At 61.4% G+C, this 57,671-nt stretch carries 52 protein-coding genes (1 of these 52 running past the window's edge); 34 read left to right on the top strand and 18 right to left on the bottom strand.

The window, feature by feature from the left end; all coding sequences use genetic code 11:
* Together E9677_RS24830 and E9677_RS24825 are read left to right on the top strand one after the other, a co-directional pair.
* Positions 1-609: the end of an efflux RND transporter permease subunit gene (locus E9677_RS24830; RefSeq protein ID WP_136560755.1), read on the top strand. Its footprint begins 2,511 nt before the window's first position; only the last 609 of its 3,120 coding nucleotides appear in the window; its start codon lies beyond the left edge, outside the window; the stop codon is at positions 607-609.
* Positions 610-738: 129 nt separating this feature from the next.
* Positions 739-2,163 (top strand): efflux transporter outer membrane subunit, encoded by a 1,425-nt coding sequence (locus E9677_RS24825; protein ID WP_136560754.1) that lies wholly within the window; start codon positions 739-741, stop codon positions 2,161-2,163.
* Between the two features lie 66 nt (positions 2,164-2,229).
* On the opposite strand, the gene E9677_RS24820 is transcribed toward E9677_RS24825, so the two are convergent.
* A complete protein-coding gene (locus E9677_RS24820; protein WP_235883099.1) occupies positions 2,230-3,009 on the bottom strand; it encodes a cupin domain-containing protein in 780 nt (259 codons plus the stop codon).
* A 185-nt stretch (positions 3,010-3,194) separates the two neighbouring features.
* On the opposite strand from E9677_RS24820, the gene E9677_RS24815 reads away from it, so the two are divergent.
* Both E9677_RS24815 and E9677_RS24810 read left to right on the top strand, forming a co-directional pair.
* On the top strand, positions 3,195-4,475 hold the full coding sequence (locus E9677_RS24815; protein ID WP_136560752.1) for a 4-aminobutyrate--2-oxoglutarate transaminase: 1,281 nt from the start codon (positions 3,195-3,197) through the stop codon (positions 4,473-4,475).
* A 3-nt stretch (positions 4,476-4,478) separates the two neighbouring features.
* Positions 4,479-5,963, top strand: a complete 1,485-nt coding sequence (locus tag E9677_RS24810; RefSeq protein ID WP_136560751.1) for an NAD-dependent succinate-semialdehyde dehydrogenase — start codon at positions 4,479-4,481, stop codon at positions 5,961-5,963.
* A gap of 34 nt (positions 5,964-5,997) precedes the next feature.
* Here E9677_RS24810 and E9677_RS24805 read toward each other — a convergent pair whose 3' ends face one another.
* Complete coding sequence (locus E9677_RS24805; protein WP_136560750.1) at positions 5,998-6,924, bottom strand: hydrogen peroxide-inducible genes activator; 927 nt, start codon at positions 6,922-6,924, stop codon at positions 5,998-6,000.
* 99 nt (positions 6,925-7,023) lie between these two features.
* Between E9677_RS24805 and E9677_RS24800 the strand changes: the two genes are divergently transcribed.
* Positions 7,024-7,254, top strand: coding sequence for a YdcH family protein (locus E9677_RS24800; RefSeq protein ID WP_136560749.1), 231 nt, complete (start codon positions 7,024-7,026; stop codon positions 7,252-7,254).
* A 160-nt stretch (positions 7,255-7,414) separates the two neighbouring features.
* Here the strand turns inward: E9677_RS24800 and efp are convergent, their stop codons facing one another.
* Entirely contained in the window at positions 7,415-7,984 is a 570-nt protein-coding gene (gene efp / locus E9677_RS24795) for an elongation factor P (protein ID WP_136560748.1), read from the bottom strand.
* A 137-nt stretch (positions 7,985-8,121) separates the two neighbouring features.
* Between efp and epmA the strand changes: the two genes are divergently transcribed.
* The 7 genes from epmA to E9677_RS24760 all read left to right on the top strand — a co-directional run bounded on the left by epmA (position 8,122) and on the right by E9677_RS24760 (position 16,186).
* Positions 8,122-9,189 (top strand): EF-P lysine aminoacylase EpmA, encoded by a 1,068-nt coding sequence (gene epmA, locus E9677_RS24790; RefSeq protein WP_136560747.1) that lies wholly within the window; start codon positions 8,122-8,124, stop codon positions 9,187-9,189.
* Positions 9,179-10,225 (top strand): lysine-2,3-aminomutase-like protein, encoded by a 1,047-nt coding sequence (locus E9677_RS24785; RefSeq protein WP_408014782.1) that lies wholly within the window; start codon positions 9,179-9,181, stop codon positions 10,223-10,225. Before epmA ends, E9677_RS24785 begins: the two co-directional genes overlap by 11 nt.
* 162 nt (positions 10,226-10,387) lie before the next feature.
* Complete coding sequence (locus tag E9677_RS24780) at positions 10,388-10,639, top strand: acyl carrier protein (RefSeq protein WP_136560745.1); 252 nt, start codon at positions 10,388-10,390, stop codon at positions 10,637-10,639.
* Positions 10,639-11,820 (top strand): acyl-CoA dehydrogenase family protein, encoded by a 1,182-nt coding sequence (locus E9677_RS24775; RefSeq protein WP_136560744.1) that lies wholly within the window; start codon positions 10,639-10,641, stop codon positions 11,818-11,820. The genes E9677_RS24780 and E9677_RS24775 overlap by 1 nt, the downstream gene beginning before the upstream one ends.
* Before the next feature lie 4 nt (positions 11,821-11,824).
* Positions 11,825-12,733 carry an amino acid--[acyl-carrier-protein] ligase gene (locus E9677_RS24770; protein WP_136560743.1) on the top strand — a complete coding sequence of 303 codons (909 nt, stop codon included), beginning with the start codon at positions 11,825-11,827 and terminating at the stop codon, positions 12,731-12,733.
* A 7-nt stretch (positions 12,734-12,740) separates the two neighbouring features.
* Positions 12,741-13,706, top strand: a complete 966-nt coding sequence (locus E9677_RS24765) for a DUF1839 family protein (RefSeq protein WP_136560742.1) — start codon at positions 12,741-12,743, stop codon at positions 13,704-13,706.
* A gap of 11 nt (positions 13,707-13,717) precedes the next feature.
* Positions 13,718-16,186 (top strand): glycosyl hydrolase 2 galactose-binding domain-containing protein, encoded by a 2,469-nt coding sequence (locus E9677_RS24760; RefSeq protein ID WP_136560741.1) that lies wholly within the window; start codon positions 13,718-13,720, stop codon positions 16,184-16,186.
* A 27-nt stretch (positions 16,187-16,213) separates the two neighbouring features.
* On the opposite strand, the gene E9677_RS24755 is transcribed toward E9677_RS24760, so the two are convergent.
* From E9677_RS24755 to E9677_RS24745, 3 genes are all read right to left on the bottom strand, one after another.
* Positions 16,214-17,338: a glycosyltransferase family 4 protein gene (locus E9677_RS24755; protein WP_136560740.1), complete on the bottom strand. Its 1,125-nt coding sequence runs from the start codon at positions 17,336-17,338 to the stop codon at positions 16,214-16,216.
* Positions 17,338-18,522, bottom strand: coding sequence for a glycosyltransferase family 4 protein (locus E9677_RS24750; protein ID WP_136560739.1), 1,185 nt, complete (start codon positions 18,520-18,522; stop codon positions 17,338-17,340). Before E9677_RS24750 ends, E9677_RS24755 begins: the two co-directional genes overlap by 1 nt.
* 155 nt (positions 18,523-18,677) lie before the next feature.
* Positions 18,678-19,754 (bottom strand): glycoside hydrolase family 5 protein, encoded by a 1,077-nt coding sequence (locus tag E9677_RS24745; protein WP_235883098.1) that lies wholly within the window; start codon positions 19,752-19,754, stop codon positions 18,678-18,680.
* Positions 19,755-20,083: 329 nt separating this feature from the next.
* On the opposite strand from E9677_RS24745, the gene purU reads away from it, so the two are divergent.
* The 3 genes from purU to E9677_RS24730 all read left to right on the top strand — a co-directional run bounded on the left by purU (position 20,084) and on the right by E9677_RS24730 (position 24,580).
* Positions 20,084-20,968 carry a formyltetrahydrofolate deformylase gene (purU, locus tag E9677_RS24740; RefSeq protein ID WP_136560737.1) on the top strand — a complete coding sequence of 295 codons (885 nt, stop codon included), beginning with the start codon at positions 20,084-20,086 and terminating at the stop codon, positions 20,966-20,968.
* 115 nt (positions 20,969-21,083) lie between these two features.
* The gene (locus E9677_RS24735; protein ID WP_136560736.1) at positions 21,084-24,011 is read left to right on the top strand and encodes an aminotransferase; all 2,928 of its coding nucleotides are present in this window, start codon (positions 21,084-21,086) and stop codon (positions 24,009-24,011) included.
* A 161-nt stretch (positions 24,012-24,172) separates the two neighbouring features.
* Positions 24,173-24,580, top strand: a complete 408-nt coding sequence (locus E9677_RS24730) for a DUF3307 domain-containing protein (RefSeq protein ID WP_136560735.1) — start codon at positions 24,173-24,175, stop codon at positions 24,578-24,580.
* Positions 24,581-24,588: 8 nt separating this feature from the next.
* On the opposite strand, the gene E9677_RS24725 is transcribed toward E9677_RS24730, so the two are convergent.
* Positions 24,589-25,482, bottom strand: a complete 894-nt coding sequence (locus E9677_RS24725) for a LysR family transcriptional regulator (protein WP_136560734.1) — start codon at positions 25,480-25,482, stop codon at positions 24,589-24,591.
* Positions 25,483-25,642: 160 nt separating this feature from the next.
* Here E9677_RS24725 and E9677_RS24720 point away from each other — a divergent pair, with 160 nt between their 5' ends.
* The 3 genes from E9677_RS24720 to E9677_RS24710 all read left to right on the top strand — a co-directional run bounded on the left by E9677_RS24720 (position 25,643) and on the right by E9677_RS24710 (position 30,171).
* Positions 25,643-26,926, top strand: a complete 1,284-nt coding sequence (locus E9677_RS24720; RefSeq protein WP_136560733.1) for an NAD(P)/FAD-dependent oxidoreductase — start codon at positions 25,643-25,645, stop codon at positions 26,924-26,926.
* Positions 26,927-26,964: 38 nt separating this feature from the next.
* Positions 26,965-28,506 carry an L-piperidine-6-carboxylate dehydrogenase gene (gene amaB / locus E9677_RS24715; protein WP_136560732.1) on the top strand — a complete coding sequence of 514 codons (1,542 nt, stop codon included), beginning with the start codon at positions 26,965-26,967 and terminating at the stop codon, positions 28,504-28,506.
* Positions 28,507-28,629: 123 nt separating this feature from the next.
* The gene (locus E9677_RS24710; RefSeq protein WP_136560731.1) at positions 28,630-30,171 is read left to right on the top strand and encodes a bifunctional aminoglycoside phosphotransferase/ATP-binding protein; all 1,542 of its coding nucleotides are present in this window, start codon (positions 28,630-28,632) and stop codon (positions 30,169-30,171) included.
* Here E9677_RS24710 and E9677_RS24705 read toward each other — a convergent pair.
* The 4 genes from E9677_RS24705 to E9677_RS24690 form a co-directional block, all read right to left on the bottom strand.
* Entirely contained in the window at positions 30,158-31,087 is a 930-nt protein-coding gene (locus E9677_RS24705; protein ID WP_136560730.1) for an energy transducer TonB, read from the bottom strand. The genes E9677_RS24710 and E9677_RS24705 overlap by 14 nt on opposite strands.
* Positions 31,084-31,569: a TonB system transport protein ExbD gene (gene exbD, locus E9677_RS24700; protein ID WP_136560729.1), complete on the bottom strand. Its 486-nt coding sequence runs from the start codon at positions 31,567-31,569 to the stop codon at positions 31,084-31,086. Before exbD ends, E9677_RS24705 begins: the two co-directional genes overlap by 4 nt.
* A 4-nt stretch (positions 31,570-31,573) precedes the next feature.
* Complete coding sequence (gene exbB, locus E9677_RS24695; RefSeq protein WP_136560728.1) at positions 31,574-32,710, bottom strand: tonB-system energizer ExbB; 1,137 nt, start codon at positions 32,708-32,710, stop codon at positions 31,574-31,576.
* Between the two features lie 149 nt (positions 32,711-32,859).
* On the bottom strand, positions 32,860-33,789 hold the full coding sequence (locus E9677_RS24690) for a 1-phosphofructokinase family hexose kinase (protein ID WP_136560727.1): 930 nt from the start codon (positions 33,787-33,789) through the stop codon (positions 32,860-32,862).
* Between the two features lie 228 nt (positions 33,790-34,017).
* Between E9677_RS24690 and E9677_RS24685 the strand changes: the two genes are divergently transcribed.
* Positions 34,018-34,638 (top strand): riboflavin synthase subunit alpha, encoded by a 621-nt coding sequence (locus tag E9677_RS24685; RefSeq protein WP_136560726.1) that lies wholly within the window; start codon positions 34,018-34,020, stop codon positions 34,636-34,638.
* Between the two features lie 13 nt (positions 34,639-34,651).
* Here E9677_RS24685 and E9677_RS24680 read toward each other — a convergent pair whose 3' ends face one another.
* Positions 34,652-35,041, bottom strand: coding sequence for a response regulator (locus E9677_RS24680; RefSeq protein WP_136560725.1), 390 nt, complete (start codon positions 35,039-35,041; stop codon positions 34,652-34,654).
* A 213-nt stretch (positions 35,042-35,254) separates the two neighbouring features.
* Here E9677_RS24680 and E9677_RS24675 point away from each other — a divergent pair, with 213 nt between their 5' ends.
* On the top strand, positions 35,255-35,632 hold the full coding sequence (locus E9677_RS24675; protein ID WP_136560724.1) for a hypothetical protein: 378 nt from the start codon (positions 35,255-35,257) through the stop codon (positions 35,630-35,632).
* 23 nt (positions 35,633-35,655) lie between these two features.
* Positions 35,656-36,165 (top strand): MgtC/SapB family protein, encoded by a 510-nt coding sequence (locus E9677_RS24670; protein ID WP_408014781.1) that lies wholly within the window; start codon positions 35,656-35,658, stop codon positions 36,163-36,165.
* 21 nt (positions 36,166-36,186) lie between these two features.
* On the opposite strand, the gene E9677_RS24665 is transcribed toward E9677_RS24670, so the two are convergent.
* On the bottom strand, positions 36,187-36,975 hold the full coding sequence (locus E9677_RS24665) for an SDR family oxidoreductase (protein ID WP_136560723.1): 789 nt from the start codon (positions 36,973-36,975) through the stop codon (positions 36,187-36,189).
* Complete coding sequence (locus tag E9677_RS24660; RefSeq protein ID WP_136560722.1) at positions 36,972-37,163, bottom strand: DUF3008 family protein; 192 nt, start codon at positions 37,161-37,163, stop codon at positions 36,972-36,974. Before E9677_RS24660 ends, E9677_RS24665 begins: the two co-directional genes overlap by 4 nt.
* Before the next feature lie 143 nt (positions 37,164-37,306).
* Here E9677_RS24660 and glgX point away from each other — a divergent pair, with 143 nt between their 5' ends.
* Positions 37,307-39,385, top strand: coding sequence for a glycogen debranching protein GlgX (gene glgX / locus E9677_RS24655; RefSeq protein WP_205910196.1), 2,079 nt, complete (start codon positions 37,307-37,309; stop codon positions 39,383-39,385).
* A 9-nt stretch (positions 39,386-39,394) separates the two neighbouring features.
* Here the strand turns inward: glgX and E9677_RS24650 are convergent, their stop codons facing one another.
* Both E9677_RS24650 and E9677_RS24645 read right to left on the bottom strand, forming a co-directional pair.
* Positions 39,395-40,402, bottom strand: coding sequence for a PAS domain-containing protein (locus E9677_RS24650; RefSeq protein ID WP_136560721.1), 1,008 nt, complete (start codon positions 40,400-40,402; stop codon positions 39,395-39,397).
* A gap of 243 nt (positions 40,403-40,645) precedes the next feature.
* The gene (locus E9677_RS24645) at positions 40,646-41,833 is read right to left on the bottom strand and encodes an acyl-CoA dehydrogenase (protein ID WP_136560720.1); all 1,188 of its coding nucleotides are present in this window, start codon (positions 41,831-41,833) and stop codon (positions 40,646-40,648) included.
* Positions 41,834-41,930: 97 nt separating this feature from the next.
* Here E9677_RS24645 and E9677_RS24640 point away from each other — a divergent pair, with 97 nt between their 5' ends.
* The 5 genes from E9677_RS24640 (at position 41,931) to E9677_RS24620 (ending at position 51,448) form a co-directional block, all read left to right on the top strand.
* On the top strand, positions 41,931-42,851 hold the full coding sequence (locus E9677_RS24640; RefSeq protein WP_136560719.1) for a LysR family transcriptional regulator: 921 nt from the start codon (positions 41,931-41,933) through the stop codon (positions 42,849-42,851).
* Between the two features lie 105 nt (positions 42,852-42,956).
* Positions 42,957-48,401, top strand: a complete 5,445-nt coding sequence (locus E9677_RS24635; RefSeq protein WP_136560718.1) for an alpha-2-macroglobulin family protein — start codon at positions 42,957-42,959, stop codon at positions 48,399-48,401.
* Entirely contained in the window at positions 48,401-50,488 is a 2,088-nt protein-coding gene (gene pbpC, locus E9677_RS24630; protein WP_136560717.1) for a penicillin-binding protein 1C, read from the top strand. Before E9677_RS24635 ends, pbpC begins: the two co-directional genes overlap by 1 nt.
* 83 nt (positions 50,489-50,571) lie before the next feature.
* Positions 50,572-50,973 (top strand): hypothetical protein, encoded by a 402-nt coding sequence (locus E9677_RS24625; RefSeq protein ID WP_136560716.1) that lies wholly within the window; start codon positions 50,572-50,574, stop codon positions 50,971-50,973.
* Positions 50,974-51,031: 58 nt separating this feature from the next.
* Positions 51,032-51,448, top strand: coding sequence for an OsmC family protein (locus E9677_RS24620; RefSeq protein ID WP_136560715.1), 417 nt, complete (start codon positions 51,032-51,034; stop codon positions 51,446-51,448).
* On the opposite strand, the gene E9677_RS24615 is transcribed toward E9677_RS24620, so the two are convergent.
* Positions 51,445-51,882: a DUF1810 domain-containing protein gene (locus tag E9677_RS24615; protein ID WP_136560714.1), complete on the bottom strand. Its 438-nt coding sequence runs from the start codon at positions 51,880-51,882 to the stop codon at positions 51,445-51,447. The genes E9677_RS24620 and E9677_RS24615 overlap by 4 nt on opposite strands.
* Before the next feature lie 337 nt (positions 51,883-52,219).
* Between E9677_RS24615 and E9677_RS24605 the strand changes: the two genes are divergently transcribed.
* On the top strand, positions 52,220-53,323 hold the full coding sequence (locus E9677_RS24605) for a DUF475 domain-containing protein (protein ID WP_136560713.1): 1,104 nt from the start codon (positions 52,220-52,222) through the stop codon (positions 53,321-53,323).
* A 70-nt stretch (positions 53,324-53,393) separates the two neighbouring features.
* Here the strand turns inward: E9677_RS24605 and E9677_RS24600 are convergent, their stop codons facing one another.
* Positions 53,394-53,573: a hypothetical protein gene (locus E9677_RS24600; protein ID WP_136560712.1), complete on the bottom strand. Its 180-nt coding sequence runs from the start codon at positions 53,571-53,573 to the stop codon at positions 53,394-53,396.
* 135 nt (positions 53,574-53,708) lie between these two features.
* Here E9677_RS24600 and E9677_RS25340 point away from each other — a divergent pair, with 135 nt between their 5' ends.
* The 6 genes from E9677_RS25340 to E9677_RS24575 all read left to right on the top strand — a co-directional run bounded on the left by E9677_RS25340 (position 53,709) and on the right by E9677_RS24575 (position 57,181).
* The gene (locus E9677_RS25340) at positions 53,709-53,876 is read left to right on the top strand and encodes a hypothetical protein (RefSeq protein WP_168801345.1); all 168 of its coding nucleotides are present in this window, start codon (positions 53,709-53,711) and stop codon (positions 53,874-53,876) included.
* A gap of 238 nt (positions 53,877-54,114) precedes the next feature.
* Entirely contained in the window at positions 54,115-54,753 is a 639-nt protein-coding gene (locus tag E9677_RS24595) for an exopolysaccharide biosynthesis protein (RefSeq protein WP_136560711.1), read from the top strand.
* 54 nt (positions 54,754-54,807) lie between these two features.
* Positions 54,808-55,353, top strand: coding sequence for a sigma-70 family RNA polymerase sigma factor (locus tag E9677_RS24590; RefSeq protein WP_136560710.1), 546 nt, complete (start codon positions 54,808-54,810; stop codon positions 55,351-55,353).
* Positions 55,340-56,113, top strand: coding sequence for an anti-sigma factor family protein (locus tag E9677_RS24585; protein WP_136560709.1), 774 nt, complete (start codon positions 55,340-55,342; stop codon positions 56,111-56,113). The genes E9677_RS24590 and E9677_RS24585 overlap by 14 nt, the downstream gene beginning before the upstream one ends.
* Before the next feature lie 20 nt (positions 56,114-56,133).
* A complete protein-coding gene (locus tag E9677_RS24580) occupies positions 56,134-56,853 on the top strand; it encodes a Bax inhibitor-1/YccA family protein (protein ID WP_136560708.1) in 720 nt (239 codons plus the stop codon).
* Positions 56,854-57,022: 169 nt separating this feature from the next.
* Entirely contained in the window at positions 57,023-57,181 is a 159-nt protein-coding gene (locus E9677_RS24575; RefSeq protein WP_069043052.1) for a YqaE/Pmp3 family membrane protein, read from the top strand.
* Positions 57,182-57,671 lie beyond the last annotated feature (490 nt).

Raw genomic sequence — 57,671 nt, 5'->3', positions numbered from 1 at the left:
ACCATGGAAGAGCTGACCGCAAATCTCGATGGTGGCTACACGGTCGCCTGGCAGGGCATCTCCTACCAGGAACGCCTGTCCGGCTCTCAGGCTCCCCTCCTCTACGCCCTGTCGGTCCTCATCGTCTTTCTGTGCCTCGCGGCACTCTATGAGAGCTGGTCGATCCCCTTCTCCGTCATCATGGCGGTTCCTGTCGGGGTCCTGGGCGCTGTTGCTGCAGCCACTGTCTTCGGTCAGTCCAACGACGTCTATTTCAAGGTCGGATTGCTGACGACGATCGGCCTCGCGGCGAAGAACGCGATTCTGATCGTCGAGTTCGCCAAGGATCGCCAGGCGGCCGGATTGAGTGTCATTGATGCAACACTCGAAGCCGCAAAATTGCGCCTTCGTCCGATCATCATGACGTCTTTGGCCTTTATCCTCGGGGTCGTTCCGCTGGCAATAGCCACCGGTGCGGGTTCTGCAGCGCAAAATTCCATTGGTATTGGCGTACTTGGCGGAATGTTCACCGCCACCGCGCTCGGAATTTTCTTCGTTCCATCGTTCTTCGTTGTAATCAGGCAGATCTTCGGTGGTGCTAGACCGAAAGATCAGCTGTCGCAGCAATGATTGACAAACTATCTTAACCAACTATTGCGTAGGGTGCTGCGGTAGCCTGCGTGTGTATGTCGGTCGTTGGCTCGGGGTATTTCAACACCTCGTCGTAGCAAGACCGGGGGACTTATACAGGAACACGTGATGCTCAAGATTCGTGCTGCCGCACCACTCGCTTTGCTTCTCCTATCCGGCTGCGTCGTCGGTCCAGAACATGAGGCGCCTCAGACCGCCCTCCCCGTCAAGTTTTCCGAAGGCAGCGTCCGAGCGTCTACGGACGTAACGCTGGTTCCGTGGTGGACCGCATTCAACGACCGCCGTCTGAACGGTCTCGTTGAAACCGGCCTCGCCCAGAACCTCGATGTCCTGCAGGCGATAGAACGCATCACATCTGCCGAAGCGAATTTCGAGTCGGCCGATTCCGCCGCCTTTCCGCAGCTCAATGTCGGCGCTGATCATCAGGTCTCCAAGACCAATGGCAGCGGTGCGCTGGCGAGCCGCGACAGCGATACCACCAATACATCGACAGGCACGGCAAGCGTGTCATGGCTCATTGATCTCTTCGGCCAATATCGCCGTTCGAAGGAAAGCGCCAAGGCATCGCTCGATTCTGCCTATGCCAGCGCCGATGTAGCCCGCCTGACCTTCCTGTCCAGCGTCGTGACGGCCTATGTCGATGCGCGCTACTATCAGGAACGCATCGCGATTGCCCGCAAGAACCTCGGCTCGCGCCGTGAAACGCTTGAACTCACCCGCCTGCAGCTCGAAGCCGGCGCAGCCTCCAGACTGGACGTCGTCCAGTCCGAAGGTCTGGTCAATTCGACGCTTGCAGAAATCCCAGGCCTCGAGATCTCGTTCCGCCAGTCGGTTCACCGCATCTCGCTCCTGCTCGGTCTGCCGGCGACGACCCTCCTCGCCGACCTGCAGAAGGGTGCAGCCCAGCCTTACGCACGCCGCGGCGTCAACGCCGGCGTTCCTGCCGATCTGATCCGTAACCGCCCCGATATTCGCGCGGCAGAACGCAATCTTGCGGCTGCCACGGCAGAGATCGGCGTTGCAGAAGCCGCCCTCTACCCGTCGATCTCGCTCAGCGGCTCGATCTCGCCGACCCTCGTTGCGACGTCGCTTGCCAGCGGCAAGGCAACCTCCTGGGGCTTTGGTCCGAGCCTGGATCTGCCGATCTTCGATGCCGGCGCTCGCCGCGCCAACATCAAGGCTCGCGAAGCTGCAGCCCGCGAATCGTATCTCGCCTGGAAGCAGACCGTCCTGAGCGCAGTCTCCGAAGTCGAAAACGCGCTCGTTTCCGTCAGCCGGACCCGTCAGACCGTTTCGGCCCTGACCGCCACGGTCCGTTCCTACGAAGAAGCCCTGTCGCTTGCCACGGCAAGCTATCGTGACGGTGCCTCCTCGCTGCTCGACGTCCTCGATGCCCAGCGCAACGTCGCGAGCGCCCAGGCGAACCTTGCTCAGGCTGTCCAGCAGCTGGCGAACGGCTACGTCTCGCTCAACGTCGCCATCGGCGGCGGCTATGCCTGGGACGGCGTAAAGACCGTGGTCGCCAGCAACTGAGCTCGCAACACAGACACACAAAACCCGGCACCTGAAACGGTTGCCGGGTTTTTCTTTGTCAACATCTCAGAAGGTGGCAGGCGTGTTGATCCAGATGAGCACGGTTTCACCGCTCGAAATGTTGCGCCACGAATGTGGCCTGCGACTTTCGAAATAAAAGCTGTCACCGGCATTCAGTTCGAAGAACTTGTCGCCGTCGAGGATGATCTCGAGGCTACCCGAGAGCATGTGAATGAACTCCTCACCCTCGTGCTGGTAGGCGCCTTCGCTCGATGCACCGGGCGCGAGCTGGAAACGGTTGCACTCCATCAGGTTGCGCCCCTCCGCCAGAACCTGCACCGCGACGCCGGACGACGTAGTCGGCCAAGAGGCCCATCTACCGTCGCGGATCAGGGATTCTCCCCCCTGTCCCTCTTCCTGTCCGCTGAGCGAGGCGAGTGTCGTGCCCAGGTGGCGCGCCACCTCATGCAGGGCGGTGAAGGATAAACCTTGGGACGTCCGCTCGAAGGTCGAAAGCTGCGAGACCGAGACACCTGTCGCCTGCGCGACATTCTCCAATGTCTTTCCCGCCTCTCGTCGTAGCCGCCGCATACGCGTGCCCGGGCGAATGTCCGAGGCATCGTCCTCGTTCTCCGATCCGTCTTCGTCGGCATCCGCGGGAAGCCCGCGCAGCGTCTCGCGTATAGCGGCCGGGTTCAGCCCCTTCTCGCTCCGGAGCCAGGCGATCTGCTTCAGCCTGTCGACCAGGCTGCGATCATAGACCCGCTGCCCCGTTGGCGTCCTGATCGGCTGTATCAGATCCTGGCTTTCCCATAGACGCAAGGTCGAGGGCGAAACCCCTGCCATTCGAGCAGCCTCTGCTATCTTGAACCGGATCTCGTCCACGCTGCCCCCAAGGAAATGTCGCAGTCACGGGTGATAATGCCGACAAGGCATATTGCAAGTCTACAGAAAAAATGTAGGAAATATATAACTGCGCGATCAACGACCGAAACGATGCCACTGGCAACCCTTTGCACAGGACGAAAACGATGAAGAACGCCGAAATCTCAGCTCGCAAGAATGACGCCATTTCCCGCGGCGTCGGCATGACCACGCAGATCTACGCCGACAAGGCCGAGAATTCGGAGATCTGGGATGTCGAGGGCAATCGCTACATCGATTTTGCCGGCGGCATTGCCGTTCTCAACACCGGTCATCGCCATCCGAAGGTCGTTGAAGCCGTAAAGGCACAGCTCGACCGCTTCACCCACACCTGCCACCAGGTCGTACCTTACGAGAATTACGTCGCGCTCGCCGAACGCCTGAACAAGATCGTGCCCGGCAACTTCGAGAAGAAAACGATCTTCGCGACGACCGGCGCCGAAGCAGTCGAGAACGCCATCAAGATCGCCCGCTGCGCCACCGGCCGCTCCGCCGTCATCGCCTTCACCGGCGGCTTCCACGGCCGTACCTTCCTCGGCATGGCGCTGACCGGCAAAGTCGTGCCCTACAAGGTCGGCTTCGGCCCGATGATGGGCGACGTCTTCCACGTTCCCTTCCCGCTCGAAATGCACGGCATCGACGTCGAAACCTCGCTCGACGTACTCGACAAGCTGTTCAAGGCCGATGTTGACCCGAAGCGCGTTGCAGCGATCATTCTTGAGCCCGTTCAGGGCGAGGGTGGCTTTTACGACGTGCCGCGTCCGCTGATGAAGGCGCTCCGCGAGATCTGCGATGAACATGGCATCCTGCTCGTCGCCGACGAAGTCCAGACCGGCTTCGCCCGCACCGGCAAGCTCTTCGCCATGGAGCACTATGACGCGGTGCCGGACCTGACGACGATGGCAAAGAGCCTCGCCGGCGGCTTCCCGCTCTCCGCCGTCACCGGCCGCGCCGAATTGATGGACGCCCCCGGCCCCGGCGGCCTTGGCGGCACCTATGCCGGCAACCCGCTGGCGATCGCTGCCGCCCATGCCGTCCTTGACGTGATCGAGGAAGAACAGCTCTGCGACCGCGCCAACCAGCTCGGCAACCGCCTCAAGCAGCGCCTCGAAAGCCTACGGTCGGACATTCCCCAGATCATGGACATCCGCGGCCTCGGCTTCATGAATGCCGTCGAATTCAAGGTGCCGGGAACCGACAAGCCGAATGCGGATTTCACCAATGCGGTGCGTCTGAAAGCGCTGGACAAGGGCCTGATCCTTCTGACCTGCGGCGTCTACAGCAACGTCATTCGCTTCCTCGCCCCAATCACCATTCAGGACGAGGTCTTCAACGAGGCGCTTGATCTGATCGAAGCCTCGATCCGTGAAGTTGCAGCAGGAGCCTGAGGCATGACTATTTCGAACACTCTGACCGACAAGCTCAAGGACCCTACACTGGCGACGGACAAGTCGCTTGTCGGCAATGACTGGCTGGCCGCAAGCCAGTCTGGCAAGACCTTCGAGGTCTCCAATCCGGCAACGGGCGACGTGATTGCCGTGCTTCCTGACCTGAACAAGGCGGAAGTCACCAAGGCGATCGACGCAGCGCACGCGGCGCAGAAGGCCTGGGCGAAGAAGACCGGCAAGGAGCGCGCCGCGATCTTGCGCAAGTGGAACGACCTCATGGTCGCAAACGCCGACGATCTCGCAACCATTCTCACGATGGAAATGGGCAAGCCCTGGGCCGAAGCCCGCGGCGAAATCCTTTATGGTGCATCCTACGTCGAGTGGTTCGCCGAGGAAGCCAAGCGCGTTTATGGCGACACGATCCCCGGCCATCAGGCTGACAAGCGGATCATGGTCATCAAGCAGCCGGTTGGCGTCGTCGGTGCCATCACGCCTTGGAACTTCCCCAATGCCATGCTCGCCCGGAAGGTAGCACCGGCTCTCGCCGTCGGCTGCGCCATGGTGTCGAAGCCCGCAGCCCAGACACCGCTCTCGGCACTGGCACTCGCCATCCTTGCCGAGCGCGCTGGCCTGCCTGCCGGTCTGTTCTCGGTACTGACCTCGACTGATGCAGCCATGGTCGGCCAGGAATTCTGCGCCAATGACAAGGTCCGCAAGCTGACCTTCACCGGCTCGACCAATGTCGGCCGCATCCTGATGCGCCAGGGTGCCGACCAGATCATGAAGCTCGGCCTCGAACTCGGCGGCAACGCGCCCTTCATCGTCTTCGACGATGCGGATCTGGATGCCGCGGTCGAAGGTGCGATGATCTCCAAGTATCGCAATGCCGGCCAGACCTGCGTCTGCGCCAACCGTCTCTATGTCCAGTCCGGCATCTACGACGCCTTCGCCAAGAAGCTCGCGGAAAAGGTCGGGCAGTTGAAGGTCGGCAACGGTTTTGCCGAAGGTGTGACGACCGGCCCGCTGATCGATGCCAAGGCGGTCGACAAGGTCAAGGAACACGTCGCCGATGCCGTCTCCAAGGGTGCCAAGGTCGCCCTCGGCGGCAAGCCGTCCTCGGCTGGCGAACTCTTCTTCGAGCCGACGATCCTCACCGGTGTGACCACCGATATGAAGGTCGCCACCGAAGAGACCTTTGGTCCGGTTGCACCGCTCTTCAAGTTCGAGACCGAAGACGAAGTGGTCGAGCTCGCAAATGCCACCGAATTCGGCCTTGCCTCCTACTTCTACTCGAAGGACATCGCCAAGATCTTCCGGGTCGCGGAAGCCCTCGAATACGGCATGGTTGGCGTCAATACCGGCCTCATCTCGACGGAAGTCGCACCCTTCGGTGGCATCAAGCAGTCCGGCCTCGGCCGCGAAGGCTCGAAATACGGCATCGATGACTATACCGAGATCAAGTACATCTGCCTCGGAGGCATCGCCTGATCGCATTCGAGATCCCCGGCCTCGCCGGGGATCTTCATTTGATCTGGTCCGACGAGAAGATCCGATCCGCCACGGCGCGTCCGAGACCTGCCAGTGCCTCGAAATGGTTTCCGCGCGCCGAGGACTGCCGCCAGAAGAATCCGATGTCCCGGACACCCTGCCAACCTTCGATCGTCAGCAGCTTGATGCCATCCTCCTTGCCGAATTCTGACCGGACGTAGAGTTCGGGAAAGAGGGACAGCCCCATCTCGATCGAAACCATCTGACGGATCGCATCGAGGCTCGACCCTTCATATTCCTCTGCAAGAGTCGCTCCCGACACATCGGCCAGGCGCCGCACCTCGTCCATGAGGCGGTGCCCCGCTCCCAGAGTGAGAAGCCGCTCGCCCTTTAGGCCTTCTGTTGGAATGCTGTCGAATGCCGCCAGTCGATGCGCCTTGGGCACGCCGAGGAATATTCGTTCCCGGCAGATTTGTTGCGACACGAAGCCGTCGTCGACCGAAGGCAACGGCCCCAGTCCACAATCCGTCTCTCCCTGGAGCACGGCCTTCTCCAGCTGTCGCGGCCGGTCTTCGCGTATGTAGAGCTTGAGTTCCGGATACTGCCGATGAAGCGGAGGCAGGAGATAGGGCAGGAAATAGGGCCCGAACGAGGGCGCGACCCCAAGGCGGATCGCACCTCCCAGATTGCCCTTTGAACCTGTTGCAAGTGCCCGGACCTCGTCGAGCCCATTGAGGATGACCTTCGCCGCCTTGATGATTTCAGCACCTACCGGCGTAGGGACCACGTGTCCAGGCATCCGGTCCATGAGCGTCACCCCGAGCTGCTTCTCGAGAAGAGCGACCTGCACGGAGAGTGTCGGTTGAGAGACGTTACAACGCTTCGCTGCCTCGCCGAAGTGCCCGGTCTCACCGAGTGTGACGAGATACTCCAACTGACGATGACTGGGGCGAAATGGCATCCCTACCTCATAGAGAATAACTATGAGATTTATACAATCTATGAATTGGAATAATCAATCGGCACGCTTCATATTCGTAGGGCACGAGAGGAGATCGCCATGAAGCAACTGTTGAAAGCCCTTAGAGCCCGTCACTCGATCGTCGCCGCAAAGATCGATGAGGAACAGCGTCGTCCGCAACCGGACGGCATAAGGGTCCGCGCCTTGAAGAAGATAAGGCTGCATTTGAAGGAGCAGATCACGTTGCTCGAACGGGGCGATGCCATGAAGGCAAGTGCCGCCCGCCCCAAGGCATCGAATTTCGGCAGTCCTCTTCTCGCCGGACGCTGAGCACGTGCGCGCTCCGTGATGGCGCGAACGTGACCGGCGAGAGCGGCCGGCGGGGCCTCCCTGCGCCCCGCCGGCATTGAGGGCTAAACAGCTACCCGAAAACAAAAAAGCCTGGCGTGGTTGACGCCAGGCTTCCGATTCTGGGTCCGAAGAGCGCTGCTCAGTTCTTGGCGCGCTCGACGTAGGAATTGTCTTCGGTCGCGATGACGACACGAATACCGGCGTCGACATGCGGCGGCACCATGGTGCGGATACCGTTGGAAAGCATGGCTGGCTTGTAGGACGACGATGCCGTCTGGCCCTTGACGACCGGTTCGGTCTCAGTGATCTCCAGCGTGACATGACGCGGCAACTGAAGAGCCAGCGCAATGCCTTCATGCATCGACAGAATGCAGACCATGCCTTCCTGCAGATAGGCCTTCTGGTCGCCCATGGTCTCGACGTCGACCACGACCTGATCGTAGTTTTCCGGATTCATGAAGTGGAAGCCTTCACCGTCCTCGTAGAGGAACTGGTGGTTCACGTCTTCCACGAAGGCGCGCTCGACCTGTTCCGTCGTGCGCCAACGTTCCGAAACCTTCACGCCATCAACGATGCGGCGCATGTTGACCTGCGTAACGGGCGTGCCCTTGCCGGGGTGGAAGTTTTCGGCAGTGAGCACTACATAGAGCTTGCCGTCGACATCGATAACATTGCCCTTGCGGACGGAAGAGGCGATAACCTTGACCATGGGAATTCCTTGTATCTGCGTGAGACCCGTCGTAAAGGACGGCCGTCCCTGCTGACGTCTTCGAATTTCTCGGGCGGGACTAACCCAAATCCGGCAGAATAGCCAGCCCGTGTTGAGAGAAGGATCGAGAATCCGGAATGTCTGACCGCAGCCGTTCAGCCCCTGCGTGGTGGACATCGTCGGTCCATGCCGATCGACGGCCATTCCTGATCGGACGCAACCGGATCCAGGCGGCTTTCCGCGCCCGCTTCGCGGGCGAAGACTTTGTCGAAGTGGATACGGCAACGCTGCAGGTCTCGCCCGGCAACGAAGCCCATCTGCATGCCTTCCACACCGAAGCGATCGGCCACGATGGCTCAGCCGTCCCGCTCTACCTGCATACATCTCCCGAATTTGCCTGCAAGAAACTGCTCGCCGCCGGTGAAACCCGTATCGCCTGTTTCGCCCATGTCTATCGCAACCGCGAGCGCGGGCCCCTCCACCATCCGGAATTCACCATGCTGGAATGGTACCGCGTCGGAGAGGACTATGAGCAACTCATGCAGGATTGCGCCGACCTGATCGCGCTCGCCGCCCGCACGGCAGGCACGCAGCAATTTGCCTATGGCGGCAAGACCGTCGATCCCTTTGCAGATCCCGAACGGATCTCGGTCGCAGACGCCTTCACATGTCATGCCGGCATCGACCTGCTGGCCACGATTGGCGCCGACGGCAGCACGGATCGAAACATGCTGGCAAAGCAGCTGCAGGCAGTCGGCATCCGTGTCGCAGACGATGATACCTGGGCGGATCTTTTCAGCCGCGTTATCGTCGAGAAGATCGAGCCGAACCTCGGCAACGGTCGCGTTACCATTCTTGACCGGTACCCGGTCGCAGAAGCAGCGCTTGCACGCCCCTGTGCCGACGATCCGCGCGTGGCAGAACGCTTCGAGGTCTATGCTTGCGGCGTCGAACTGGCCAATGCCTTCGGCGAACTGACGGATCCCACCGAACAACGGCGTCGCTTCGAAGCCGAGATGGTCGAGAAACAGCGGGTTTACGGCGAAACCTATCCGCTCGACGAGGACTTTCTCGAAGCCCTGGCGGAAATGCCGGAAGCCTCCGGCATAGCACTCGGTTTCGACCGACTTGTCATGCTCGCAACAGGCGCGCTCAGGATCGACCAGGTGATATGGGCGCCGGTGGCGGAGACACATCTTGGCTGAGGCGACCCTGCGCAATGTCAGCGACCTCGTCTCCGCGGGCCTCGTCCGAGCGGAAGAGGCGGCCACCCTCGATCTCGTTGCCGAGCGCTACGCCATCGCTCTCACTCCGACCGTTCGTGAGCTCATCGACGCGAGCGACCCTAAGGATCCGATTGCCGCCCAATACGTGCCGACCGCAGGCGAACTGGTCGAACACCCTGACGAGCGTGCTGACCCCATCGGCGACCATCCACACTCACCCGTCGAAGGCATCGTGCATCGCTATCCGGACCGTGTGCTTCTGAAGCTCTTGCATGTCTGTCCGGTCTATTGCCGATTTTGCTTCCGACGCGAAATGGTAGGTCCACAGGGGGACGGCAATCTCTCCGCCGATGCATCGCGGAAAGCGCTCGACTATATCCGCGCCGACAAACGGATCTGGGAAGTGATCCTGACCGGCGGAGATCCGCTGATCCTCTCGCCGCGACGGCTGAAGGAGGTCATGCAGGAACTGGCGACGATCGGCCATGTCCGCATCGTCCGCATTCACAGCCGCGTACCGGCCGTTGACCCGACCAGAATTTCGGACGACCTGCTCGACGCGCTCAAAGCTGGCGGCAAGACGGTTTACCTCGCTTTGCATGTGAACCATCCGCGCGAACTCACACCAGAGGTGCGCAAGGCCTGCGCCCGCCTTACGGCAGCCGGTGTCCAACTGTTGAGCCAGAGCGTTCTCCTGAGAGGCATCAATGACAATGCCGAGACGCTGTCCGAACTGATGCGCGCCTTTGTCGAAATCGGTGTGAAGCCCTACTACCTGCACCATCCCGACATGGCCCCCGGCACTGGACATTTCCGTCTGACCATCGCCGAGGGGCAGGCCATCATGCGCGAGCTGCGCAGCAAAATCTCCGGCCTCTGCATCCCGCACTACATCCTCGATCTGCCCGGCGGTTACGGAAAAGTTGAAATCGGATCGAGTGCTCTGCGGGAGATTGGACCAAATCGATACATGATCCTCGATCGTCACGGCGATGAACGGCCTTACGAAGGCTGATTTGGACCGGATCTGAACAGAGAACCGACAAAGTGGCTCGATTTGGCACTGATCATCGTATGCGTTCATTCCAACTTTACCGATCTGCTTAGCGGAAACTTCGTCTTTCCTCTGTAAGAAATCGCTCAACAGAATTTTGAGCGTCCGACCGGAGGGATAACGATGAACGAAACCATTCGCGCGCTGCTGGCAAAGCTTGGCGGCCTCCCCGTCGCCGTCGAAACGCTTGCAAACGAAGCAGATCTCTATGCCGCCGGACTGTCGTCCTTCGCCTCGGTACAGCTGATGCTGGGCCTGGAGGAAGCTTTCGACATGGAATTCCCGGACCATCTCCTGAACCGAAAATCCTTCGCCAGTATCGCAGCCATAGAGGCGACGGTCGCGACAATCGTCGGGGACAGAAAGGTCGCCTGATGGACCTCTCCTCCACATCGACGGACAAGAGCCTGAAGGCACGCGCATCTCGCGTCGCGGCCATCGCCGCCATGCACGCGGACGATGTCGACAAAGCCGGCCGTTTCCCCAAGGAAGCGGTCGACGCCATGAAGGCGGAACGGTTGCTCGGGATTCAGATCCCCGTCGATTGCGGTGGCGAGGGACGCTCGACCTCCGAGATCGCCGAACTCTGCACCATCATGGCCCAGGGCTGCGCCGCAAGCGCCATGATTTTCGCCATGCACCAGATCAAGGTCTCGAGCCTCGTCTCGCATGGGACCGATGCGTCATGGCACGGAGACTTCATGCGCCGGATCTGCGCTGACCAATGGCTTCTTGGCTCTGCCACCACAGAAGGCGGCATCGGCGGCAATCTGCGCAATTCGATCTGTGCCATCGAGGTCGAGGGCGACCGCTGCCGGCTAGAGAAGGACGCGACCGTCATTTCCTACGGCAAGCACGCCGACGCGATCCTCATCACGTCCCGCGCCCACAAGGAAGCGCCGCCGACCGATCAGGTCATGACGGTGTTCCTCAGGGATCAATACACGCTGGAACAGACCCATGTCTGGGACACGCTCGGCATGCGCGGCACCTGTTCCGACGGTTTTCTGTTCAAGGGCGAGGCGCCGGCAGAACAGATCCTGCCGAAGCCCTTCGCGGAGATCGCCGCACAGTCCATGCTGGCCAGTTCCCATCTCCTGTGGAGCGCACTCTGGTACGGCATCGCCGTCGACGCCTTCGCCAAGGCGCAGACATTCGTCAGAGCCGCCGCTCGCAAGGCACCCGGCACCCAGCCACCGGGTCTCGTGCAACTCGCGGAAATGTCGGGGCAGTTGCAGGTCATCCGGTCCAATATTCAGGCGGGCCTCGCATCCTACGAGCAGGCGCTGAAAGATCTGGACCGCCTATCCACCATGGGCTTCGCCGTGGCCATGAACAACGTCAAGATCGCCTCTTCCGAGATGATCCTGCCGGTGATCCATCAGGCGCTCAGGATCTGCGGCATCATGGGTTACAAGAACGGCACCCCCTATAGCCTGGGTCGCCATCTGCGGGATGCCCATTCCGCCGAACTGATGATTTCCAACGACCGCATCCTCGGCAACACAGCGACGATGCTGCTCGTGCACAAGCAAGAAACCGGATTGTTGGGGTAACGACATGGATATGCAGGTGAGCTTTCTGGACCGCCTCTTCGACAGCGGCCTCCTCATAGACACGGGCGTCGACGGCCTTTATGGACGCAGTGGCCAATTCGAGGATGTGATCGCCGCCTTCGAGCGCCTGATCGACAAGGTAGGCGGCGCCGATGGCGCAGAGGCGATCCGCTTCCCGCCTGGCATGAACCGCGCTTTTTTCGAGACGAGCGGCTACATGAAGAGCTTCCCGCAGCTCGCCGGCACAGTTCATTCCTTCTGTGGCAATGACCACGACCACCTGAGCCTCCTTCAGTGCATGGAAGAAGGCAAGGACTGGACGAAGGAGCAACAGGCGACCGACATCGCCCTGACGCCAGCTGCCTGCTACCCGCTTTATCCGACCGTCGCCAAGCGCGGCCCGATCTCGATGGAAGGCGGCCTCTTCGACCTGCAGTCCTATTGTTTCCGCCATGAGCCGTCGAAGGATCCGGCCCGCCAGCAGCTGTTCCGCATGCGCGAATATGTCTGCATGGGTACCGAAGCTCATGTGACGACGTTCCGCCAGACCTGGATGGATCGCGGCGTCGAAATGATGAAATCGATCGGCCTCGACGTCGAAATCGATGTGGCAAACGACCCTTTCTTCGGCCGAGCCGGCAGGCTGCTCGCCAACAACCAGCGCGACCAGAATCTGAAGTTCGAACTCCTGATCCCTGTGACGTCGCAGACCAACAAGACGGCCTGCATGAGCTTCAACTACCATCAGGACGCCTTCGGCCAGAAATGGGGTCTGAACCTCGCCGACGGCTCGGTCGCCCACACCGCCTGTGTCGGCTTCGGTCTGGAGCGCATCGCGCTTGCCCTCTTCGCCCAGCACGGCCTCGACGTTGCCGCCTGGCCGGAGGCCGTTCGCAAGACGCTGTGGGGCTGAACCCGCAATGGCATCCGTCTTTCCCGGGCTCGACCCGGACAACTACATCCCACATGCGCTCCACGCCCAGGAGCGCATGTGGCCTGAAACCAACTGCTATGTCGACCTTTGGATCGAAGTGCTGTCGGCCGCGGGCTTTGTCCCCGAAGCCATGCTCGGCTTTACGCTGACGCAGGATTTCGAAGGCGACCAGTTCACCTTCTTCAAGGTGCCGCTCGAAGATCTCGAGCAGCTCTATGGCATCAGGGTGACCGAGCTTGCGATCTTCGACACGGTCGAGAACCATGTCTGTGAACAGATTGCCCGCGGCCGCCTCTGCCTCGTGGAAATGGACAGCTTTTTCATGCCCGACACACAGGGTGTCGGCTATCGGCAGGAGCACGGCAAGACCACGGTCGGCGTCAACCGCCTCGACACGACAAACCGGGTAATGGACTATTTCCACAACGGCGGCTTTTTCCGTCTGGAGGGAGACGACTTCGACGGCGTCTTCCAGCGCAATCTGTCCGAAGGCACCCTGCCCTTCCTGCCCTACACAGAATTCGCCAAGTTCCCGAAGGCACCCATTTCGGCAGCACATCAGCGGGAAACCGCAACCGCTCTTCTGCGCCGGCATTTCGCCCGCCGACCCGACGGAAATCCGATCGCCGAATTCGCCTCCGTTTTTCCAAAACAAGTGGAGGCCGTCGCCGAACGCCCCTTCGGCTATTTTCACAAATATGCTTTCAACACGCTGCGCCAGTTCGGGGCTAACTTCGAACTGCTGGCGAGCCACCTCGCCTGGTTCGACGAACCGGCTTACCGGTCAGCGATCGCAGAAGCATTGAAGATCAGCGAATGCGCCAAGACGGTCCAGTTCCAGCTCGCCCGTGCCGTGACACGCAAGAAGTTCGATCCATTGGCGACGGCCCTCGATCCTGCCATTGCGGCCTGGGACCGGCTGATGGATGATCTGGGCCAAAGGCTGACGTGAAGGACGAGACGATGACGGGGACGATCTATCTGGGGGCGGACATGCGTCCCCTGGAGCAGGGCTGGACCCTTATGATGACCGAGGCAGGCCGCTATCGTGAGCCGGCCAATCTGCCCCAAACCGCCTTCAACATTTCCGCCCTCGTACCTGGGACCGTCGCCGCAGCACTGACCGAGGCCGGCCTCTTCGATCCGGCCCATCCGAGCCCTCTGCATGACAAGGACGTGTGGTATCGGCGGTCGCTCGCAGGCGAAACGCCCGGTCCGGCTGTGCTTCGCTTCGAAGGCCTCGCGACCATTGCCGAAATCTTCGTCAACGGTGCTTTGGCGCACATATGTGAAAGCATGTTCGAACCGGTCGACCTTGCGCTCGATCTCTCGGGCCAAGACGAACTGGCGATATGCTTCCGGGCGCTCCAGCCCCATCTCGACAGGAAGGGACCGAGGGCCCGCTGGCGACCGCAGATGATCGATCAGCAGGGGCTTCGCCTCGCAAGGACAACTCTTCTCGGCCACATGCCCGGCTGGTGCCCCGAAATCCATCCCGTCGGACCGTACCGCCCGATCTCCCTTATCCGACCATCGCCTGACATCGTCTCCGGGCTGCGCATCAACGCCGATCTCGACGAATTCGGCACCGGACACCTGACCGTCGAACTCCAGGCAGACTCCGACGCCGAAATGGCGATTCTCTGCTGTGGCCGCACGGCCCGGTTCAAGAAGGCATCAAACGGGCGTTTTATTGCCAATCTCGAATTGCCGGCTATTGCCGCCTGGTGGCCGAGGACGCATGGCGACCCCAACCTTCACGATGTGACGCTCGCGATCGACGGGCGCATCCATCCGCTCGGCCTCGTCGGCTTCCGTCGCATCGAGGTGGACCGCGACGAAGATGGCAAGGGCTTCGGGCTGAAGGTCAACGGCGTGCCCGTCTTCTGCCGCGGCACCGTCTGGACCAATGCCGATCTCCTCCGGCTGCCGGGTTCGGCCGAAGCCTATGCGCCTTGGCTCGCCAAGGCGGCCGAAGCAAACATGAACATGATCCGCATCGGCGGGACCATGACCTATGAGAGCGCAGATTTCTTCCGCCTCTGCGATCGTTTGGGCATCATGGTCTGGCAGGACCTGATGTTCGCAAACTTCGACTATCCCGTCTCCGACGAAGAATTCACCAGGCAGGCTGCGACCGAAGTGGAGACCCTTCTTGCCGGCTTGCAGGGGCACCCCTCGCTCTCCGTCATCGCCGGAGGCAGCGAAGTCTTCCAGCAGGGCGCCATGCTCGGCCTTCCCGAGCGCATCTGGAAGGGCGCGTTCTTCACCGAGACGCTGGCGCAGACCGTGAGGGATCATCGCCCGGACGTCGCCTATGTTCCGAACTCGCCTTATGGCGGAAGCATGCCATTTGTGCCCAACGAAGGCGTCACCCACTACTATGGCGTCGGTGCCTATCAGCGCCCGCTCGAAGACGCCCGCCGGGCGAATGTGCGTTTTGCCGCCGAATGCCTGGCCTTTGCCCATGTCCCGCAACAGCGGACGCTCGACACGCAACTGGCGGTGCCCGCAGTACACGACCCCCGCTGGAAGGCACGTGTCCCGCGCGATCGGGGCGCCTCCTGGGATTTCGAGGACGTCCGAGACCACTATCTGGCAGAACTCTACGCAATCGATCCAGCACGACTACGCCGGGAAAACCCTTCAGCCTATGTCGACCACGCTCGCGCGACCACGGCGGAGGTCGTCACGGAAACCTTCGCCGAATGGCGCAGAAGCGGGTCCTCCTGCCGCGGCGCACTCACATGGACCTTCCAGGATCTCGAGGCAGGCCCCGGATGGGGTGTCATCGACTCAACCGGCGAGCCGAAATCCGTCTGGTATGCCCTGAAGCGCGCCTTCCGCCCGATCCAGGTCCTGCTGACAGACGAGGGCACCAACGGGCTGGACATTCACCTCGTCAACGAGACCGCGACAAGTCAGAACATGACGCTTGAGATTGCCTGCCTCAGGGATGGTGCCCAGCCAGTGGTGTCTGCAAGCAGGCCCCTTTCGCTCGATGCCCGATCAGCCCATCGCGTACCAGCCACAGACATGTTTGGGGCCTTCTTCGATACCACCTATGCCTATCGTTTTGGTCCACCGTCACATGACGTCACTGTGGCGAGGCTCGTTGACACCGATAAGGCTGTCATAGCCGAAGCGTTTCATTTTCCTCAGGGCCGCAAGACCTCCAAGCATGCTTCGAAGGTGGATCACGCTTTCCATCAGGTCGACGGCACCTGGTGGCTCGAATTGACCGCCAGCCAGTTTGCGCAGTCGGTCCATATCGACTTCGAGCATTTTCTCGCCGAAGACGACTGGTTCCATCTTGCGCCAGGGCGCGCCAAGCGTATCAGGCTCTCTCCGCGAGAGAACGTGCAGCCGGGACAAAAGCCTCATGGCACCCTGAGTCACCTCGGAACCAGCACAATCCAGACCCTGTCCTGAGCTCGCCGAGCTGGTTGGCTATCGAAATCAGGCAGTACCCGGCGCGTGGAAAAGCCGGGCGACCACGTCTTCCCAAGTGAGAATATCGGACGTATCGATCGTCAAGTGGTCCATGCCCTTGGCGCGCTCGAATGCCGCCCGAATGGAATTCTGGTCGTCCGGCTCATAGGCACAGACATTGTCCCGGCCAGCAGCCGCAAAGCGCGGAGCGACAATCGGCAGATGGCAATAGCTGTACTGGATCATCTTCAGACTAGACTGGCTGAGATAGTCAGCCCCGGCACCGGCCCTGTAGGGTGCAATACCGATATCGGCGAACTTGATGAACGGCACGATCGTGCCGAAGGACACTTCGCCATGGACGACGATGTTGACCCTCGGCTGTGACGGCAACGCCTTCTTGCCGAAGAGGTGGAAGGTCCAGTCCGGGTTCGCAGCCGCAAGCGTCTCGATCATCCCGGCATCGAACATCATGTCACCGACGCTGATTGCGTGACGCGAGCCTTCATAAGGGCTGGTGGCCGCAGCATCGAACAGCCCCTTGCTGATCCCGTGCGGCACGAAGACAACGCGATCCTGAGCCGCAAAATCAGCGCGCATCGCTTCTGCCATGATTCTGATCTGGTCGTAGAGCGGCAGGGTGGCGTTCAACTCCTTGATGATGCAGGGATGCACCCTGATCGTCTCCAGCCGGTCCGCCGCGTGATAGATGAACTTGGCCTTTGGCGCATGGCGACGCAGGTAGCGCGTCAACAGCGGCGAGGGCCCGCTTTCAATGACGATATGGGAGTATTCCGACAAACGTTCCGTGACCGCCTTTGGCAGGAAATGCCCATAGTGGCGATAAATCGGAGCCACGAGCGCGTTCAGCCAGCCGTATCGCAAATTCATCGGGTGGAAAGGTGCAAACCAGACAAACTCCTGAAGACGCTCGTCCAGCCGGAACCATGCATTTATAGGACGCGTGAGCGCATGCTCGTAGCGCCCGTCATGGACGAAGCGGCTAAGCGGACTAAGCCGGCAGATCAGGAAATCGACTGCCGCCCCCTCCTCGCGCAATTGATCCGACATGAAGTGGAGATCGACGCGCCGCGGGGCATCGGCAAAGTGATGACCCGAGACCACCAGGACTCGCTTGGAAACCGACTTCATTAAGCTGGTACCTCTTGCAGGCGGGATCCGAGGACTTCCCGATAAAGTGCGACATGCCGGTCGCAGACGTCCGACCAGCAATGCTGAGAAGCTGCCACCATCATGTCCGAGCGAAGATGGGGTGAAGATACCAACGCCTGATAGGCGTCCTCAATCGCCGTTGCAGCAGCGTCGGCGCGGGAGAAATCGGTCACGGCAATCCCGGAATGGCGAGTTGCGAGCGCCTGATAGGCATCATTGCAATGGAGTACAGGCACCAGCCCGGCACTCATCGCTTCGACGGCCACCAGCCCGAAACCTTCATATTCCGAGGCGGATACGAAGAGCGACGACTGGGACAACACTTCGCGCACCTCGGCATCGGAAACACCCACATGGAGGTGGACTTCTTTCTCAAGTCCACGATCCGCGATTGCGGCCCGAAGATCCGCCTCGGTCTGGTCGGACGGCGAACCGACAACGTCCAGATGCCAGCTACCTGACCGCTGCTTCAAGGAGGCCATGGCATCGAGCAGGCGATCGAGCCGCTTGTTGACGGAAAACCGACCGATCGTCACCATACGTCGCACGGGTCGCTCACTGCCGAGCGCCGCGAACTTCTCGATATCAACACCGTTTTCGATCAATCGCGCCCTGTTACCGGCAATCGGCGCGAACATCCGGTGGTCCGACTGGCTGCAACAGACCAGCGCATCATAAGCGAGCGCAGACGCGCGGGTCGCAGTCTGGAACCAGAGTTTCTTGATGGTTGCATGGTTCTTCGTGTGGAAGAAGCCCCCATGCGTCGTGGCGACGAGCGGCTTGCGGTGAAACGGTCGTGTCCAGGCAAGCGCGTCGTAGAAGAAATCGATGCCATGCACGTGAACAAGATCCGCATCGGAGATATGCCGGAAAACTGAAGGCGCCAGAGGATAACGGCTGCTGCCCCGCCAGGGGATCCTCATGACCTCGACCCCGTCGATCACTTCTCGCGACGGCAACACTTCATCGGGAGCGCGAAACAGCCGATCAAGGGTCACCACGCGCACAGCGAATCCGCGGGCAACAAGGGAGCGGCTGAGATTGGAAACGACGTCTTCGAGGCCGCCGCGGCTCGGCGTATATTGGCGAACGATCTGCACGATCCGCGCGCCCTTTGCCAAGCCTGTCACGGCACTCGGCCCTGACGCAGTCATGCTCTCCATACCGCACCTTCGCGTTGGATGATTCCAATCAGTCTTCCGCCCTGCCTAACGGAAAAGCGTTAAAGTCGAGTTTTCGGGCCAAAGGGAAGTCTTCGCATTCGCAATGGGTTACTCCATGCGCAGGCAAGATTGAACCGACCGCTCGGCTCCCGACCTCACGGGCCGAGTGCAGGGCAGGTCGATGCCGCAGGCGAAAAGTCTGTGAGGGCCTGTGACAAGCCCCGAAGCTGCGGGCGGTCGCCCGCCGCCGTCGGCTGGATGTTCAGCGCCTCGTCTTCCGGCCACCAGTCTCCGCCGGCCCAGTAGGCCCAACCGATCCAGACATCGCGGTCGCGCTCAACGACACTGACCATGCGTTCGAGCGCCTGAATGCAGGCCTCTTCCTTCGGCACGCCGAATTCGCCGAGATACCCGCGCTTGCCGTTGTCGCGCAGCCACTGTGAGTAGTTTGCAATGGCAGCGACGGCGTCATCCGCCCGGCTGCAATTGTCCTTGGTGCCGGAAAAATCATCGTCGAAGTACTGGTGAACCTCGAAGGCGTAATGGTCGAGGGGATCCTCGACCCCGAGCATGACTGTGCCATTGGCACCGCCATAATCTTCCCCGGTCCAGCTATGTGCTCCCGACCAGGCATTTCCCGGAACGAGGATGAGATTGCGGGCACCGGCGCCACGGATGGCGGCTATCGCGGCATTGGCGCCGCTCAGCCATTGCTCCGTCGGCATGGAATGTGGCTCGTTCATCAGGCCGAAGACGACACCATCCTGATTGCCGAACGCCAACGCCAACTCGCTCCAGAATTTTGCGAAGGCCTCATAGGGCACTGCCGGCGAGCCGATCAGTTCACCGCGATACCGGGCATAATTGTGCGGATCGAGGACCACGGTCAGCCCCGCCGCACGCAGGCGCACCACTGTGTCGCTCAGCCGAGCGAATTCCGCCGGATCGAACTCAGCGTCCAGAGACGTCTGGAGGCGAGACCAGGAGAACGGAAGCCGGACGGAGTTGAAGCCCTTGTCGGCGAAATAGGCGATCGTCTCGTCGGTTGGGTAGGTATAGGCCGTGCCATAGACACCGTCTTCCTCCCCGAACTCCGCGCCGGCAAGATTGACGCCGCGCAGGCAGGCCCCGCTTGCCAGCACCGACTGCGACGTCATGGCAAGGAGCCCGAGTGCGACACCGGAGGCACGCAGCAGATCGAGCATAGTGCTTTTGCTGGTGGGGAATTTCATTCGGAACACCATGATGATCTCGGTTCGGAGCTGCGGTGGGCGCAGGTTATTGGTGCTTCACCAAAGGTCAATGCCAAGGATCAGGGGGATCGGATGTTTTCTCCGCCGGGGATACGGCGACGGCGAAGATGCGCCTTCGAAAGGCGCAATAGGAACGAGGTTTTGCATTTCCTGCCCTAATCTCTGGCCATCGCGAAGAAAGGACGGCACCCCCGTTACGGCGCCTCCCCTTCGCAAGGGCAACAGTCACGCTTCGGTACGCGCTTCCGATCGCGCCGGAGATGCGATAGAGACACGCGGCCGCACCCGCCGAGGAGATGATAGAACCGATGACGAGCTATGTATTGACCGTATCCTGCCAGTCGACCCGAGGCATCGTGGCTGCGATTTCGGGTTATCTCGCGGACCAGGGTTGCAACATCGTCGACAGCTCCCAATTCGACGACCTCCACACCGGCCAGTTCTTCATGCGCGTCTCCTTCATCTCGGAGGAAGGTATCGCTGAAGCCAAGCTGGAAAACGGCTTCGTCCCCGTCGCCGAGAAATTCGGCATGAACTGGGAACTGCATGATGCCGCCAAGCGCATGAAGGTGCTGCTGATGGTCTCGCGCTTCGGCCACTGCCTGAACGACCTGCTCTACCGCTGGAAGATCGGCGCACTGCCGATCGACATCGTCGGCGTCGTCTCCAATCATTTCGACTACCAGAAGGTCGTCGTCAATCACGACATCCCCTTCCACCATATTCCGGTGACCAAGGCCAACAAGCTCGAGGCCGAAGCTCGCATCATGGATCTCGTCGAGCAGACCGGCACGGAACTCATCGTGCTCGCCCGCTACATGCAGATCCTGTCCGACCAGATGTGCCAGAAGATGTCCGGCAAGATCATCAACATCCACCACTCGTTCCTGCCGTCGTTCAAAGGGGCAAACCCCTACAAGCAGGCATTCGAGCGCGGCGTGAAGCTGATCGGGGCGACTGCCCATTACGTCACCGCCGACCTCGACGAAGGCCCAATCATCGAGCAGGACGTCGCCCGCATCACCCATGCGCAGTCGGCAGACGACTACGTCTCGATCGGCCGCGATGTCGAAAGCCAGGTGCTGGCGCGAGCCATTCACGCCCACATCCACCACCGAACCTTCATCAACGGCAACCGCACCGTGGTCTTCCCCGCAAGCCCGGGCTCCTACGCCTCCGAGCGCATGGGTTGAAAATGAAGTGGGCGCCAGAAACGGCGCCCATCGTCTTTCCAGCCACGGACCTGCGGGATAGACGCCAAGCAACGCTCTGCTAATCTCCCCTGATGATTCCCAAGGGAGAACCCGTATGGCCGACTCGGCTCTGCTCCAGCGCACCGAATTGCCACGCCCGAACGTCTCGCTTGCCGACGCCAGGTTCATCTTCAACGAATTCTATGGCTTCAGTGGCCCCATACGGGAGCTCGGTAGCCAGCAGGATCGCAATTTCCTGATCGACACCGGCACCGAACGCCTCGTTCTGAAGGTGACGCGCGCGGAATATCCGCACCACGAGCTGGAAGCTCAAAACCTCGCCATGGACCATCTGCGCAGTCTCGACATCGGCTTGCGCATTCCCGAACCGATCGCCGCCCTCACGGGAGACTACATTCCGCAGATCGAGCTCGATGGTGAGCGCTACTGGGTCCGGCTGCTCTCCTATCTCGATGGTCAACCGCTGACGCGACAGAAATACCTCTCGCCCGAGATCGTCGCCGCGCTGGGTGATGTGGTGGCGCGTGTCGCGAGTGGGCTGAAGGATTTCCGCCACATTGGCCTCGAACGCGAACTGCAATGGGATTTGCGGCGCGCCGGCCCTGTTGCGCTGCATCTCCTCAAATCCATCACGGACCAAAAGCAACGAGACCGAATCGCCAAGGCGATGATCATGGCGGTCAAACGAATTCAGCCGCTCGCCTCGGATCTGCGCATCCAGGCCATCCATCACGATATCACCGATGACAATGTCGTCGCGACACCGGCCGCCTCCGGACGCCTCACGCCGGACGGCGTGATCGACTTCGGCGACGTGCTCTATGGCTGGCTGGTGGCCGATCTCGCCGTCACGTGCGCGGCACTGCTACACCATGCCGATGGTGATCCATTTTTCATCTTGCCCGCGGTAAAAGCCTTCCACCAACGTTTCCCGCTCAACGAGGCGGAGCTCAAAGCCCTGTGGCCATTGATCGTCGCACGCGCAGGGGTGCTAGTCGCCAGCAGCGAGCAACAGCTGGCGATCGATCCGGACAACGACTACGTCTTGGGCAATGTCGATCATGAACGGACAATATTCGAGGTCGCCACCTCGGCACCCTACCCGTTGATGGAGGCCGCAATCCTGGACGCAGCCAGCGTGAGCATCGATGCGCCGGAAATCGAGATTTCGCATCCGCTGCTCCCCTCGCTCATGGCTGCCGATTTCCGCCTGACCGACCTCACCGTCACCAGCCCGGACCTGCCGCGCGACAGCTGGGCGGACCAGGAGATCGACTGGAAGCTTCTTGCACGCGCCGCCGTGGAAACCGGTGTCGCCTCGACCCGTTACGGCGAATTCAGGCTCTCCTATACCAAGCCTCTATCTCCGACCCCGCCAGCCACCTTTGCCCTGCATATCGATGTCTGTCTACCCGGCGCGACGGAAGCCTTCGCTCCCTTCGATGGCACCATCGTTCTCGACGGGCATCATCTCATCCTGTCTTCGCATGCCCTGTCGCTGCATCTCGATGGCATCGACTGCAGCCTAGAAGACGGAGCGAGCATCACCGCTGGAGACGCGATCGGCAAAGTGGCTGGTGCCGCCGGTGGCGTTGGCGGTCTGCGCATTCAGCTCTGCCGCGATCCGGATCTCGTTCCTCCGCTCTTTGCGAGGCCCCAGCAGAGCGCCATCTGGCGTCGCATCTGCCCATCTCCCTCTCGCCTGCTCGGCATCGGTGTCGATGCACCAGCCCCCGAAAGCGAGAGCCTGCTGGAGCGCCGCCACAAGAGTTTCGCCAAACCGCAAAAGAACTACTACGCCGACCCGCCGCAGATCGAACGCGGTTGGAAGGAGCACCTCTTCGACGTGAAGGGCCGCGCCTATCTGGACATGGTCAACAACGTCACGATCCTCGGCCACGGCCATCCGCGCCTTTCCGATGCCGTTGGCAGACAGTGGGCAATGCTCAACACCAACTCCCGTTTCCACTATGCTGCCGTTGCGGAGTTTTCGGACCGCCTGGCATCGCTGACACCGGAAGGCCTCGACACGGTATTTCTGGTGAATTCGGGTTCAGAAGCCGTGGATCTGGCCCTGCGTCTAGCCTGGGCCCATAGCGGCCATCGCAATATCCTCAGCCTCTTGGAAGCATATCACGGCTGGACGGTTGCGAGTGATGCCGTCTCGACCTCACTCGCCGACAATCCGCGCGCGCTCGAAACCCGCCCCGACTGGGTTCATCCGGTTATGTCACCCAACACCTACAGGGGCAAACATCGCGGCGACGGATCGACAGAAGCCTATGTCGCAGCTGTGGCCGAAAAGATCGCAGAGATCGAGAACGCGGGCGGCCGGCTCGGCGGCTTCATCGCCGAAAGCGTCTATGGCAATGCGGGCGGCATTCCGCTGCCCCCGGGATACCTACGCGAAGTCTATGCCCTGGTTCATGAACGCGGCGGGCTGTGCATCGCCGACGAAGTACAAGTCGGCTATGGCCGTCTCGGCCACCATTTCTGGGGTTTCGAAGAGCAGGGCGTGGTGCCTGACGTGATCACTGTAGCCAAGGGCATGGGCAACGGCCAGCCGCTCGGCGCCGTGATTACCCGCCGCGAGATCGCCGACAGTCTGGAGAAGGAAGGATACTTTTTCTCTTCATCCGGAGGGAGCCCGGTGAGCTGCGTTGTCGGCATGACGGTACTCGACATCATGCGCGACGAAGGCCTGCAAGAGAACGCACGCGCCACTGGGGACCATCTCAAGGCCCGCCTCGAAGCTCTCGGGCAGCGCTTTCCGCTTGTCGGCGCGGTGCATGGCATGGGTCTGTATCTCGGGCTGGAATTCGTTCGAGATCGGGAGACACTCGAGCCGGCATCGGAGGAGACCGCAGCGATCTGCGACAGGTTGCTTGATCTCGGCGTCATCATGCAACCGACGGGCGATCATCTTAACGTTCTGAAAATAAAGCCGCCGCTCTGCCTGAGCCGCGAAAGTGCGGATTTCTTCGTCGACATGCTGGAAAAGGTGCTTTCTGACGGCTGGTGACAACCCCACAGGCACTACCATCTTCCTAACGCACAGCAGCGAAACGCCACCTTCATGTAAAGGAAGCGCAAAGCGCAAAACTGAGTAGACTAAAAGGCCGCTTCACAGCGTTTTGGAGAGTGGTCTATCTTCGGGCAGGTCACAATGCCGAAGGAATTTCCATGCCCACCATGCCGGAGCAAATCTCCACCCAGCTGCTCATCTGGGCCGTGGCTCTGTTCATCATCAAGCATTTGGTGGCCGACTTCCTTTTCCAGACAAGCTGGATGGCAAAGGGCAAGGAACAACCGAAGAACTGGCTTGCCCCGCTGCTCGCCCATGTCTCGGTGCATGCAGGTGGCACATTGCTTATCGCTCTCTTGCTCGCTCCGCAGCTGGCCTGGCTTGCCGTGATCGATTTCGTAGTGCACGGGCTGATCGACAAGAGCAAGACGCTCATCCAGCAGCGATACCGGTTCAAGGTCGAGCAGGCCGCATACTGGTGGCTACTCGGCACCGACCAGACACTTCATCACCTGACACACCTGGTCTTCGCCGTCTGGATCGCATCGACGGCAATAGCCGGCTGACCGAGGTCTTAAACCCGCGACAATTCCCGGACGATCCACTCGCGAAAGGCGACGAGAGGCGGATACGCTGCCCGTTCACGCGGAAAAGCGAGATAATAGCGTTGTGCGCTCCGCATCGGCCGGTCGACGGCAGGAACCAGATCGCCCCGCGCAAGCTCATCCTGGATCAGGAAGGTCGGCAACAGCGCGACGCCCAGGCCGCCGATCGCCGCTTGAGACGCTGTGGCGAACTGGTCGAAAAGCATGCCGTGCACGCTTTCGAAAACGACACTGTTCTCGGTGAACCACCGCTCCCAGGCATCGGGCCGCGTGGTGAGATGCAGCAGCGACGCAGCGAGCAGATCGGCCGGCTTCTCGATCGCGTGGTTGCGCCTGTAATCGGGGCTGCAGGCCGGAACGGTCTCTTCCTGCATTAAGAGAGTGAGTTCAGCTCCCGGCCAGACCGCATCACCGAAATGGATAGCGGCATCGATGGAATCGAGGCGGAAGTCGAAGGGTGAAAGCCGCGTCACCAGATTGATCGTGATGCCCGGATTGGCCGCCAGGAACTGGCCGAGCCGCGGAGCCAGCCAGCGCGCGCCGAAAGTTGGCAGGATCGCGAGGTTCAACGTTCCACCATGCGGATTGGCGCGCAGGTTGAGCGAAGCGCTCGAAATGCGCCGGAGCGCCTCACGGATCTCGCGAGCATAGCTGTCGCCGGCGACTGTCAGTCGTATCGTCTGCCGTTCGCGCAGGAAGAGTTCGACCTCGAGTTGGTTCTCAAGTGCCTTGATTTGGCGGCTGACGGCACTCTGGGTGAGGTCCAGCTCACGCGCAGCCGCCGTGATGCTCCCCGTCCGGGCCGCAGCCTCGAAGGCGGTCAGTAGGGAAAGCGATGGGAGGAAACGGCGCGCCGGCAGCATTGGTCATGCCTTTTCGGAATGATCTCTTGAGAATTTATCGCTGGAATGGCGTAGAACGGTCTTCTAGAAATCACAAGACTGTACGGGGCGGAATGATATCGGACGTGAACCCATGTCCGGATTGCCAGCCTCCGCACCATGCATACTCCCGGGGCCCATCATGCTGAACGATCCTCGCTCCCACGGACTTTGGGAAAAGACGGCGCCCGCCGCTCCGCTGACGACAGCACTCGAAGGGTCCGCGAAGTCAGACGTCGTGATCATCGGCGGCGGCTACACAGGCCTCTCCGCAGCACTGCACCTCGCAGAAGCCGGCACCAGTGTCATTCTCCTTGAAGCCAAGGAAATCGGCTTCGGCGGCGCCGGTCGCAATGTCGGCCTGATCAATGCCGGCATGTGGGTCATGCCCGACGATCTGCCAGGTGAACTTGGCCCCGTCTATGGCGAACGGCTGCTCGATCTGCTCGGCAACGGACCGCGTACGGTCATGGAATTGATTGACCGGCACGGCATCGAATGCGAACTCGAACGATCAGGGACCCTGCACTGCGCCGTCGGCAGCGCCGGACGCAAGGAAATCGAGGACCGCGCAGAGCAGTGGCAGCGTCGCGCTGCGCCTGTGGACCTACTCGACGAGGCGCAGACCGAGCACAAAATCGGCACCCGTGCCTACGCGGGCTCCCTGCTCGACCGCCGCGCCGGCACGTTGCAACCGCTCGCCTATGCACGTGGCCTCGCCCATGCGGCCGTAAAAGCCGGAGCGGTTCTGCATACGGCAAGCCCGGTTGAAGCCTATGAGAAGACCGCGGACGGCTGGCGGGTAACAACAGCCGTCGGCAGCGTCGATGCCCAATGGATTGTCGTCGCAACCGATGCCTACAGCCACGGCCCCTTCGCCGCCGTGCGCGAAGAACAGGTCCACCTGCCCTATTTCAACTTCGCCACCGTTCCCCTTAGCGACAACCTGCGTAAGTCGATACTGACGGAGCGCCAGGGCTGCTGGGACACGAAGGAAGTGCTCTCCTCCTTCCGCATGGACAAGGCCGGTCGCATGATCTTCGGCAGCGTCGGCGCCTTGCGCGGCACAGGCCTTTCAATCCACCGCGCCTGGGCACAACGCGCGCTGAAGGCGATCTTCCCGCAGATCGGCGACATCGAATTCGAAAGCGAATGGTACGGCCAAATCGGCATGACGACCAATGCTCTGCCGCGCTTCCACAAGTTTGCCCCCGGCGTTATCGGCTTCTCCGGCTACAACGGCCGCGGCATTTCACCGGGCACGGTCTTCGGCAAGACGATTGCAAGCCATATCCTCGGGCAGATATCAGAGGAAGAACTGCCCCTGCCCCTCACCGACCCACAAGCACCAGCCTTCCGCGCCCTGAAGGAAGCATGGTACGAGGCTGGCGCCCAGGTGGCGCATCTGACCGGCGCACGATTTTGAACGAACAAGAACCAGGTAGACCTGACGGAAGGACCACCATGACCCTCGCCACTCTCAAATTCTCCGCCGAAACGGCAATTCTAATGGCAAGCTTCGGCGTCGACGCCAAGGCGCTGACCGGAGGCACGCTTTCGGTTCGCTCGCCGATCAACGGCGAAACCATCGCAGCCGTCGCCGAGATCTCCGCCGACGACACCCGCAAGGCAATCGACGCCGCGCACAAGGCCTTCCTCGAGTGGCGCCTTGTACCGGCCCCGCAGCGCGGCGAATTGATCCGTCTGCTCGGCGAGGAACTGCGCGCCGCCAAGACCGAACTCGGCCGTCTCGTCTCCATCGAAGTCGGCAAGATCACCTCTGAAGGCCTCGGCGAAGTCCAGGAAATGATCGACATCTGCGATTTCGCCGTCGGCCTGTCGCGTCAGCTGTACGGCCTGACGATCGCGACCGAACGCGCAGAACACCGCATGATGGAAACCTGGCACCCGCTCGGCGTCACCGGCATCATCTCGGCCTTCAACTTCCCCGTCGCTGTCTGGTCCTGGAACGCAGCCCTCGCCCTCGTCTGCGGCAACTCCACGATCTGGAAACCCTCGGAAAAGACGCCGCTCACCGCCATCGCCACCCATGCGATCTTCGAAAAGGCCGTGAAGCGCTACAATGCTCAAGGCGGCAAGGCCCCGGCCAATCTCGCGACGCTGCTGATCGGCGGCCGTGACATCGGCGAGATCCTCGTCGATCATCCGAAGGTGCCGTTGATCTCGGCAACTGGCTCGACAGCCATGGGCCGCGCCGTCGGCCCGCGCGTCGCTGCCCGCTTCGGCCGCTCGATCCTCGAACTCGGCGGCAACAATGCCGCCATCGTCGGCCCGACCGCCGATCTCGATCTGACGCTCCGTGGCGTCGCTTTCTCCGCCATGGGCACAGCCGGCCAGCGCTGCACAAGTCTGCGTCGCCTCTTCGTCCACGAGAGCGTTTACGACACGCTGGTGCCGCGCCTGATCAAGGCCTATGGCTCCGTCACCATCGGCAATCCGCTGGAAGCCGGCAACCTGATCGGGCCGCTGATCGACAAGGGCTCCTTTGAGCGCATGCAGCATGCACTCGAAGCCGCCAAGGCAAATGGCGGCAAGGTGCATGGCGGAGATCGCGTCCGCTCTGACGAAGCAGCAGACGCCTTCTACGTGCGCCCGGCCCTCGTCGAAATGCCGGACCAGTGCGGCCCGGTCGTCGAGGAAACCTTCGCGCCGATCCTCTACGTCATCAAGTACAGCGAGTTTGACCAGGCGCTGGCCCTCAACAATGACGTGCCGCAAGGCCTGTCCTCGTCGATCTTCACCAACGACATCCGCGAAGCCGAAGCCTTCGTCTCCGACCGAGGCTCCGATTGCGGTATCGCCAACGTCAATATTGGCCCATCGGGTGCGGAAATCGGTGGCGCCTTCGGTGGCGAGAAGGAAACCGGCGGCGGTCGTGAGTCCGGCTCGGACAGCTGGAAGGCCTATATGCGCCGCCAGACCAACACGGTGAACTACGGTCGCACCCTGCCGCTCGCCCAGGGCGTCAAGTTCGACATCGACTGATATCAGGAGGGCCGGCGGCAATCCGCCGGCCCTCTGCCCCTGCGACAAAGGTCCATGGGCTGGACGCTGGCCTTCGGCCTTGGGATGAGGGAGACTGATGCAGCCGTCACGCGTGAGGGATGCATGTTCGTCGAGGATCAGTCTGCCGCGATCGCCTTTCTCAGAGACCCCGCGAGCCACGGGATAACCGCGCCCGTCGAGGTGATCGAGACCCATATTTCCCTGATCTTTTTAGCGGGCGATAGGGCTTACAAACTCAAGCGGGCCGTAAGGCTACCCTATGCCGATTTCTCGACACTCAAGCTACGACAGCGTTATTGCCAAGCGGAACTCGCGCTCAACATGCGCACGGCACCTGAGATCTATTGCGGCATAAGGGGCATCACGCGAGACGCCTCCGGTAAAACCTCATTTGACGGCGATGGCAGGACAATCGACTACGTCGTCGAGATGCATCGCTTTGCCCAGGACCTGCTGTTCGATCACATGGCGGAGTGCGGCCAGCTGTCCAAGCCTCTGATGGAAGAGACTGCCGAACGCATTGCGGACTTTCACAAGAGTGCCGAGATCCTGCATTCGGGCAGTGGCCGGGAGAACCTTTCTGCGGTACTCGACATCAATCATGCAGCCTTTTCAGCAGTGACCCTCTTTTCGGCGCAAGAGTCGGAGTATCTGACGCGACTTTTCCGCAACGCCCTCGACCGCCATGGACAACTGCTCGACGAGCGCGAGCGCGCCGGCATGATCCGCCACTGCCACGGCGATCTTCATCTCCACAACATCTTCCTCGGTCCAGAAGGACCACGGATGTTCGACTGCATCGACTTCAACGATCACCTTGCGACAACCGACATCCTCTATGACCTTGCTTTTCTGCTGACGGACCTTTGGCACCGCGACTTGCCGGACTTCGCCAATGCGGTCGTCAACCGATATCTCGACAGGACTGGAGACGATGCGGGTTACGGCCTTTTCCCATTCCTACTCGCGCTGAGGGCCGCGATCCGCGCCCATGTCGGCGCGACGCAGTTGCGGGATCTGGGAGACCAGACGGGACATGCGGCCGAAGAAGCGCGAGCCTACAGAGACCTGGCGCAATCCTTGCTGCAGGACAAAGAACCGATACTGATCGCAATCGGCGGCTTGAGCGGCTCTGGCAAATCGACGCTTGCCGAAGCGATGGCCCCTCATCTGGGCCTCGCGCCAGGAGCGCGGCTTCTCGAAAGCGATCGCCTTCGCCGCGCAATGCTCCGCTATTCCAGGGGCACGCCGATGCCGGCCGAAGCCTATCGGCCGGACGTATCTGCGAAGGTCTATGCTGCCTTGGTCGAAAAGGCCGAACTGGTCACTCGTGCAGGCGGATCGGTGGTCGCCAATGCTGTTTTCACCAATGCGGAGGAGCGGCAAGCCATTGAGCAAGTCGCGAAAAAATCCGGTCTCCGCTTCGTCGGCCTCTGGCTGGAGGCCGACCAGTCGATCCTGCGGTCCCGTATCGAAACGCGCCCCGTCACCGACTCCGACGCTACGGTCACAGTCCTGGATCAGCAGCTATCACGTGGCACCGGCGAGATCAGCTGGACACGATTAGATGCAGGAAGGCCCCGCGCGCTTGTGGCCAGCGAAGCGATGTCGCTTCTGGCGGAAGATCGCCTCAGCGAAGATTGAACCGCACCGGAGCCGTAATCGTCTTATTGACACCTTCAGGGGGTGCCGGGACCGGAGAAGCCGCCCGCACCATGTCCAATACGGCACTGTCGAGCGTTTGGGATCCCGACGAGCGGGACAACGAGACCGAAAGCACATTCCCTGAATCGTCGATCCGGAAGCGCACATAGACCGTGCCCTCTTCGCGGTTGCTGCGCGCGGCGCTGGGATAACGCTTACGCCGCTCGAGATGCGACATCAGCCGCGACTGCCATCGTGCTGGCGAAACGCTGCGACCGGAACCATTGGCCGTCGCCGAAGCTGCATTGCGGGTCGACTGGGCCACCTCGGCCTTGGCCGTGCGCGCAGCCTGGCTAGCCGGCGGCTGAACCTGCTTCTTCACCACTTTCTTCGGCGCGGGTTCTTTCTTCTTTTCTACAGCCGGCTTGGGCACCGGCGGCCGCATCATGGGGATCGGAACCTCGACATTCTCGAGTTCCGCCATCACCATCTGCTCGACCGGGTCGATCTCCGGCGGCGGTTCGGGCAAGGGTTCGGGTTCGATCACGGGAGGCGGTTCAGGCAGCGCCTCCGTCACTTCCGGCTCGGGCTCAGGCTCCGGCAAGGGAGGCTCTGGCAAAGGCTGCTCAACCGGTTCTGGGACAGGCTCCGGCAAAGGCTCACTGCTCGCAGTCTTCACTTCTTCGGCGTCGACCTGCTCGGTCGAGATCTCGTTTTCTTCGGTGATGACAGCTTCGGGTTCGGGCGCAAGCTCGATCATGATCGCGGGCGGCGGCCCGCTGTCGGCAACGACCATCTCGGGCTCGCGCAGGAGGACAGCAACGGCGCCCGCATGCGCGGTGGCAATCAAAAGGCCGGCCGTAGTCCACAACAGCCCCTCGCCGATGGCGCGCTTCGTGGAGCGGGGCTCGATCATGGCGCGGTCTCCGCCGGCGTAGGCGCGGGCGCCGGATCTGCCTGCGGCTGTTGCGCTGCCGGCAGGCTTTCCAGACCGACGAGCGCAATCTTCAGGTAACCCGCATCCCGCAACAGGTTCATGACTTCCATGAACTGGCCATAGTCCACAGTCTTGTCGGCGCGCAGGAAGACGCGGGCATCCTTGTTGCCCTCGGTCATCCTGTCGAGCGATGCGCCGAGGCCTTCGCGGGCAACAGTGTCATTGCCGAGCGACAGGCTCATGTCTTCCTTCAGCGTCACGTAGACGGGCTCATCCGGCCGCTCGGCGGGCTTCGCCGTCGACGCCGGCAGATCCACATTCACGTCGACCGTCGAGAGCGGGGCCGCGACCATGAAGATGATCAGCAACACAAGCATGACGTCGATGAACGGCGTCACATTGATCTCGTGGTTCTCGACCAGATCGTCGCCTGAACTGTTTTCGCGGATACCACCGGCCATCAGTTCACTCCGCCGCCATCGCCATTGTCGCCTGGGTAATCCGGGCACTCTTCCGGAAGTCGAGATCACGGCTGACGAGGCGCTCGATGCCGGCGCCGGAATCGGCGAGCAGCTGGCGGTATCCCGTCACGGACCGGGCAAACACGTTGTAGATGATGACGGCCGGAATGGCAGCGACCAAGCCAACGGCCGTCGCGAGCAGCGCTTCTGCGATACCCGGCGCCACGACCGCGAGATTGGTCGTCTGTGTCTCGGCAATGCCGATGAAGGAGTTCATGATGCCCCAGACGGTACCGAACAGGCCGACGAACGGCGCCGTCGAGCCGATGCTCGCGAGAACGCCGGTACCGTTCGACATCTGGCGTCCGGCGCGGGCCTCGATCCGCGCCAGCGCCGAAGCTACACGGTCCTTCACCCCGTCACCACCGACCTGGTCGATAGCGGCGTCAGAGAGGCTCATTTCATGCTGCGCCGCGCGCACCATGGTTGCCACCACACCACCGCGCTTTTCGAGCGCCTGCAGCGCATCCTGCAACTGGCGCGCCTGGGTCACGGCCTTCAGGCCACGCTTTGCCCGCGCCCGCGCTCCGAAGAGCTGAAGCGACTTGGCAAGCCAGACAGTCCAAGTGAGGATCGAGGCGAATGCCAGCGAAATCATCACCGATTTCACGACCCAGTCCGCGGCCATGAACATGCCTTCGGGCGAAAGGTCGTGCGGAAGACCTGTATCGGCGGCGGCTGGCGGCGGGTCGGCAGCGGCAGGCGTTGACGGCATCTGAGCATCCACAGCGGGTTCGACTCCGGTGGCATCCGTACCGGTCGCCGGCACAGGAGCCGGCACTTGTGCAGCTGTCGGAGCGATCGGCGTGTCCGTCGCAGTTGGTGCCACTGTCTCGTTCAAGACAGGTGCAGCCAGATCGGGCGAAACCATGGGTGGGGCCGCCGTAGGGGGCTCGGCACCTTGTCTGTCAGTTGTCGACGGAGCTGCCGGAGCTGTCTCCGTCGTCACCTGTGGGACAACGATCGGAGGCTCGCCGACGACGGGGGTCGTCTCCTGCGCCTGAACGGCTGCAGCAGACAGAAGTATAGTCAGCAGAAGGCCAAATCGCTTGAGCGAAGGTCCCGAATGAGTGAGCGGCATTGGGAGCTCCTTTTAAATCTAATGATAAAAATCAGGCGCCGTGGGCCGCGCCTTCACGTTGCCCTCCAATATAAAACTTGATTATCGGTGACAAGTAATAAAACAAACCATGCGCGGTTTTCCCGCGGAGGTGATCAAGCCGACTGGGCTCAGCCGCGCCGCGTCTCACGCTCGAACAGGTCGAACACGTCACCGCGACGGCAAAGCTCGGTTCCGGCGGTCATCACCGTGGCCGCCCCTGCAGCCTGGCCAAACCGGAACGCCTCCTCGACATCCCACCCCTCGGCCAGCGCCCAGACCATACCAGCGACGAAACTGTCCCCCGCTCCGGTCGCGGAATTCACGGGAACGTCAATGGCCGGCAGCCTGATGATCCGATCCGCGGCGGCAAGAACAGCCCCATCTCCACCGAGCGTGACCGCGATGTATTGGGCCGCACCGGTCCGAACATAGTCCTGCGCCGCAGGTCCGACCTCATCATGTGTCAGCTTCCGCCCAAGAAACGCCTCGAACTCACCCAGGCTCGGCTTCACCAAATACATCTGCGATCGAGACAGCGCCTCCGATAAAGGAAGCCCGGACGTGTCCAGTACCAGCCGCGCGCCTTTGGAGGCGACGATCTCGGCAAGCTGCACATAGGTATCGTCGGGCAGGCCACGTGGCAGGCTGCCACTCGCCACGACGACTTCGGCATCGCTCGCCTTGATCGCTTCGAAGAGGGGAGCCAGTTCGCTGGCCGTCACGAGCGGCCCTTCCGGCACGAAGCGATACTCGAGATTGGTGGATGTCTCATGCACCGCATACGCAACGCGCACCGGATCCTTTATCGGGAAAGGTCGGGCGGCAATCGGCAGCCGCTTCAGCATGGCTTCGAGCAGTTCGCCGGTTGCGCCACCGGAGAGGAACATCAACTCACACGTACCGCCGAGCGTTGCGATCACACGTGCCACATTGACGCCACCGCCGCCCGGAAACTGCTGCTGATTATGCGTGCGTGTCTTGTGCGTGTGGCGCACGACCTCGGCATCGCTGGAGATATCGATGGCCGGATTGAGAGCGAGGCAGAGAATTTTCGTCATCGAGTAACCACCAGCTGGAAATGTGGAGCGGAGACTGCCGCATCCATGCGACAGATCTAGGACAACCGAAAGCAGGCTCGCAACCCGGTCGAAAGCAGCATGCACCCAACCAGCGTGTCCGTTCAGCGTTCCTTCCACGACGAAACGCTGAACACAGAGATCCCGGAGCAGGGATTGTCTTTACTCTGCGAGACATTACCTTCGCTGCGCATAACCGAGGAAAGTTTCATGTATACCGGCATTGTCCAGACCGTCGCCCCGATCAAGTCCATCACCCGTCATGATGGATACACCACCTTCTTCATCGAGTTGCCAGAACGATTGATGGTCGATCTGCAGATCGGCGCAAGCGTCAACGTGGAAGGTGTTTGCCTCTCCGTCACATCGATGGACGGTCCGATCGTGACCTTCGACGCGATGGATGCGACGCTGGAGCGAACCAATCTCGGCGTTCTTAAGACAGGCGATAGCGTGAATATCGAACGCTCGGCCAAACCGACCGACGAAAACGGCGGGCACAATATTGCCGGGCACATTGCGACGATTGCCGAACTCGTAGGCGCGAAGATGGAAATGCCGGGCGCCCATATCCGCTTCCGGGTGCCCGAAGACTGGGCCAAATACGTCTTTAAGCGCGGCTATCTTGCCGTAAACGGTGCCAGCCTGACGGTCGCCGAAGCGGAAGGCGACGAGTTCACGATCAACCTCATCCCGGAAACCCTTCGCCAGACGACATTTCCGCGCTACAAGCCCGGCGATGCGTTGAACATCGAAGTCGATCACCAGACCATGGTGATGGTTGACGTTGTGGAACGCACCCTCGAACGCTTGATGATGAAGCGCACCTGACGCTCGACCGAACTCAATGGCGACTGTGCGGCCTTGAGGGAACGTCGTTCAGGAGTGCTACGAGCACTTGGCGATAGTCAGCGGGTTTCGCCGCGCATAGCTCCGGCGGAATTCCTTTTTCCTCGATCTCCTTTATCGCCGATCCCGATACGATACGAAACGGAATGCCATTTCGGCGCAGCTTCTGCACGATCGGCGTAACCGCTCCATCCTTGACCATGAAGTCTAGGATGGCACCCGAGATATGCTCGGTGTCGAGGATCTCGAGCGCGTCGCGCACGGTTTCTGTCGTGATCACATTGACGCCGGCCCGCGCAACGGCGTCGGCAGCATCCATGGAGATGAAAACATCGTCTTCAACGATGAGAATCGTATCGATAGCGAGGGCCTGTCCTGGTCGCATCTTGTGTCTCCTTTTGCCATCACAACGCCGCTCATCGCGCTTTGTTCAGATTTTCGTAAAATGCCAAATTATATGGTAAACAATGCCTTAAGTGGAACAACGCGCTCCATCACTGCAAACCGCATGCTTCGAGAAACGCGCGCCCACTCTGCACCGGTGGAACAACCCGACATTCCCGACGTTTCTCCGGCAACTCAAATCGGGAGACAAGTCATGCAGATCATCGGCACCGAAATCAGTGAAGCCCAGGGCGCGAATGAGGGCTTTCTCGTCGAGTTTCTCGGCGATGGCGGAGAGCGTGTTTCCGTCCGCCTCGCCAAGTCGGAGAATGGTGGCTTGAGCCGAGAGAATGCCCTGGTCAAAGCCCAGGTCGTATTGCTCCAGGCCAGCCGGTTCGGTCTTGCGGAAGAGGGCGGTGAGGACGCAACATCCGAGCCCAGCGATGCTGTCGAAAGCCTGCGCCAGGAGCAGGGTGAACGCGGTCGTGGCGATAGCGAACTGGAGGAGGGCTTGGAGGACACCTTCCCGGCGAGCGATCCGGTATCCGCAACGCACACCTCGACCGCCGGCGTGTCCGAAAACAAACATTGATTATAGGAGATGGGCACCAAACGGTGCCCATCAATCGCAACATGCCATCAGAACTCACGAGTTTTGGCACGCCCACCAGCATGGCGCTCTCAGCCATCATCATCCGGCTGCTGATTGCCCTTGCATGCGGTGCTGCCATTGGCTTCGAGCGGGAATGGCGTTCGCACGCGGCGGGTTTGCGTACCCATATTCTCGTCTGCCTTTCAGCAGCGATCGTCGCCATACTGACGATCGAAATCACGCATCATTCAGCGTTTTCCCGGGATGCGATCCGCCTCGACCCGATCCGCCTCATTGAGGCGGTCACGGCTGGCGTAGCCTTCCTCGCCGCGGGGATGATCGTTTTCAACAAGGGTGAGGTGAAAGGGCTGACCACCGGCGCCGGCCTATGGTTTGCCGGCTCGATCGGCCTCGCCTGTGGGCTGGGCTTCTGGCAGATCGGCCTGATTGCGACACTCTTCGCGGTCAGCGTCCTCTGGCTCATTCATCGGCTCGAAAATCATCTGCCCCTGCCACCCCGCGATCCGGATTGACCACGGAACGCAAGGTCGAAATCACCGCAGAAGGCTCTGGCCTCCATCCACCCAGATCGGCGTTCCCGTCACGTGGCGGGAAGCACCGGATGCAAGGAAGGCAATGACATCGGCCACTTCGGCAGCAGTGCCGGCCTCTCCCCCTGTCAGCGGAATATCGCCTTCCGGAAACACGACCGGCACTTCGGCCTGACGCTTCTTCCGCGTCCGGGTATTATCATCGATTTCCGTATCGATCGCGCCAGGGCATACAGCATTGATCCGGATGCCGTAGCGGCCGAGTTCGAGAGCGAGCTGTTGGACCATCGCGAGTTGAGCCGCCTTCGTCGCGGAGTATGCCGTTGCGCCGGGCGTTGTGAAAGTCCGCGTGCCGTTGATCGATGAGACGACGATGATGGAACCACCGCCCCTTTTCATATGGGGTACGGTGTGGTGCAGCGTCAGATAGGTTCCCCTGAGATTGACGGCGACAGTGCTGTCGAATTCCTCCGGCTTCAAATCGTCGATCGGCGCCCATGTTCCATTGATGCCCGCATTGACGACAACGATATGCAGACCCTTTCGTGCCTCCAGCAGGAGCCGGACAGCCTCTGACATCGCGTCCGCGTTGCTGACATCAGCCACAAGCACCTTTCCGTCTCCACCGACCGCCCGGATCTCCACCAACGTCTCTTGCAGTTCATCTTCCGTCCTACCAAGCAGGCCGACGAATGCGCCGCCCCTAGCCAGGCGCAGGGCGGCGGCCTTTCCAATTCCGGAACCGGCGCCGGTCACCAGAGCTGTATTCTCTTCAAACTCCGCGAGGCTCATGAGCGATCCTCGGCATGCTCGGGCTTACCCTTGCGCTGAGTGGAGGCGAGATCCTCCAATTCCTTCTCGCTCATGCTTTTCTCCATGCTGCGGGATGCCCCTTTCAGTTCGGATTTCTTGGTATCGCCGCGCTTGACGGATAGTGCTGCACCCGCAGCTTTCTGTTGAGCTTTTGATTTGGCTGGCATGAAGAGCTCCTCGGATGACCCCCCGCAAGGTGGCATGACCGAGAAACCCGTCAGCGTCCTCGAAGGTTCCCGCAGGCTAGCGCCGGGAACAAAGCCACGCGCTGGCGAATTAAGCTGCGCAACGCCACACATTCGAGGATCAAATGGACGCCAAGAGCACGCATTTCACCGTCATGCCCGGCGAGTGGCACCAACTCGGAGCGTGCTTCGATGGCGACGGCACCAATTTTGCACTCTTCTCTGCCCATGCCGAACGCGTTGAACTCTGCCTGTTCGACGAGAATGGCAGCGTTGAAATCGAACGGATCGAGCTGCCGGAATACACAAATGAAGTCTGGCACGGCTATCTACCGGGCGTGAAACCGGGCCAGCTCTATGGTTATCGAGTACACGGCCCTTACGACCCCGAAAGCGGCCATCGCTTCAACCCGAACAAACTGCTCATGGACCCTTACGCGCGTGATCTCGTCGGCGATTTCACCTGGTCGAAGGCGCATTTCGGCTACGATCTCGACGCCGAGGAAAAGGATCTGTCCTTCAACGATCTGGACAGCGCGCCTTGCTCGCCGAAGTGCCGTGTCGTGGATTCCGCCGAGAGCCGGCTCTACAACGGCTTCAACCGTATCCCCTGGGCCGAGACGATCGTCTACGAAACGCATGTCAAGGGCTTCACCAAGCTGAACCCGGCCATCCCCGAGGAGCTTCGTGGCACATTCGAAGGGCTGGGCCACAAGGTCGCTGTCGACTACGTAAAGAGCCTGGGCATCACGTCGATCGAACTGCTGCCGGTGCATGCCTTCCCAGATGACAGCCATCTCATGGACAAGGGCCTGAACAATTTCTGGGGCTACAACACAATCGGCTTCTTCTCGCCCGCCAGCCGCTACTATGGTCCCAAGGGTCTCGCCGGCTTCCGCGACATGGTGCGCGCTTTCCACGACGCCGGTATCGAGGTCATTCTCGACGTCGTCTACAACCACACGGCCGAAGGCAATGAACTCGGCCCGACCCTGTCCTTCAAGGGCATCGACAATTTCTCCTACTACCGGACGATGCCCGACAATCATCGCTACTACATCAACGACACGGGCACGGGGAACACCGTCAACACCTCTCATCCGCGCGTCTTGCAGATGGTGATGGACAGCCTACGCTACTGGGCCGAGGAAATGCATGTCGACGGCTTCCGCTTCGATCTCGGGACGATTCTGGGCCGCGAACCCGAAGGGTTCGATCAGCGCGGCGGCTTCTTCGATGCCGTCACGCAGGATCCAATCCTTTCCAAGGTCAAGTTGATCGGCGAGCCCTGGGACATCGGACCGGGTGGCTACCAGGTAGGCGGTTTCCCACCCGGCTGGGCCGAATGGAACGACAAATATCGTGATTCCACCCGCGAATATTGGTTGAACGCCGACAACACGTCGCAGGATTTTGCCGCACGGCTGCTCGGCTCGGGCGACATCTACGACCTGCGTGGCCGCCGCCCCTGGGCAAGCGTCAATTTCATCACTGCCCATGACGGCTTCACCCTCAACGACCTCGTTTCCTACGACCAGAAGCACAACGAGGCCAATGGCGAAGACAACAGGGACGGCCACGACCACAATCGCAGCCACAACTACGGCCATGAGGGACCAACCGAGGACGAGGGGATCAACGCGATCCGCGAACGTCAGAAGCGCAACTTCCTGGCAACGCTCTTCTTCTCGCATGGCACGCCGATGCTGCTCGCCGGCGACGAATTCGGCCGCTCGCAGATGGGCAACAACAACGGCTATTGCCAGGACAGCGAGATCAGCTGGTTGCATTGGGGAGACCTGCCGCAGGGCTGCGAGGATCTCAGGGAATTCAGCCAGCGCCTCATTGCATTGCGCAAGGCGCAACCGCTGCTGCGTCGCGCGAACTGGCGCGACGGCATGAACATCGATTGGTACAATGTCGATGGTGGCCACCAGGAAGCCGAGCACTGGCTGGACGGCAATCCCCTCGCCCTGAAGCTGCAGCGTCGCGACCTGGAGGGAGAGGATGGCGTCTGGCCTGAAATCCTGCTCCTGTTCAACCCGATCGCAGAAGACATCGATTTTGCCTTGCCCGACACCGGCGGCGGAAGCTGGCAGCTTGAGCTGACCACCTTCGACACAGAACGAAGAGGCGATGTCGCCGAGGAAGGCCACACTTTCGGCCTTCAAGCGCGATCCCTAGCGCTCTTCCGGCGGGTCTGAACCTGCCGCTCAATCCTGCGAGGCCCTCTGGAGAACCTCGAAATCATAGAGCTGCCCGGCGACGGAGATACGCCGGGCGGAGATGACCACCGACACGACAGCTCCGAACGCATCGCGGACCTCGCCGCGCATGCCGGTATATCCTCCGTCCCGGTCGAGGAGCATGAGGCGCTCGGTTCGCGCCTCGCTGCCGGAAACAACGCCAGACGCGACCATTTCGCTGCCACGGATCTCGTCCCAGCTCTTCCCGACCAGATCGAGATAGGCCTGATTCACGCGGACATAACGGGAGCTTTTCTGTCCGATACTGGAGATCGAGAAGGCGACCGGAGAGAGCTCGAAGAGAGCCTGGATCACGGGCCCTGAAAGGGCGGTCGCTTCCGCCTGCTCGATGACCTCTCGAGAGATCAGCTTGTCCTCGTTCGCCGCAGAAATCTCGTAGTCGGCCGGCATGGCCAATTCGTCCCGGAGAACAGCGACGAACCGCCAGAGATCCACTTCCAGGAACTGCGGTTTGTGCGTGTCATTGACGCCTTCCAGCAGCGCTGGCAGCGCCACGATGGCGCTCGACAGACGTTGGGTTTCCTTGGGGCTGCGAGCCTCGTCGAGCAGCGTCTGCAACTTGCCAAGCGCTATTGCGTGCAAGAGCGCATAGGCCTGCTGCAACTTCTCGGACCGTTCGGCTTCCACTTCTTGGAGGGGGCGAGAACCATCGGCAACGGGCAGTGCCTCGAGCAAGGCCCAGATATTGCGCTCCTGTGGACACTCCTCGTTCTGGGCTACTCCCTGCGGCGCATAACGAATGAGGCTGAGGATCGTCTCGACACCGAAACTGTTCACGTCGGCAGACACGGCTTGACCGTTGTCGCCGGCTCTGAGCGCCGTCAGACGCGTTGGCCCACCATTATCATCGAAATAGACAGAGACTTCTGAGACAGTTTCCGGAAATTCGAGCCAGGGATGTTCACTGCGAAACGCCGTCAGCGCAGCAGCGTCGAGAACTGTCAGAGCATACATGGACACCTCCTCCACAATTGGCTGGGAGTGCCCTGCACCCGCATCCCGCTCTATAGAGCAGGAATCGCCTTACATCAGCATAAAGCAAATTACCGGGCTTCTGCACGCGTTTCTACGAGCCCACAAGTATATGAATGTTTATGCTGGTAAGGAGTGGCTTCGAAATTGTCGCAAGAATGCGACATCCCGACGCCGAACAATTGGTGTGCTCGGGCGCCGGAACGTTCTTTGCGAGAGCAGAACTCAGAAGAAGGCCTGAATGCCTGTCTGGGCGCGGCCCAGGATCAGCGCATGTACGTCATGCGTGCCTTCGTAGGTGTTGACGGTTTCCAGGTTCTGCGCGTGGCGCATCACGTGGTATTCGATCTGGATGCCGTTGCCGCCGTGCATGTCGCGAGCCATGCGGGCGATGTCGAGCGCCTTGCCGCAATTGTTGCGCTTGACGATCGAGATCATCTCCGGCGCGAACTGGTGTTCGTCCATCAGCCGACCGACGCGCAGCGAGCCGAGCAGACCGAGCGCAATTTCCGTCTGCATGTCGGCGAGCTTCTTCTGAAAGAGCTGCGTGCCGGCGAGCGGTTTGCCGAACTGCTTGCGGTCGAGGCCATACTGACGGGCACGGTGCCAGCAATCTTCGGCCGCACCAAGAACACCCCAGGAGATGCCATAGCGAGCGCGGTTAAGGCAGCCGAACGGCCCTTTGAGACCTGACACGTTGGGCAGAAGCGCATCTTCGCCAACTTCGACGCCATCCATGACGATTTCGCCGGTGACGGACGCGCGCAGCGAGAGCTTGCCGCCGATCTTCGGCGCCGAGAGGCCCTTCATGCCCTTTTCAAGAATGAAGCCGCGGATCTCGCCGCCATGCGCCTCGGACTTCGCCCAGACGACGAAGACATCGGCGATCGGGGAATTGGAGATCCACATCTTGGCGCCGCGCAGGCGATAACCGCCCTCGATCTTCTCGGCGCGTGTCTTCATGCCGCCCGGATCCGAGCCTGCATCCGGTTCGGTCAGGCCAAAGCAGCCGATGAGTTCGCCTGATACGAGGCCCGGCAGATACTTGTCCTTCTGCTCTTCCGAGCCGTAGGCGTAGATCGGATAGATGACCAGCGACGACTGAACGCTCATCATCGAGCGATAGCCAGAGTCGATGCGCTCGATCTCACGCGCGACGAGGCCGTAGGACACATAATTGGCACCGGCCGCACCATATTTCTCCGGCAGCGTGACACCGAGAAGTCCGGCCTGCCCCATCAGGCGGAAAAGCTCCGGCTCGACGGTTTCACCGAGATAGGCGTCTGAGACCCGCGGCGCGAGCTCGGCCTGAGCGAAGGCTGCTGCTGCATCCTGGATCATCCGTTCGTCCTCGTTCAGGACCTCGGACATCAGGAAAGGATCACTCCAGGAAAAGGGCTGCATCTCGCTCATCGGTCTCATCCATTTGTTTCGTTATCCCAGATTGCTCATGACTGAGCAGAATTCAAGCCATGTTTACTCATGTTGCTATTAGGTCTATTCATATCGCATGCTCACACACCAACGTCGTTTCCTGCCCTCGACCAGCGCGCTTGCCGCCTTCGATTCCGTCGCCAAGCTCGGCAGCTTTTCCGCCGCGGCCAATGAACTGGCGCTCACACAGGGCGCCATCAGCCGCCAGATCGGGCTTCTGGAGGACCAGCTGGGCGTCAGGCTCTTCGAGCGCACGAACCGTGGCGTCGAACTCACGCCCATCGGCCGCACCTACGCCAAGGGTATCGGCGACGCGCTGGCCACGATCCGCACACTGTCGCTCGAAGCCATGGCGACACGCGACGACACACATCTTCGCCTCGCCATCTTGCCCACCTTCGGCACCCGCTGGCTAATGCCGCGCATGCCGGACTTCCTGGCGAAGAACCCGGCGATCATCATGGACTTCGCCACACGCATAGGCCAGTTCGAATTCGAGGGATCGGGCCTGGACGCGGCCATCCATATAGGTGAGCCGAATTGGCCAGGCACGGATTGCCAATTCCTGATGCATGAAATGGTCGTACCCGTTTGCAACCCCGCTTTCCTCGCCGCCAATCCGGTGAAGCGACCGGAGGACCTCCTGTCCAAGCCCCTTTTCGACATGGCGTCCCGGCCCCGCGCCTGGGAGCAGTGGTTCTCGAGCCTTGGAATCAGTGAAGGGCGCGGCGGCGGAATGCGCTTCGAACAATTCTCCAACGTCGTGCAGGCCTGCCATGCGGGCCTTGGAATTGCGCTCGTCCCGACCTTCCTGATCGAACCGGAACTGGCCACGGGACAACTCGTCCGGGCCTGGGATCACCAGGTGAAAAGTGCAAGTGCCTACTACCTCGTGCGCCCCTTGTCGAAGATGGCCTACGGCCCGGCGAGCGCCTTTGCTGGCTGGCTCATCGAGCAGGCCCGCACCTTCAGCGACCAGCGGCCGATGAAGGGTTGAGAAGCACCCAAAATGCATTGCGGGCTGTGTCCCGTGCCGATTGACAAGCCTCCGTCATGAGCAAAGACTAACCTGCGAAGCCCATGATCAGGCTCGGAGGGGACCATGTTCAAGAACCGTTTTTCGGCGTTACTCACATTCGCGCTGGCTATCGTTCCACTGTCTCAACCCGCCATGGCCCAGGACATCCGCACCATCGAGCGCATCGATGACGCTGACTATTTCGGCTTCGATCTGAGGACGGAAAAGAACGTCTCCATCGACGAATGCGAGGCAAGCTGCATCGGCGACGCGTCCTGCCGGGCCTTCACCTACAATCCGAAGGTCAACTGGTGTTTTCTCAAGTCCGATTATGACCAGCTGAACAGCTTTCCTGGGGCGATTGCAGGCCGCATCGTTGTGCAGACGGCAGAGCCCGACATCGGCGCCCCTCCGGCACTCACCTTTGTTTCGGAGTATCTGAAGTCGGAGGCCCGCAACCAGAGGGACCGTCTCGCAATCGCGCCCGAACAGGAAGGCTGGGGCCGAGATGCGCTGATCGACTCCGCCCGCGCCGGCTTCACCAGCGGTAACATCGATTTTGCGCTCGCATCCATGAAGGGCGCACTCTCGATCGATTCTGAGGATCAGGCGCTCTGGCTAGAGCTGGCCCGCATGGCAAACACCGTGACCGGCAATTATTCCATGGCCAACGAAGGCGCGATGGCCTCCATCAACGGCTATCTGCTGACCCGTGGCGCCGCAACACGTGCCGACGCCTTGGCAACCCTGGCAAAGTCGCTCGAGAACAGCGAGAACTGGCGCCCGGCGCTCAGCGCCTACAAGGCAAGCCTCGAACTCGCATCCAATGCTGAAGTCCAGGCCGCCTTCGAAGACCTGCGTTCCCGCCAGGGCTTCCGCGTCGTCAACAACACCGTCGATTCCGACAGCGCCTCACCGCGTGCCTGCGTCGAATTCTCCGAGCCGCTGGTCAAGCGCGGCGTCGACTACACCTCCTTCGTCACCCTCGACGGCAAGACGCCGAAGGCGCTCGAAGCGAAGAACAACCAGATCTGCGTGGAAGGCCTTGAGCATGGCGGCCGCTATCGCCTGGCGCTGCGCGCCGGCTTGCCCTCCTCGGTCGACGAGAACCTGGATGCCCCGGTCGAACTTGAGCTTTACGTCCGCGACCGCAGCGCCACCGTGCGCTTCACCGGCGACGCCTTCGTTCTCCCATCCTCCGCGCGCCAGGGCATTCCGCTTGTCTCGATCAACAGCGAAAGCGCCAATCTCGAACTCTACCGGATCGGCGACCGCAATATCGCCCCGCTGCTAGCCGCCTCGCAGTTCCTCACCCAGATGGACGGCTACACCGCCGGGCGCGTCAAGGACGAGATCGGCGAACTCGTCTGGCAGGGTTCGGTCGACATCACCAACGAGCAGAACAAGGAAGTCGTCACCAGCATTCCGCTTGAGGACGCGCTGCCCACCCGCAAACCCGGCATCTATGTGCTGACGGCCGTCTCCCCAACATCCGTCACCGAGAACTGGGACAGCCGCGCGACGCAATGGTTCGTCATCTCCGATATCGGCCTCTCGACCTTTGCCGGCACCGACGGCCTGCACGTCTTCGCCCGCTCACTGGCAACCGCCGCGCCGCTCGCGAACATCGAACTGCAGCTGATCGCCAAGAACAACGAGATCCTGGCAACCGCCACGACCGATGCCGAAGGCCGCGCCCGCTTCGACGCCGGTCTCGTCCGCGGCGGCGCAGCCCTGGCGCCGGCCGTGATCACGGCTCGCAGTGGTGCCGACGACAACGTCTTCCTTGACATGACCCGCGCCGGCTTTGACCTTTCCGACCGCGGAGTGGTCGGTCGCCCGGCACCGGGCCCTGTCGATATCCTCGCCTGGACCGAGCGCGGCATCTACCGCCCCGGCGAAACCGTGCACGCCGCAGCGCTGGCCCGTGACACCAATGCCGATGCCATCTCCGGCCTGCCGCTGACATTCCTCTTCTCGCGGCCCGACGGGGTCGAGTTCCGCCGCATGGCCGTCACAAGCGAAACGCTCGGTGGCTATGTCGTTGATCTGCCGATCCTTGCCAATGCCATGCGCGGCACATGGACGGTCGCTATCCACACCGATCCGAAGAAGCCGGCCATCGCCCAGTCGACCTTTCTGGTCGACGACTTCGTACCCGATCGTCTCGACCTGAAACTCTCAAGCGACGCCGAGACGATCTCGCCTGAGGAGCCAGTGACGGTCTCCGCAGATGGCCGTTACCTCTATGGCGCGCCGGCAGCCGGCCTGACGCTCGAAGGCGAAGTCGTGATCCGCCCGACAACCAGCCATCCGGACTTCAACCGCTACAGCTTCGGCCTTGCGGACGAAGAAGGCATCGAGGACATGCGCCTACCACTCGAAGGCCTTGACGCACTGGATGATGAGGGTCTTGCCAACATCGACGTCTCCCTCACTGACCTGCCTTCCACGACGCGCCTTCTCAACGCCGACGTGGTGCTGCGCCTGCGCGAAGGCGGTGGCCGCGCCGTCGAGCGCAAACTGACCCTGCCGGTCACGCCAGAGGGGCCGATGATCGGCATCAAGCCGGAATTCGAGGGTGATCTCGCCGAAAACACCAATGCCGCCTTCAACCTGATCGCCCTCGGCCCCGATGGCCAGCGTCAGGCGCTGCCGGCCGCACGCTGGAAGCTGATCAAGCTGGAGCGGAACTACCAGTGGTACCGCGACGGCTCGTCCTGGCGCTATGAACCGATCACCACGACCAAGCTCGTGGCCGACGGCACGACCGACATCGCAGCCGACGGCACCGCGCTTTCGGTGCCCGTCAACTGGGGCAGCCATCGTCTGGAGGTCGAACAAGGCGATACGGTCACCAGCGTGGATTTCGATGCCGGCTGGTTCGTGTCGGCAAGTTCCACCGAGACGCCGGATGCACTGGAGATCGGCCTCGACAAGCCCTCCTACCAGATCGGCGACACCGCAAAGCTCAAGATCTCGCCGCGCTTCGCCGGCCAGGTGATCGTGACCTCCGGCACGGATGCTCTGATTTCCACCCAGGTTGCCGAAGTCCCGGCCACAGGCGCGGAAATCGATATCCCTGTGACATCAGAATTCGGCGCCGGCGCCTATGTGACCGCAACCCTCTTCCGTCCGGGTGACGCCGAGGAAAGCCGCATGCCGGCGCGCGCGATCGGCATCGCCTGGCTCGCAGTCGATCCGGGTGCCGACAAACTCGCCATCACGCTTTCGCCGCCGGAAAAGACCCTGCCCCGCCAGCCCCTCGACATTCCCATCGAAGTGACCGGCGCCGGCATCGGCGAAGAAGCCTATTTGATGGTGGCCGCCGTCGATGTCGGCATCCTCAACCTCACCCGCTATGAAACGCCCGATCCGGAAAGCTATTACTTCGGCCAGCGCCGCCTCGGCCTCGAACTGCGCGACCTCTACGGACGCCTGATCGACGGCTCGCTGGGGGCCACTGGACGCCTGCGCACGGGCGGTGACGGCGGCCAGGTTGCTCTGCAGGGCAACCCGCCGCGCGAAAAGCTCGTGGCCTTCTTCTCCGGTCCGGTGAAGCTCGATGCGGAGGGCAAGGCAACAATCTCCTTCGACATTCCGCAGTTCAACGGCACGGCCCGCGTCATGGCCTGGGCCTGGTCGAAGACCGGCGTGGGCCATAGCGAGACGGATGTGATCATCCGCGATCCGGTCGTCGTCACCGCAAGTCTGCCGAAATTCCTCGCACCTGCTGACGAGACCAGCCTGCGCCTCGATATCGCGGCGACAGACGCTCCATCAGGCACCTACACGCTCGCCGTCACCGGCAACGGTCCCGTCAGCGTTGGAGGTGCGGACAGCCAACAGGTCGAACTGATATCAGGCGAAACAACGACCGTAACGCTTCCCCTGATGGCCAACACACCCGGCGATGGTGCAATCGACATTGCCCTGTCTGGTGGCGATGGCATCGCCGTCAGTCAGTCCCTTGACCTTCCAGTACGTCCGGCCACACTGCCGATCACCGAGCGTCAGGTCATTGCGCTCGCACCGGGCAAGAGCCTGACCGTCGACGGCGACCTGCTCGCCGACAGCCTGCTGCAGGGTGCCTCGGTCAGCCTCAATGTCGCCCGCGCCGATGGCCTCGACATTCCAAGCCTGTTGATGGCGCTCGACCGCTACCCCTATGGCTGCGCCGAGCAGACGACCAGCCGCGCGCTGCCGCTTCTCTATTTCGATGAACTGGCCAAGCTCTCCGGCCTGCCGGAAGACGAGGCGATCAACAAGCGTGTCCAGGATGGCATCCTGCGGGTGCTGGCCTACCAGTCGTCGAGCGGTTCCTTCGGTCTCTGGGCACCCGGGTCCGAAAGCCTCTGGCTCGACGCCTATGTCACCGACTTCCTGACCCGCGCTCGCGAGCAGAAGTTCGACGTGCCGGAAGAAGCCCTGGTCCAGGCGCTGCAGAACCTGCAGAACCGCATCGCCTACGACAACGACATCCGCACGCGTGGCAACGAGATCGCCTATGCGCTCTATGTGCTTGCCCGCAGCCGCAAGGCCTCGCTCAGCGACCTGCGCTACTACGCCGATACGATGCTGGGTGACTTCCCGACGCCCTTGTCCAAGGCGCATCTGGCGGCAGCCCTGTCGCTCTATGGCGACAGCGAGCGGGCCAACGGCGTCTTCCTCGATGCAGCCGGCATGAGCGAACAGGCTCGCCTGACGCCGGTCAGCTTCTCCCGCTCCGACTATGGCTCGGCGCTTCGCGATGCCGCCGGTGTTCTGGCCCTTGCGGCCGAAAGCCGTCCCGTTCCTCCTGTCGTCCCGATCCTGGCAAAGGTCGTGGCAGACGAATGGAAGGCCAAGCAAACACTCAGCACGCAGGAACAGACCTGGATGCTGCTCGCCGCCCGTGCTCTCCAGCAGGACGACAAGGGGCTGACACTGGAGGTCAATGGCGCAGAAAAGACGGGCGCCTATGCCGCCACGATCCCGGGTGACGCGCTCCTGCAGGCACCGCTGACGCTGACCAACACCAGTCTCGATCCTGTGAGCGCTGCGATCACGACCGTCGCTGCTCCGGTTCTGCCGCCAGCGGCAGGAGGCGAAGGCTTCGAGATCACCAAGACTTACTACAGCCTGACCGGTGAAGAAGCGAACATCACCGAGGTGATCCAGAACGAGCGCTACGTCGCGGTGCTGGAAGTGACTGAAGGGGACGACTGGCCGGCCCAGCTTCTCGTGAGCGATCTCTTGCCGGCCGGCTTTGAGATCGACAATCCGAGCCTGGTCGACAGCGCAGCCTTGGCGAACTTCGAATGGATCGGTCAGACCGAGACCGCGCATCTCGAATTCCGCAGCGACCGTTTCGTCGCCGCCGTCAATCGCGGCGAAGGCGAGAACGGCACGATCACGCTGGCCTATGTCGTCCGCGCCGTGACGCCCGGGACCTATGACTTACCCGCAGCGAGCGTCGAAGACATGTATCGCCCGCAGCTGTCGGCGCGCACGGCAGCTGGTGCGATGACGGTCTCGACCGCACCCTGATGGGTCGCGCGAGGCGCATCGGGATCAGCTTGGGGGCGGTTGCCATCGCGGCCACCGCCTCGCTTGCTGGACTGAACTGGGCAGACAGAAACTATCCTCCCCCGCTGGAAGAAGCCCGGGAAGTGTCGACCGAAATCCTCGATCGACACGGCCAGCTCTTGCGCGCCTTCGCGACCCGCGAAGGTCTCTGGCGGCTCGAAACTACGGTCAATGATGTCGATCCATCCTTGTTGCGCATGCTCGTCGCCTACGAGGATCGCCGCTATGAGAGCCATTCCGGCGTGGACCTTCTGGCATTGGGGCGAGCTGCCTGGCAGCTCGCCGCCAACGGCCGCATCGTCTCGGGCGCTTCGACGCTCTCGATGCAGGTCGCCCGCCTGATCGAGCCGCGCCGGGAACGCTCGCTGACGGCAAAGCTCATCCAGATCGCCCGTGCCATCCAGATCGAGAGGCGCCTGTCGAAGACGGAAATCCTGAATCTTTATCTCACCCACGCCCCCTATGGTGGCAATCTGGAAGGCGTGCGGGCTGCAAGCCTCGCTTGGTTCGGCAAGGAGCCCCGGCGGCTCTCGACCGCTGAAGCCGCCCTCTTGGTCGCCCTTCCCCAGTTGCCGGAAAAGCGCCGACCGGACCGCTATCGCGACAACGCGTTCGAAGCGCGCAAACGGGTTCTGGATCGGGCCCGAGAGGCCGAGGTCGTCGACGAAACGGAAGTCGAGCTAGCGCTGAACGCTTCACTGCCTAAAATACGCCGTCAATTGCCGGCCCTTGCGCCACATCTGGCAGAAGCCGCCCGACGCAAGGCGCCCGACGTCAAGCTCCACCAGACCACCATTCTACGTCCGGTTCAGGAGAAGCTTGAAAAGGTAGCGCTCGAAGCCGGCCGCAAGCTTGATCCCAAGGTCTCGCTCGCTATGCTGATGGCCGATGCCACCACCGGAGAAATCGTCGCCGAAGTCGGGGCGGCGGATTACTTCGATGCCTCCCGCTCCGGCTGGATCGACATGACACGTGCCGAGCGCTCGCCCGGCTCGGCGCTGAAACCCTTCATCTATGGCCTCGCCTTCGAGCAGGGGCTGGTCGCCCAGGAGACCATCGTCGAGGATCGCCCGGCCGACTTCTTCGGCTACCGCCCGAAGAACTTCGACATGCAGTATCAGGGGGATGTCAGTATTCGCCAGGCCCTGCAGCTGTCGCTGAACGTGCCCGCCGTGCGCCTTCTCGACGCCGTCGGCCCCTCGCGCCTGATGGTGCGCCTGCGCCGCGCCGGTGTGACGCTGAAGCTCCCACCGAACGAGGCCCCGGGTCTGGCGATTGCGCTTGGCGGTGCGGGCATCACGCTGAAGGATCTCGTTCAGCTCTATGCAGGGCTCGCCAACCGGGAGCAGCCGGTCCGGCTCGGAGACGGCATCCGCGACAAGGCCGAACTGATCGACGAACAGCCCCTCTTCGAACCCGGGGCGGCTTGGACGGTCGCGGACGTTCTCGGCAACGTCCTACCGCCAACGGGAAGCCCGCCCGCCGGCATCGCCTACAAGACCGGCACCAGCTACGGCTATCGTGACGCCTGGTCGGTCGGCTATGACGGTCGCTACGTGCTGGGCGTCTGGATCGGTCGTCCCGACAATGGCGCAGTCCCGGGAATTACCGGCTACAAGACGGCAGCACCGATCCTGTTCGAGGCCTTCGTCAAATCCGGCCTTGCCGGAACGGCCCTGCCCCGTGCGCCATCAGGCGCCAACCGCATAGCCGCCTCCGATCTGCCCCAATCCCTGCGCCGCTTCTCCGTCGATCCAAACGGCCTCATCTCCGTCTCGGCACGCGAGCGCCCGCCGCAAATCATCTATCCACTCGAAGGCTCGGTTCTGGAGCTCGGCAAGGGACCGGATGGTGAGCCCCTGCCTGTCGTCATGAAGATGCAGGCGGGTCGCGCGCCCTTCCGCTGGCTGGTCGACGGCAAGCCGATGAGCGACAGCACCCGCCGACGAACCGGCGAGTGGCACCCGGAGGGCTCCGGGCAATCGACGCTGACGGTCATCGACGCCGAAGGCAGGGCGGCCACAGTCAACGTCTTCATCCGCAACTGACGGTGCCGCCGATCTCACCGTGATCCAAACCGACATGCTCGCCGTAGAATTCCGTACATGTCTTCAAACGGGAGATCTTCGTTATGACCAGCAGCTTGCGCGCCGGATTTATCATGCTCCTGACGCTCGGCTTCATGGCCTCACCCACCATGGCCAACGAGCGCTTCACAGCCAGCGACATCAAGGGTGAGATCATCGGCAAACGCATCTATCTTGCCGTCCCTCTCGGCGGCGAGTTCCCCCTGAACTACCGCTCAAATGGACAGGTGGATGGCTCCGGTGAGGCGCTCGGCCTTGGACGCTTCGCCAAACCGAATGACAAGGGTCGCTGGTGGATTGCAGGTGACAAACTCTGTCAGCAGTTCACCAGTTGGTACAAGGGCGCACCCATGTGCTTCGAACTGATCCGCACCGGCGACAAGCGCCTCAAATGGATCCGTGACAACGGCCAGACCGGCACGGCCCGAATCGGCAGCAGCATCTGAAGCTTGTCGCGAAAGCAGGCTGTCCCTATCTTGCTTTCTGAGCAGAATGGGAACGTCGATGGCAGATCTGAAAAGCCGGCCGATCGGTGCGACGGCGACATTGGGCCGCGCGGGCTATCCGGCAATTCGTTCGGCGACGGGCGGCCAACTTGATATCGTTACCGGCTCTTCACAGCCCGGTTTCAACCCTCTGGATCTCCTCCTCGCATCGCTCGCGGCCTGCATGAGCATGAGCGCACGGATCGCGGCCCGTGAGATGGGGCTGCATGACATGGTTGAGCGGGTGACCGCCACAGTGAGCGGCGAGAAGGCCGTAGACGAACCCCCTCGCTTCGTCGGGTTTACCGTGGTGATGACAGTCGTCGGAACTCTGGACCATGATCAGCGTATGGCGATCGCACACCGGGCCGAAGAGATCTGCACTGTCAGCAACAGCCTGGCGGTCCGCCCAACAGTGCGCGTTGCGACCGCTTAATGGCCGAGCAGCCGCAAGGTGACTCTGTCGGGCGCACCGTCGCAGAAGACATCCAGTGCCCGACGAAACAGCGCGCCATCTTCGCCGGGAACCACCGCTGCAAACAAGGTCATGGACGACCGAAACTTCAGATCGTCGGGATGGCCGAAGATTTCAGCAAGACTGCAGTCCGCATGGGCGAGAGCAGCCTCCGTCGCGACCCGGAATCTCTCGCCAAGCCTCGGATGCGCGAGATAGGCACGTGCTTCATCTGCCGAGCGGAGCGCAAAGTGCCGCGCTGTTGCGGAATGACCAAGGCCTTCGAGCTGCGGAAACATGAACCACATCCAGTGACTGCGTTTTCTCCCATTCCGCAACTCCTGGAGCGCTTGCGCATAGCTATGCCTCTGCGCATCGAGGAAACGCCCGAAATCGAAATCCGGATAGACAGACAAAATAAGCCCTCCTGTCTCATGATGGCGTCACTCGAGGGGATACATCGGCTATGTCCCATACGATCAACTGTGCCGCCCAACCCGCGTTAAATCTTGACCTTTGAGCAATGTTCGTTAACAAGAATGTGAGGCGCCGTGATTTCAGCATCACCGCGTCCAAACCTGGTGCCGGGCCCCTCTGGCGAGAGTTTACGGCGCTCTCGTGATGTCGGTACCGCCAGCAATTTGAGCCGGCGGATTCTAGAACAATGAACACTTGGATCATGCTTCATGCGAAGGCGTGCAGGGCGCTTCGCATCTCTACTCTTGTAACCTCCTCCCGATTGGAGGTCCGCTCGTGAACACGTCAGCTGCAACGGGTGCAAGCTCCACTCTCGGTTATTTTCGCTGGGCCTTCATCGTCACGGCCATCGGCCTCATCCTGGGCGGCGTCCTCGGTTGGCAATCGACCGGCACGATCGGCGGCATGGCGACCGTCTTCTTCATCTGCGCGGTTCTGGCGGTCCTCGAGATCTCGCTGTCCTTTGACAACGCGATCGTCAACGCCAACAAGCTCAAGGACATGACACCGGTCTGGCAGCATCGCTTCCTGACCTGGGGTATCATCATCGCCGTCTTCGGCATGCGTATCGTCTTCCCGCTGCTGATCGTCGTGATCGCCGCCCAGATCGGGCCGATCGAAGCGATCATCCTGGCAGCGCGCGAGCCGGCAGAATACGCCCGCATCATGAACGACGCGCATCTTCCGATCGCGGCCTTCGGCGGCACCTTCTTGATGATGGTCGGCCTCACCTACTTCTTCAATCACGAGAAGGACGTGCACTGGATCGGCTGGCTTGAGAAGCACATGGCGCGCTCGGCCTCCATCAAGGGCATCGAGATTGCGCTCGTCCTGCTTCTCATCTTGCTCTTCTCCAACCTTCTCGAAGGTGAGGAAGCGACGACCTTCGTCTATTCCGCGATCTACGGCCTCGTGACCTTCCTGGCCGTCGAAGTGCTGGGGGGCCTGCTAGACGCCTCGCAGAAGACGATGAGCGAAGCCGCGAAAGGCGGTCTCGGCGCCTTCATCTATCTGGAAGTGCTGGACGCCAGCTTCTCCTTCGATGGTGTCATCGGCGCCTTCGCGCTGACGCAGAACCTCTTCATCATCGCGATCGGCCTCGGCATCGGCGCCATGTATGTGCGCTCCATGACCATCATGCTGGTCGAAAAGGGCACTCTGGCCGAATACCGTTATCTGGAACACGGCGCCTTCTACGCCATCCTGATCCTCTCGGTGATCATGTATGTCCAAACGCTCTTCCATATCCCGGAAGTGATCACCGGTCTCGGCGGTGCAGCTCTCATCGGCATCTCGCTCTGGTCCTCGATCAAGTACAATCGCGAGGAGCGGGCCGAGGAAGAACGCCTCTCCCACGAGACGCTCGCAGAGAATATCTGATCGGGTGCGAACGAGACAATTCAAAAGGCCGGCGGAGACGCCGGCCTTTTTCGTAGCGATAGTTGTCGGCTCAGTCCGGGCCTACGTCCGTACCACGGGAACCGACCTTCGGCAGTGATCCCGTTCCCGGCGTCTTCATGGGATCCTGAAGCTCAGGTTTGTCATGCGGGCCGGCGGCCGGCATGTTCTCAGCCGTCGACTTCTCGTCGTCCGACTGTCGCTTGTGCGGCTTCTCGATCTCTTCGGTCATGGACTATCTCCGTTCCTGGGACAGGAGAAACATGCGTCGAACCTTCAATGTTCCGGGCCCACCCTACGAGTTTTTCGGGAACAGTCGGAAAGCTGATGACGTTCGGTACCCATGACAGGAGAAAGGAGCCCAGCAATGACCACCGACGAGACTGAGGAGCACTATCGGCTGAAGCAGAATCACCTCGAGGGCGACCGGCAGGCGATCGAAGGGCAAATCGGAGATCGCGACGGTTCGGAGACCCTCGAGGACGAACGGACCGAACAGGGAGCCGACCTCGACCCCAAGCGCCGGATCGATTGAGCAAGAGCACAATGAACAGAAAGCCGACACCGGGTTCGGCAGAGAAGCACAGCCGCAACGGGTTCACACGCGAACGCGATTGATCTTCTCGGACATGAGCGACGGCAATATCGTGCCCATCGGAATACTGGCAAGTCGGATAGCCACGGGCCAGGGAAGCCAGACTGAAAAACGGTACTCAGACTTGCGCCGTAGAAAAGCTCTCCCATATCTCGGCGGTGATTGGAGATATCCGTCGATGAACAGCGCAGCACCGCAAGGCAGTCTCTCTGCAGAGGCCGGCGTGGCATCCAGACGCCTGGCACACCTGCAGGCCCATGCCGCGGCAGCAGGTTCCGTCAGCCTTGATGAACTGATGTCGGCCATGGGTCGCAGTAGCATCGCATTTGCGATCCTGATCCTCTCCCTACCCGCGCTTACCCCGATCCCCGGCCCCTTCGGTTTCGTCTTCGGCAGTTGCCTCGCCATCGTCTCCCTGCCGATCATCGCAGGCTTCCGCCGCGTCTGGCTGCCGCAGTTTCTCGGTCACCGCCAGGTGTCCAGCGGCGTCATCGATGTGATGGTACGCTACACGGCGCCTCTCGTCGCCCGCGTGGAAACACTCTTGCGCAAGAACTGCATGCGCCATCTCGCTGGGCCTCGGGCCCAGGCTTTTCTGGGTGTGCCCGTCCTCCTTCTCGCTGTTGCGGTGGCTCTGCCCATCCCCTTCGGCAATTTTCTGCCCGTCGCGGCGCTGGTGATGATCGCTCTCGGCCTCATGGAGCGCGACGGCCTGGTCGCCATCCTCGGCGTCGCCATGGGCGTCATTGCTTTGACCGCCTCAGGTGGCCTGGTCTATGCCGCAGCCATGGGTCTGGGCTGGGCAATTGGCCCCTGAAAAAAATTTGAGCTTCAATGGAATAGGATTGGCTCCTGTTCCGTATACTGAGGCATGACGACGAGTACGAACCCGTTCAACGTGATTGGCCAACTCGCAGCCCTGCGGCGCTACGCCCGTTCGCTTGTCAGAAATCCGGACGAAGCAGAAGACCTCGTCCATGACGCACTTGTGCGGGCGCTGGAGCGTAAGTCGACCTTCAAGAGTGGCGGCAGCATCCGCAATTGGCTTATGTCGATATTGCACAACACCCATATCGATCGACTGCGCCGGGACGTTGCAGCCAACCGGCGCAATGATGCGGCAATCGAACTCGCCGACCTCGTCGCGCCCGCCGCTCAGGAACATTCCGTGCGGCTCGCCGAGGTGCGTGACGCCTTTCTGGCCCTGCCGGAAGAGCAGCGCGAGGCACTGCATCTCGTGGCCATTGAGGAGCTTTCCTATCAGGAGGCCGCCGATGTCCTGAACATACCCGTGGGAACGCTGATGTCCCGCATCTCACGCGCCCGTGCCCGGCTTCGGGCCATGGAAGGCGGCGAAGACGCAATCCCCGTTCCCCACCTCAGAATCGTTGGAGGAAACCCCGATGACCAGCCATGACCCCGTGATCGAGGCCGACTTGCACGCCTATGTCGATGACCAGCTCGATGTCGGTCGTCGCATCGAGGTCGAAGCCTATCTGTCTGAAAACCCGTCCATTGCCGCCAAGGTCATGGCCGATCTTCGTGTCCGCGACGAATTGCGCCTGGCATTGGCAGGCATGCCGGTGGCGATGCGCCAGGGCACACGTGAAGCCGCACGGGCCCTTGAAAACGCCGTGAACCGCCCACGCACCGTCGACATCATGCGGCGCGCCGCCGCAGTCGTTTTGCTTGTCGGTGCCGGCTGGATCGCTCATGGCTGGATCGCTCCGGGCAGCATCGGCGAAGTGGTGGCCTCGGTGCCGCCGCCGCAATTTGTCGAAGAGGCAATGCGCGCCCATCAAACGGCGGAGCTGCGCGAACAGATGAAATCGCAGGCCGAGACGAGCCGGTTCGACCCGGCGGAGATCCGGTCTGCGACGGCCATCGTGCTTCCCAGCATGCCGGCCGAATGGTCCGTGCGGGACGCACAGATCTTTCCCTCGACCTATGGTCCGAGCGTCGAGCTCGAGGTTGAGCCCCAATCCGGCGAGAGGCTGTCACTCTTTGCCGTAAGGCCTGGCAATTTTGCCGTGCAGCAGGTGCTGCTGAAGCAGGAAGGCCAGACCAACGCAGCCTATTGGCAGATCGGCGACGTTGCCTACGCGCTGATCTCCGAGACCGAAAACGTGGACAAGCTGGCCGAACAGGCCCGTAAGCTTGCCCGTACCCTTTACTGATCCCAAGGAGGTAACTGACTATGGACCCCATCCAGAACCGCTTCGGCTACGGCGCTCAGGCCCAGTCCGCGGCACTCTTCGACGAAGGCCTGCGCAAGCACATGCTGCGCGTCTACAACTACATGGGCCTCGGGCTGGTGATCACCGGCATCGTCGCTTTCGTGGTCAGCCAAACGCCGGCACTTTATGTGCCGATCTTCTCGACCCCGCTGAAGTGGGTCGTGATGCTGGCTCCGCTCGCCTTCGTCTTCTTCTTTTCGTTCCGCATCCATGCGATGTCGGCCGCCACCGCGCAGATGGCCTTCTGGGCTTTTGCGGCCGTGATGGGTCTGTCGCTGTCGTCGGTCTTCCTGGTCTTCACCGGAACCTCGATTGCCCGCACCTTCTTCATCACCGCGACCATGTTCGGTACGATGAGCCTCTACGGCTACACGACCAAGCGTGACCTGTCGAAGTTCGGCTCGTTCCTGGTGATGGGCCTGATCGGCGTGATCATCGCCTCGATTGTCAACATCTTCTTGGGCTCCAGCGCCCTGCAGTTCGCGATCTCGGTCATCGGCGTCGTCGTCTTCGTCGGCCTGACCGCCTGGGACACCCAGAACATCAAGGAACAGTATGCCGAGAATGTCGACCAGGAGAGCCAGCAGAAGCTCGCCGTCTTCGGCGCGCTGTCGCTCTACCTCAACTTCGTCAACCTGTTCCAGCTGCTGCTGAGCCTGACCGGCCAGCGCGAAGAATAAGATAAAAACGCGTCGGGAGAACGACGAAGCAAGAAGTGCCCGGGTCGCAAGCCCGGGCACTTTTCTGTTCGAGCGGCAGCAGAACTTTCTTGGCTATGGCTTTATCGTGATCGAACGATCCAGCCCGTGCCGCGTTGTAGGGGGCGACACAAACCCAATCGGAGTTCCCATGGACGTCCTACGCATTCTTCTCGCCATCCTCCTGCCGCCGGTCGGCGTTTTCCTCCAGGTCGGCATCGGCCTGCATTTCTGGTTGAACATCCTGCTGACGCTCTTCGGCTATATTCCCGGCATAATCCACGCCATCTGGGTCATCATCCGAAAATAACCCCTGAGCCACTCCCGAAGATCTTATGCAGAGCGGGATGCATGCCCGCTCTCATCCGTTCCAGGGGGAGATCTTTGAAGATTGGCGCGGTTTCAAGCAACAGAGCCACGTGTGGCGGATCGATGAAGGGCTCGCGACCCTCGGCACAGTGCGGGTGGCGGAGCCGTTGACCTGCCCTGTTACAGTGTTACCACCAGAACAGCCAGGAACAGGATCGAGAAGGCAACAGCTGCCATGGCCATCCGCTGCCTGCAAACCTCGGCGAAACGAGAGGACCTGGGTTCACCGAAAAGCTTTGCAATCGCATGTGACATGGCAGTCTCCGACGAAACGAAGCCACTCATTGGCCTCGGCTGATATAGACACATTTTCGTCATAATCGGCTCGAGGTCAATAATCACGACTAGATTGGTATTCTAAAGATTCGGCGCATCGGAAAATGACGTCCACATGCGCGCGGCATCAGCAAGCAATCCTTTCACTGCTCCCC

Source organism: Peteryoungia rhizophila (assembly GCF_004912145.1).
Lineage (GTDB): Bacteria > Pseudomonadota > Alphaproteobacteria > Rhizobiales > Rhizobiaceae > Allorhizobium > Allorhizobium rhizophilum.
The sequence above is the reverse complement of the archived record's forward strand: the minus strand, read 5'-3'. Positions and strand labels throughout refer to the sequence as shown.

Coding starts and splice junctions, on each gene's coding strand:
- E9677_RS24620 (WP_136560715.1), top strand. CDS start 51,032: ATGGCAGATCTGAAAAGCCGGCCGATCGGTGCGACGGCGACATTGGGC.
- E9677_RS24720 (WP_136560733.1), top strand. CDS start 25,643: ATGCTGAACGATCCTCGCTCCCACGGACTTTGGGAAAAGACGGCGCCC.
- exbB (WP_136560728.1), bottom strand. CDS start 32,710: ATGCCGCTCACTCATTCGGGACCTTCGCTCAAGCGATTTGGCCTTCTG.
- E9677_RS24745 (WP_235883098.1), bottom strand. CDS start 19,754: ATGAAATTCCCCACCAGCAAAAGCACTATGCTCGATCTGCTGCGTGCC.
- E9677_RS24680 (WP_136560725.1), bottom strand. CDS start 35,041: ATGCGACCAGGACAGGCCCTCGCTATCGATACGATTCTCATCGTTGAA.
- E9677_RS24810 (WP_136560751.1), top strand. CDS start 4,479: ATGACTATTTCGAACACTCTGACCGACAAGCTCAAGGACCCTACACTG.
- exbD (WP_136560729.1), bottom strand. CDS start 31,569: ATGGCCGGTGGTATCCGCGAAAACAGTTCAGGCGACGATCTGGTCGAG.
- E9677_RS24710 (WP_136560731.1), top strand. CDS start 28,630: ATGTTCGTCGAGGATCAGTCTGCCGCGATCGCCTTTCTCAGAGACCCC.
- E9677_RS24585 (WP_136560709.1), top strand. CDS start 55,340: ATGACCAGCCATGACCCCGTGATCGAGGCCGACTTGCACGCCTATGTC.
- E9677_RS25340 (WP_168801345.1), top strand. CDS start 53,709: ATGACCACCGACGAGACTGAGGAGCACTATCGGCTGAAGCAGAATCAC.
- E9677_RS24725 (WP_136560734.1), bottom strand. CDS start 25,482: ATGCTGCCGGCGCGCCGTTTCCTCCCATCGCTTTCCCTACTGACCGCC.
- E9677_RS24660 (WP_136560722.1), bottom strand. CDS start 37,163: ATGCCAGCCAAATCAAAAGCTCAACAGAAAGCTGCGGGTGCAGCACTA.
- E9677_RS24775 (WP_136560744.1), top strand. CDS start 10,639: ATGGACCTCTCCTCCACATCGACGGACAAGAGCCTGAAGGCACGCGCA.
- E9677_RS24690 (WP_136560727.1), bottom strand. CDS start 33,789: ATGACGAAAATTCTCTGCCTCGCTCTCAATCCGGCCATCGATATCTCC.
- epmA (WP_136560747.1), top strand. CDS start 8,122: ATGTCTGACCGCAGCCGTTCAGCCCCTGCGTGGTGGACATCGTCGGTC.
- E9677_RS24735 (WP_136560736.1), top strand. CDS start 21,084: ATGGCCGACTCGGCTCTGCTCCAGCGCACCGAATTGCCACGCCCGAAC.
- E9677_RS24815 (WP_136560752.1), top strand. CDS start 3,195: ATGAAGAACGCCGAAATCTCAGCTCGCAAGAATGACGCCATTTCCCGC.
- E9677_RS24805 (WP_136560750.1), bottom strand. CDS start 6,924: ATGCCATTTCGCCCCAGTCATCGTCAGTTGGAGTATCTCGTCACACTC.
- purU (WP_136560737.1), top strand. CDS start 20,084: ATGACGAGCTATGTATTGACCGTATCCTGCCAGTCGACCCGAGGCATC.
- E9677_RS24590 (WP_136560710.1), top strand. CDS start 54,808: ATGACGACGAGTACGAACCCGTTCAACGTGATTGGCCAACTCGCAGCC.
- E9677_RS24820 (WP_235883099.1), bottom strand. CDS start 3,009: ATGGCAGGGGTTTCGCCCTCGACCTTGCGTCTATGGGAAAGCCAGGAT.
- E9677_RS24770 (WP_136560743.1), top strand. CDS start 11,825: ATGGATATGCAGGTGAGCTTTCTGGACCGCCTCTTCGACAGCGGCCTC.
- E9677_RS24645 (WP_136560720.1), bottom strand. CDS start 41,833: ATGAGCGAGATGCAGCCCTTTTCCTGGAGTGATCCTTTCCTGATGTCC.
- amaB (WP_136560732.1), top strand. CDS start 26,965: ATGACCCTCGCCACTCTCAAATTCTCCGCCGAAACGGCAATTCTAATG.
- E9677_RS24640 (WP_136560719.1), top strand. CDS start 41,931: ATGCTCACACACCAACGTCGTTTCCTGCCCTCGACCAGCGCGCTTGCC.
- E9677_RS24750 (WP_136560739.1), bottom strand. CDS start 18,522: ATGGAGAGCATGACTGCGTCAGGGCCGAGTGCCGTGACAGGCTTGGCA.
- E9677_RS24665 (WP_136560723.1), bottom strand. CDS start 36,975: ATGAGCCTCGCGGAGTTTGAAGAGAATACAGCTCTGGTGACCGGCGCC.
- E9677_RS24650 (WP_136560721.1), bottom strand. CDS start 40,402: ATGTATGCTCTGACAGTTCTCGACGCTGCTGCGCTGACGGCGTTTCGC.
- glgX (WP_205910196.1), top strand. CDS start 37,307: ATGGACGCCAAGAGCACGCATTTCACCGTCATGCCCGGCGAGTGGCAC.
- E9677_RS24635 (WP_136560718.1), top strand. CDS start 42,957: ATGTTCAAGAACCGTTTTTCGGCGTTACTCACATTCGCGCTGGCTATC.
- E9677_RS24780 (WP_136560745.1), top strand. CDS start 10,388: ATGAACGAAACCATTCGCGCGCTGCTGGCAAAGCTTGGCGGCCTCCCC.
- E9677_RS24765 (WP_136560742.1), top strand. CDS start 12,741: ATGGCATCCGTCTTTCCCGGGCTCGACCCGGACAACTACATCCCACAT.
- E9677_RS24595 (WP_136560711.1), top strand. CDS start 54,115: ATGAACAGCGCAGCACCGCAAGGCAGTCTCTCTGCAGAGGCCGGCGTG.
- E9677_RS24600 (WP_136560712.1), bottom strand. CDS start 53,573: ATGACCGAAGAGATCGAGAAGCCGCACAAGCGACAGTCGGACGACGAG.
- E9677_RS24755 (WP_136560740.1), bottom strand. CDS start 17,338: ATGAAGTCGGTTTCCAAGCGAGTCCTGGTGGTCTCGGGTCATCACTTT.
- pbpC (WP_136560717.1), top strand. CDS start 48,401: ATGGGTCGCGCGAGGCGCATCGGGATCAGCTTGGGGGCGGTTGCCATC.
- E9677_RS24705 (WP_136560730.1), bottom strand. CDS start 31,087: ATGATCGAGCCCCGCTCCACGAAGCGCGCCATCGGCGAGGGGCTGTTG.
- E9677_RS24625 (WP_136560716.1), top strand. CDS start 50,572: ATGACCAGCAGCTTGCGCGCCGGATTTATCATGCTCCTGACGCTCGGC.
- E9677_RS24825 (WP_136560754.1), top strand. CDS start 739: ATGCTCAAGATTCGTGCTGCCGCACCACTCGCTTTGCTTCTCCTATCC.
- E9677_RS24685 (WP_136560726.1), top strand. CDS start 34,018: ATGTATACCGGCATTGTCCAGACCGTCGCCCCGATCAAGTCCATCACC.
- E9677_RS24580 (WP_136560708.1), top strand. CDS start 56,134: ATGGACCCCATCCAGAACCGCTTCGGCTACGGCGCTCAGGCCCAGTCC.
- efp (WP_136560748.1), bottom strand. CDS start 7,984: ATGGTCAAGGTTATCGCCTCTTCCGTCCGCAAGGGCAATGTTATCGAT.
- E9677_RS24800 (WP_136560749.1), top strand. CDS start 7,024: ATGAAGCAACTGTTGAAAGCCCTTAGAGCCCGTCACTCGATCGTCGCC.
- E9677_RS24675 (WP_136560724.1), top strand. CDS start 35,255: ATGCAGATCATCGGCACCGAAATCAGTGAAGCCCAGGGCGCGAATGAG.
- E9677_RS24760 (WP_136560741.1), top strand. CDS start 13,718: ATGACGGGGACGATCTATCTGGGGGCGGACATGCGTCCCCTGGAGCAG.
- E9677_RS24730 (WP_136560735.1), top strand. CDS start 24,173: ATGCCCACCATGCCGGAGCAAATCTCCACCCAGCTGCTCATCTGGGCC.
- E9677_RS24575 (WP_069043052.1), top strand. CDS start 57,023: ATGGACGTCCTACGCATTCTTCTCGCCATCCTCCTGCCGCCGGTCGGC.